This is a genomic window from Pseudomonas sp. MWU13-2105, from assembly GCF_023242315.1.
In the GTDB taxonomy this organism is placed as follows: Bacteria; Pseudomonadota; Gammaproteobacteria; order Pseudomonadales; family Pseudomonadaceae; genus Aquipseudomonas.
In genome coordinates, this window is record NZ_JALLIY010000003.1 from 169421 (window position 1) to 225692 (window position 56272).

Sequence of the window (56272 nt, forward strand, 5' to 3'; positions counted from 1 at the left end):
GAGGACGACAAGAGCGATGTCCGGCGGGTTGATCCGCAGACGGGCGCACTGCTGGAACGCATCGCCATGCCCGCAGGCGTGGGGGTGTCGGGGCTTGAGTCGGATGGCCAGGAGCGGTTTTTTTGTGGCGGCGGGAACAGCGGCAAGATCCGAGCGGTCCGTCGACCAGGATAAGCCCCGGGCGATCAAGCCAGGATAACCTCCTTGAATCCGGCTTTCAGGGTCTCGAACGCGGCCTCGTCGCTGGCCCGCTGATTGGTCACCAGCACGTCGATGCGTTCCGTCGGGCAGAAGCTGATACGGCTCTGCACGCCCAGCTTGCTGTAGTCGGCGAGGATCACCACCCGTTCGGCGTGCTCGACCATGGCCCGGGCCACTTCGCTCTCGCGGTGGTCGTAGTTGCTGGCGCCGTGGTGGGCGTCCACCCCGACCGGCGAGAGCAGTGCGAGATCGGCGCGATAGCGGCCGATTTCCGCCACCGTGGTTGCGCCCACCGTGGCCGGTGCGCGGTCGCCAAGGGAGCCGCCGAGGATGATCACTTCGTTGTGCTGGCTACCCGGCGTGCTGCCGCCGCGCAGTTGCAGCGCGACGTTGAACGAGTTGGTGATCACGGTCAGCCCGCCCAGCTTGGCCAGCTCCTGGGCAAGAATCTCCGTGGTGGTGCCGGCGTCGATAAAGATCGTCTGCCCATGGCTGAGCAAACTCACCGCGGCACGGGCCAGGTCACGCTTGAACTTGACGTTGATATGGGCCCGCTCGGCAATCGGCGCCTCGTCCTCGACCGTGATCGCGCCACCGTGGATGCGTTTCAACTCGCCCAGGGCTTCCAGCGCCACCAGGTCACGCCGCACGGTTTCGCGGGAAACATTCAGTTCCGTGACGATGCGGTCGGTGGTCACGCGCTGCAAGGTTGCCAGCAGCGCACGAATCCGCTGGTAACGCTCTTCTTGCCACATGCCTCATGTCCTTGCGTTGGGATCAGTATCCGAGCACGCATTGTGGGAGGCGGGGGAGCGCTGTCAAGTTCGGCGGCCGATTACCGTCGGTCAGAAAGTGTCGATGTGCCATAAATGTGTAATATTGTGGCATTGTTGTATTTATATGCATTTGGCGCTAGCCTCGTCGCCGGGCGGCCCGTCCCCTGCGCCCTTGTCTTGAAACACGCTCTCGCCGTCGCCCCGTTTGCGACCATTCTTCTAATTCCAGGAGTTATGCCATGCAGCGTCGCCAGTTTCTGAACACCCTTGCCGCCGTTTCCGTTGTCAGTCCCTTGTTGTTGAGCAGTCGTTTTGCCGAAGCCTCCACCTCCAAGGCGGTGCCGAGCGCATTGGACCCGGCGCGCTGGTCGCCGCTGAACCAGAAACGCCTGCAGGCGGTGATCGACCAGCACGGCGTGAAGAGTGCGTCCTATCACCCGGACAAGCGCCCGTACGCGGTGTTCGACTGGGACAACACCTGCATCATGAATGACTGTGAAGAGGCGCTGCTGGTCTACCAGATGAACCATTTGCAGTACAAACTCAGCCCCGACGAGTTTGCCGCTGTGTTGCGCCAGGACGTGCCGAACGGCCCGTTCATGAAGGACTACGTCACGGTCGATGGCAAGCCTGTGAACATGGAGGACATCGCCGCCGACGTCGAGGCCGACTACCGCTGGCTGCACGCCAACTACCAGGGCCTGGCCGGCAGCAAGAGCCTCGAGGAAATCCAGGCCAGCGATCAGTTCAAGGACTTCTTCACCAAGCTGTACTTCATGTATGACGCGATCTGCGACAGCTATCCGGTGGAGATCGGCTACAAGTGGATCATCTACTTCTACAAGAACATGACCACCGCCGAGTTGCAGGCGATGGCCGAGGCCTCCAACAACCACGACCTCGGTGACGGCCTGCGCAAGGTCAAGTACGAGAGCCCGCGCAGCTTGCCGGGCAAGGCCGGGGTGGTCGCCGACACGCACTTCCATGGCATCCGTATCCATGAGGAAATCCGTGGCCTGATGCACACGCTGCGGGCCAACGGCATTGACGTGTATGTCAGCACCGCGTCCATCGATGACGTGGTCCGGGTATTCGCCGGCAATCCCAACTACGGTTATGGCGTGCCGCCGGAAAACGTGATCGGCCTGCGCCTGGCGATGAAAGACGGCAAGTACGACAGCAGCTACCTGCCAGGCTGGCACTTCAACTACGGCCCGGGCAAGACCGTCGGCATCAAGAATGTGCTGGTGGCGAAGAAGGGTTATGGCCCGGTGCTGGTGGCCGGCGACAGCGACGGCGATGCCTGGATGCTGCGTGACTTCAACGACACTGCCGTGGGCGTGATCGTCAACCGCATGAAAAAGGGCGAGATCGGTGCCGACAGCCAGAAGGCCGCCGAGCAGTTGGGCAAGGCGGACGCCCGTTTCGTCCTGCAGGGCCGCGATGAGCAGACCGGGTTGATGATCCCGGATGAAAAGTCGATCAAATATGGCAAGACCGAGCGCAAGCTGCTGGCGTAAGTCGGTCGGCTCGCGGGTGGCGCAAGGCTGCCCGCGGGTCGCGGTAATGAGCGTGTTGACCCTTTCCTGAAAAGACAGTGCGATGTGCACTGTTCCGCTACGACTTCCTCCTGGTCGCCATTGTCACCCTGGAAACTCGAACGTAACGAGGGGGCGACAGCACCGATCCGATGCGGCTCAGGCGTCGGGATCAGTCTTTTGCGGGGGACGTACTACACTGGTGGAGTAATCGGTGTCCCCTACAACTGAACGTTCTGGCAGCCTGGCCTCGGAGTGGTTTCATGAAGACAAGGAACATCAGGTTGACCCTCAGATCGGCCCTTGGTTTCGGCCTGATCTGCCTTCTGCTGATCAGCCTCGGGCTGACCTCCTTGTATCGGATGAAGGAGATCCACGATGCCTCGCTGAAGCTGCAAACCGACTGGTTGCCGAGTGTGCGCCAGGCCAGTCGTATCCAGAATGCCGGGCAACTCTACCGCCTTGATGCGCGTCGCTTTGTCATGGATGAAGAGCGCCTGGGCAAAAGCTCCATGGACAAATTGCAGGCGCTGAAAGTCGCCCTGAGCCAGGAAACCGAAAAATACACATCGCGGGTTTCCAGCCCCGAGGAAAAACGCCTTTATGACCAGGTCGTCGTTAATGTGCGCAATTATCAGGACCTGATCGATCAACTGGTAGGCATGAGCCAGACCGCGTCCTTCGAGAGCATGACCCACTTCATTCGCGACACCACCAGCGAAGCGGCGAAAAAGCTGCAGACTTCGATCGAAGCGCTGATGGCCATCAACGAGGAGGGCGCCGAGCGTTCGGGGCAGGTGGCCAACGCCAGCTATGACAGCGCATTCCTGCTGACGCTGGTATTCATGGTGCTGGCCCTGGTGATCACCTGCGCGGTGGCGCTGCTGTTCACCCGCAGTATCGCGCAGCCGATCAATGCCTTGCGCCTGTCGATGCAGAAAATCGCCGACGGTGACCTGAAGAGTAAGGTGGAGGTCAGCGGACGGGATGAAATCACCGACTTGCAGACAGTCGCGGCCGCCATGCGCTCGAGTCTCAAGAACACCATCGAACATATCTCCGACTCTTCCCGGCAACTGGCCTCGGCGGCTGAGCAGATGAGCGCGATTACCCAGGAATCGACGGCGGGTATTCAAAAGCAGAGCATTGAAACCGACCAGGCCGCCACCGCTGTCAACCAGATGACCGCCGCCGTCGAGGAGGTGGCCAGGAATGCCGTTTCGGCATCCCAGTCCACCCAGGCTTCGGAAAGCTCGGCACGGATCGTCCAGGATCGGGTCGATGAAACCATAGGTTCCATCGAGCGCTTGAGCAGTCGTGTCGAACAGACCAAAACCGATATAGAAGGCTTGGCCGGGCAAGCCCTGCATATTGCCAAGGTCCTCGACGTGATCGGCGCCATCGCCGAGCAGACCAACCTGCTGGCGTTGAACGCCGCCATCGAAGCCGCGCGGGCTGGCGAGCAGGGCCGTGGCTTTGCGGTGGTGGCGGATGAGGTACGTGCCCTGGCCCATCGGACCCAGCAGTCGACCCAGGAAATCGAGCAGATGGTCAAGGGTATCCAACTCGATTCGAAGAAGGCCGTGGAGTCGATGAACCACAGCAGCGAAGAAACCCGGGTGACCCGCTCGCTGGCCCACGAGACGGGCCAGGCAATCAAGGAAGTGACCCTGTCGATTGCGCATATCAATGAAAAGAACCTGCTGATTGCCACGGCGTCCGAGCAGCAGGCGCAGGTGTCCAGGTCGGTCGACCGCAACCTGGTGAGCATTCGCGATCTATCCATTCAAAGCTCGTCGGCCGCCAGCCAGACATCTATCGCCAGTAGCGAACTGTCCAAACTGGCGGGCAGCCTGAATCACCTGATCTCGCGGTTTTCACTGTAGCCGGACCTCCAGCGAGGCGCTTCAGGGTGATGGGAAACCAGGACGTTGGTCATGCTAAAACAGATACAGGTGAGCGAGCTTCGTGTCGGCATGTATGTGCAATCCTTTTGCGGCTCGTGGATGGATCACCCGTTCTGGCGCAGTCACTTTCTGCTCGATAACGAAGAGGACCTGCGGAAAATCCGTGCCTCCGGTCTCGCCGCGCTCTGGATAGATACCAGCCAGGGGCTGGACATCCAGGCCGAGGAGTTGCCTTCGCCAGCCGTGCCGACGCTCGAACCGCTGCTGATCCCGGCACAGGAGCGCCCACGCCAGCGTCCGCGGATTGCCATGAGCGATGAGGTGATCCAGGCCTTGAGCCTGTGTGCCCGGACCAAGGCCGCGGTACTGAGCCTGTTCAGTGACCTGCGCATGGGCCGGGCGGTTCATCCCGAGCAGATTACCCGCCTGATCGCCGATATCTCGGATTCGCTGATCCGTCACCCCGATGCATTGATCAGCCTGGCCCGGCTCAAGACCAGCGATGAATACACCTATATGCATTCGGTGGCGGTGTGTGCCCTGATGATGAGCCTGGCCTACCGGCTGAACCTGCCCGCGGGCCTGGTGAAAGAGGCCGGCATGGCCGGCATCCTCCACGAAGTGGGCAAGATGATGGTGCCGGCGGAGTTACTCAATAAAGCCGCGCCGCTCACTGAAGCCGAATTCGACAGCCTGCGCCGACATCCCGAGATCGGCGCGAAGCTGCTGCTCGATACCCACCATTTCAGCCCGCGGGTGGTGGATGTCTGCCTGCATCATCACGAGAGAGTCGATGGCAGCGGTTATCCGCACAAGCTCTGCGGCACGCAGATCAGCCTGTTTTCGCGGATGGCCGCGGTGTGTGACAGCTATGACTCGGTGACCTCCGAGCGCCATGGCAAGCAGGCCTGGACGGCGGCCGAGGCCATTCGAAAAATGGCCGATCAAAAAGGCCAATTCGATGAGCAGGTCTTCCATGCCTTTGTCCGCTGCATCGGGATCTATCCGGTGGGGGCGCTGGTGCTGTTGCACAGCGGTCGCCTGGCGATCGTCATGGAACAACACGAGCAATCATTGCTGACCCCGCGGGTGAAGGTGTTTTACTCGGCGAAACTGCGAATGCCGATCGCGCAGAGCGTCATCGATCTCGCCGTGGTCGGCGAACAGGACTCGATCGCCAGCCTGGAGTCGCTCAAGAAGTGGGGGTTCAAGCACCTGGACGAGCTGTGGTCGGGCATTTCCATCGGCAAGCAGTCGATTTTCAATACCGCCTAGGGGTCAGGTCGTGGCCGGAACCGCCAGCGCGCTTACCAGGAAATCGATGAAGGCCCGGGTCTTCTGCGGCACCCGGCGCGACGAGGGGTAGACCGCGTTGATGCTGATCGCCGGGGCCTGCCATTCGCACAGCACCGGGACCAGGGTACCGGCGGCCAGGGCATCTTCGACGATAAAGTCCGGCAGCAGGGCGATGCCCATGCCGGCTTGCGCCGCCTGGGCCAGCAGGTCGCCGTTGTTGGCGTGTAGCGGTCCGGTGACATTGACCCGCTGGGTTTCCTTGCCATTGCTCAGCTGCAGGCTGACGCCGCTTTGCAGGTAACCGTAGTTCAGGCATTGGTGGGCCGTCAGCTCCTTCGGCGTTCGCGGTGTGCCGGCTCGTGCCAGGTAGGCAGGCGAGGCCACCATGACCCGGGGCGCTGGGGCCAGCAGACGGGCGACCAGGGACGAGTCCGGCAGGCTGGCGATGCGGATGGTGACATCGAAGCCACCGCGCACCGGGTCGACTTGCTGGTCGCTGAGCACCAGTTGCAGTTCCACGTTCGGATGCTGCTGGTGAAACAGCGGGATCAGCGGCCCCAGCCGCCGCAGGCCGAAGGACATGGGCGCGTTGACCCGCAGCACGCCGCGTAATTCACCGACGCCATCACGGGCCCGTTGTTCGGTTTCATCCAGGGCTGCGAGCAGCTCGCGGGCCGCCTCATAGTATTCCGCGCCGGCCTCGGTCAGGTGCAGGCTGCGGGTGGTGCGTTGCAGCAGTTGCACACCAATGGCCTCTTCCAGCGCCTGGATCTGCTTGCTGACTTTCGAACGCGGTACATCCATGGCCCGGGCCGCGGCGGCAAAGCCATTGGCGCCGACGGTGGCGACGAAAGCGCGCATGCAGTCGATACGATCCATATTGTCTCTTTTCCAGAATCAATGCCCGAGCGATTCTAGGACGTTGTCTTGAGCTTATCCAGCACCTGGAAGGGCGCGCGCCGAGGGTATTGCCGGGTTGGGCATTCTGTAAAAAATTTCATTTTGCGGGGAACAGACCGAAGTACACCGCTCGATAGGATGAGTCCAGGTCAGCAAGAACACCAGCTGGCCCATTCAAACTATTGGAGAGTGACTGATGAAATCCCTGAAAGCGTTGTTGATCGTAACCCTGATGACTGCCTCTGTTGCGGCCATGGCCGAAGGCGGCAGCGATAAGGTCGTGGCGCGCATGGAGGCGGCTCGTGATGTTTCCATGGCCCATTACCAGCAGTCTGAAAAAGCCCAGGCCGTGGCCGCCGGCAAACAGGCCGGGGCCGATAGCGTCGATCGCACCAACTGACGGTGGGGGTCGGCGGTCGGGCCGAGAGGCCGGCCGGTTCGCCCCGCAGGCGTTTGACGCCTGTCGAGGGGCGCCGGATCAGGAAACAAGCAGCATCAAGCGGGTCGCTGACTGGCCGTGTGGCAGCAGGACCCGAAGCGAGTATTGTCCCGGGTAGCGGAGTAGCCGACTGCCCGGGTCGCCTTGGGCGAGAGTAAAGCGGCGGTTACCGAGCCAGCAAGGCTTCGAGCTTTTCCTGGTCACGGGCAAACTGGCGAATGCCCTCGGCGAGTTTCTCGGTGGCCATGGCGTCTTCGTTGGAGGCCCAGCGGAACTGCGCTTCAGTCAGGTTCAGGCGCGGCTCACCGGCCGCCCCCGGCAGCAGCCGACGTTCCAGCTGGCCTTCGTCCTGGCCGAGCTTTTCCAGCAGGTCCGGGCTGATGGTCAAACGGTCGCAACCGGCCAGTTGTTCGATCTGGTTGAGGTTGCGGAAGCTCGCGCCCATGACTACGGTCTTGTAGTCGTTGGATTTGTAGTAATTGTAGATGCGCGTTACCGACTGCACGCCCGGATCGTCGGCACCGCTGTATTCATTACCGGTGGACTTCTTGTACCAGTCGTAGATACGGCCCACGAACGGCGAGATCAGGAACACCCCGGCATCGGCGCAGGCCGCGGCCTGGGCGAAGGAGAACAGCAGGGTCAGGTTGGTCTGGATGCCATCCTTTTCCAGCTTCTCGGCGGCACGGATGCCTTCCCAGGTCGAAGCCAGCTTGATCAGCACGCGGTCACGGCTGACACCGGCCTTGTCGTACAGCTCGATCAACTGGTGGGCCTTGCTCAGCAGCGCGCTTTCATCGAAGGACAGGCGAGCGTCGACTTCGGTGGAAATGCGCCCGGGAATCGCTTTGAGAATGCCACTGCCGACGGACACCGCGAAATGATCGCAAGCCAGGCCGACATCGCCCTTGGCGTGGGCCACGGCGGCCTTGAGCAGGTCGGCGTAGCCTGGCAGCGCCGCGGCCTTGAGCAGCAACGAAGGGTTGGTGGTGGCGTCGACGGGCTTGAGGCGGGTGATGGCGTCGAGGTCGCCGGTGTCCGCGACCACGGTGGTGAATTGCTTGAGTTGTGCAAGCTTCGAAGTCATGAGCGTCTCTGTCGGGAAGGGCGTGGATCCATGCACTGATTGAGTGCGGCTGCGGTGAAAAGTTCTGTCAGTCGAATGCCTTCAAGAATGCCGCCGAACCAGGGGTTTGCGCAACCCAAAGTGTAGGACGGTTCAGGTTTGTGTAGCGGGCATCAGCGTGGCGATCAGGGCGCGGATGGTCCCGGGCAGGGCTTCCAGTTCGCGCACCAGAATACTGCGCTCGCGAATTGCCCAGGGTTCGTCCAGGGCCACGGTCACCAGTTCCATGGTCCGGCTGTGCCGCACGGCGGCGGACTCGGGAATGATGCCGATACCGACGCCGGCTTCGACCATGCGGCAGATCGCCTCGAAACTCGAGACCTGGATACGCAGCGACAAGGTCTTGCCGAGCCGTTCGACATGCTCGCGCAAAAAGCTTAGCAAGGTGCTGCCTTCGTGCAGGCCGATATGCTGGAACGCCAGGGTCTGGCCGAGGGTCACCGACTGTTGTGTCGCCAACGGGTGGTCCACCGGCACGATCAGCGCCAGGCGGTCGGTGCTGAAGTGCATCACCTGCAGGCCGCTGGCTTCCACCGGGCCGGCGATGATGCCCATGTCGGTGGTGCCATCGAGTACGCCGCGGACGATATCCCGTGACAGCCGCTCCTGCAGGTCCACCGTCACCCCGGGGCGTTGCGAGAGAAAACCGGCCAGCACTTCCGGGAGGAACTCGGTCACCGCCGTGGTGTTGGCGAAGATGCGGATATGCCCGGCGGAATCGCCGCCATAGCTGGTGAACTCGCTTTTCAGGTAATCGACCTGGCGCATGATCAATCGCGCATGTTGCAACAGGCGCTGGCCGGCCGGGGTGACTTCCACGCCACGGCTGTCGCGGTACAGCAGGCGGGTGTCGAGTTGGCCTTCCAGGGCCTTGATCCGCGCGCTGGCGGCGGCCGGCGAGAGAAAGGCGCGCCGGGCGCCCTGGGTCAGGCTCGGCGATTCGGCGATATGGATGAAGAGGCGTAGATCCGCCAGGTCGAAATGCATGGGGCGACTCCGGTCAGGGCCAGCGGCTGGGAGGTTGGCGTTCAGCATAACTGAACGCCGGCTTATAGAAATGCAAATTCTCGGAACGGGCGGCACCTTGCATCATCGGTTCATGACAACAACCGGCAAGGAGAAAACCTTCCATGAGTGTGACGGATCTGAGTGCCTGGCTAGGACGGACCGAAGAAGCCCATGACCAATTGAGCCGTAATCTGCTCAAGCGTATCGCCGCGACCTTTGGCGAATCGGCCCCGGCCCATGGCGAGGCGTTGCCGCCGCTGTGGCAATGGTGTTTCTTCCAGGAGCCGGTGGCCGAGAGCCTGTTGGGCGGTGACGGTCACCCGGCCCGTGGTGGCTTCCTGCCGCCAGCGGACAATCGCAATCGCATGTGGGCCGGCGGGCGTCTCGAGTTTTTCGAGCATCTGCGTGCTGGTCACGATGCCACCCGGCTGTCGACCATCAGCCATATCGAGGAAAAGCACGGCCGCAGCGGTGCGTTGCTGTTCGTCACCGTACGGCATGAATACTCCCAGGACGGCCGGCTGGCGATTCGCGAAGAGCAGGACATCGTCTACCGCGAACCCACGCCGCCCAAGCAGAGCAGTGGCGAAGCACTGATCGAGGGTGAGTGGCGCGAAGCCGTGGAGCCGACGCCGACGCTGCTGTTTCGCTACAGCGCCGTGACCTTCAACGGTCACCGCATCCATTACGACTTCCCTTATGTCACCGGCACCGAAGGCTATTCGGGCCTGGTGGTGCATGGTCCGATGATCGCGACCCTGAACCTGCGGGCGTTCTGCCGGGCCAACCCGCAAGCGACCCTGCGGCGCTTTTCCTATCGCGGCGTGCGCCCGTTGATTGCCCCGCAACCCTTCGAAGTCGGCGGCCGGATCCTCAGTCCCGGGGTTGCCCAAGTATGGGCCGGCAACGCCGCCGGCCTGGCCCAGCAGGCTGAAGTGCACTTCGACTGACAATAAAAAAAAGGCTATCACCCCGATGAATCCGAATAACAACGAAGAACTCAATGCCATTCGCGAGGGCGTACGTGCTCTATGCGCCGAATTCGATGCGGCTTACTGGCGCAAGGTCGATGAGGAAAAGGGTTTTCCCGAAGCTTTCGTCAAGGCACTGACCGACGCCGGCTGGCTGGCGGCGCTGATTCCGGCCGAATACGGCGGCTCCGGCCTGGGCCTGGCCGAAGCCTCGGTGATCCTTGAAGAAGTGAACCGCTGCGGCGGCAACTCCGGCACGGTGCACGGCCAGATGTACAACATGTTTACCCTGCTGCGCCACGGCAGCGCGGCGCAGAAAAGCTTCTACCTGCCGAAGCTGGCCAGTGGCGAGTTGCGCCTGCAATCGATGGGCGTCACCGAACCCACCACGGGTACCGACACCACCAAGATCAAGACCACCGCGGTCAAGCGTGGCGACAAGTATGTGATCAATGGGCAGAAGGTCTGGATCTCGCGGGTCCAGCATTCCGACCTGATGATCCTGCTGGCCCGGACCACGCCCCTGGCCGAGGTGCAGAAGAAGTCCGAGGGCATGTCGATTTTCCTGGTCGACCTGCGCGAGGCCATCGGCAACGGCCTGACGGTGCAGCCGATCGCCAATATGGTCAACCACGAGACCAACGAGCTGTTCTTCGACAACCTGGAAATCCCGGCCGACAGCCTGATTGGCGAAGAAGGCAAGGGCTTCCGCTACATCCTCGACGGCCTGAATGCCGAACGCACGCTGATCGCCGCCGAGTGCATCGGCGACGGTCGCTGGTTTATCGAAAAAGCCAGCGCCTATGCCCGCGACCGGGTGGTGTTCGGCCGGCCCATCGGGCAGAACCAGGGCGTGCAGTTCCCGATTGCCGAAGCGCATATCGAGATCGAGGCCGCCGATCTGATGCGCTGGCGCGCCTGCGAGGAATACGACAGCGGGCAGAACGCCGGGGCCAGCGCCAACATGGCCAAGTACCTGGCGGCCAAGGCGTCCTGGGAAGCGGCCAACGCCTGCCTGCAGACCCACGGCGGTTTCGGCTTTGCCTGCGAATACGACGTCGAGCGCAAGTTCCGCGAGACCCGCCTGTACCAGGTAGCGCCGATCTCCACCAACCTGATCCTGTCCTACGTGGCCGAGCACCTGCTCGAACTGCCGCGCAGCTTCTGAGGAACCGAGCATGAGCCATACCCAAGCCCTTTGCGAATTCCTTGCCGGCCTGCGTTATGAGCAGGTGCCGCCAGCGGTGTTCGAACGCACTGAAGACCTGTTCCTCGATTGGTTGGCCTCGGCCCTGGCCAGCCAGGGCGCCCACCCGATTCCGCTGTTCGAGGCCTATGCGCGCAAGATGGGGCCGACGGACGGTCCGGCGCGGATCCTGGTCAATGGCCAGGGCAGCTCGGCGTATTTCGCCGCCCTGGTGAACGCCGCGTCGTCCCATCTGGTGGAGCAGGACGACCTGCACAACAGTTCCGTGCTGCACCCGGCCACGGTGGTGTTCCCGGCGGCCCTGGCGGCGGCCCAGGACCTGGGCAAGTCCGGTCGCGAGTTGCTGCTGGCGGCGGTGGCCGGTTATGAGGCGGGGATTCGTATCGGTGAGTTCCTTGGCCGTTCCCACTACCGGATCTTCCACACCACGGCCACTGTCGGCACCCTGGCGGCGGCGGTCGCCGTGGGCAAGCTGATGGACTTCGACCAGGAGCAGTTCAGCAACTTGCTGGGCAGCGCCGGCACCCAGGCCGCCGGGCTCTGGGAGTTCCTCCGTGATGCCGCCGACTCCAAGCAGTTGCATACCGCCAAGGCGGCCGCGGATGGTTTGTTGGCAGCTTACCTGACGGCTGATGGCCTGACTGGCGCGCGCAATATTCTCGAAGGCGACCAGGGCCTGGCCGCCGGCATGTCCAGCGATGCCGATCCGACCAGGCTGTCCGACCGCCTGGGCAGCCGTTGGGCGCTGGTGGAAACCTCGTTCAAGTTCCATGCCTCCTGCCGCCATACCCATCCGGCCGCCGATGCGCTGTTGGAGCTGATGAGGCAGGAAGGCTTGGGCCATGAACAGATCCAGCATGTGGAAACCCGGGTGCATCAGGGCGCCATCGATGTGCTGGGACGGGTCAAGGTGCCGCAGAGCGTGCACCAGGCCAAGTTCTCCATGGGCACCGTACTGGGCCTGATCGCCGTGCACGGCAAGGCCGGCCTGCCGGAGTTTCACCAGCTGTCATTGACCGATCCGGCGGTCTCGGCGTTTCGCCAGAAGGTCAGCATGAGCCTGGATCCGGAAGTTGACGCTGCCTATCCCCAACGCTGGTTGGGCCGGGTGGTGCTCAGCACGGTTGACGGACGGACCCTGTACGGCGCGATCAATGAGCCCAAGGGCGATCCCGGCAACAGCCTGTCGCGGGCCGAGTTGGAAGACAAGTTCCGTCGTCTGCTGCAGTTCTCCGGCGCGCGTTCGCCCGAGCAGGCCGAAGGCTTGATCCGCCAGGTCTGGGACCTGCGCAACACTACTGACTTGAAGGAGCTGCGCTGATGACTACGGCAGCAAATACCGCGGCACCGCGCCCGTTGGACGGCATCACCGTGATCAGTCTCGAACACGCGATTGCCGCGCCGTTCTGCACGCGCCAACTGGCGGATCTGGGCGCACGGGTGGTGAAGATCGAGCGCCCCGGCAGCGGCGACTTTGCCCGCGGCTATGACGAGCGTGTTCGCGGCCTGGCTTCGCACTTCGTCTGGACCAACCGTTCCAAGGAAAGCCTGACCCTGGACCTCAAGCAGGATCAGGCCGGCGGTATTCTCGACAATCTGCTGGGGCAGGCCGACGTCCTGGTGCAGAACCTCGCGCCGGGGGCGGCCGCGCGCATGGGCTTGTCCTTCGACGCCCTGCACGAGCGCTTTCCGCGGTTGATCGTTTGCGATATTTCCGGTTATGGCGAGGGTGGCCCTTATGAGAAGAAAAAGGCCTACGACCTGCTTATCCAGAGCGAGGGCGGTTTTCTTTCGGTGACCGGCGGGCCGGGCGAGGAGGAACTGGCCAAGGCCGGCTGTTCCATCGCTGATATCTCCGCCGGCATGTACGCCTACAGCGGCATCCTCTCGGCCTTGTTGCTGCGGGAGAAAACCGGCGAGGGTAGCCGCATCGACGTCAGCATGCTGGAAAGCCTGGTGGAGTGGATGGGCTACCCGATGTATTACGCCTTCGACGGTGCCGCGCCACCGCCACGGGCCGGCGCGGCACATTCGACTATCTATCCCTATGGCCCGTTTCCGGCGGGCGACGGCGGCACGGTGATGCTCGGCTTGCAGAACGAGCGTGAATGGGCGGCGTTCTGCGACAAGGTGCTGCTGACCCCGGAGTTGGCGGTGGACGAGCGTTTTTCGGCCAACTTCAAGCGTTCGGCCAATCGCGAGGTGTTGCGCCAGATCATCGTCGACAGCTTTGCCCGGCTCAGCACCGGGCAGGTGATTGCCCGGTTGGAAGAGGCGCAGATCGCCAATGCCCGGGTCAATGACATGCAGGGCGTGTGGGAGCACCCGCAGCTCAAGGCCCGGGATGGTTGGCGCGAAGTCGGGAGTCCGTCGGGGAAACTGCCGGCACTGCTGCCGCCGGCGCGCAACGCGGCGTTTGCGCCGCGAATGGATGCGGTGCCGGGGTTGGGCGAGCACACCGCGGCGATTCTTGGCGAGCTGGGGTTTTCCGCCGAGGCGATGGAGCAGCTGCGGGCTGATGGTGTGGTCTGAGGCCATACACCTTGTGGCGAGCGGGCTTGTCGGAACGCCGCATCGCCGCCCTGGATTGCGAAGCAGCCCTGAAACCTGCGACTAGGTTCTGCCTGACACAATGAAGTCGCTGATCTTAGGGCCGCTTCGCAGCCCAACGGGGGCAAGCCCCCTCGCCACAGGTTTATTGCCAACCGGTTGATATGAATTAAAACAAGGAACACAGCATGTCCTCATCCATTGCCCGCTCCGCGCTCTTCGTGCCCGGCAGCCGTCCCGAGCGTTTCGCCAAGGCCCTGGCCAGCGGCGCCGATGCCGTGATTGTCGACTTCGAAGATGCCGTCGAAGAACCGCTCAAGCGAGCCGCCCGCGACCACCTCGGACAGTTTCTCAGCGCCAATCCCCAGGCCCGGGTCCTGGTCCGCGTCAATGCCCCGGACCACGTCGAGCACAGCGCCGACCTGGGGTTCTGCAAACAACACCCCGGTGTCAGCGGCGTGCTGCTGCCCAAGGTCGAGAACGCGACTCAGGTCGGCGCCGTGGCGGCGACCGGCAAACCGGTCTGGCCGATCATCGAAAGTGCCCGGGGCCTGTTGAACCTGGCTGAAATCGCCGGCGCCCCTGGCGTCGAGCGCCTGTCCTTCGGTGGCCTGGACCTGGCCCTGGACCTCAATCTGAGCAGCGGTTCGGACGCCGCGCAGTTCGCCCTCGACCAGGCCCGCCTGGCGCTGATCGTGCATTCGCGCGTCGCTGGCCTGGTCGCGCCACTGGACGGCGTACATCCGGCCATCGACGACCCCGAGGGGCTGCGCCGCTCGATCCGCCATGCCTATGAAATGGGCTTTGCCGGCGCGCTGTGCATCCATCCCCGGCAGGTGCCGGTGATCCACGCCGCCCTGGCGCCGAGCGCCGCAGACCTGGCCTGGGCCCGGCGCGTGGTGGACGCCGGCAGCGCTGGCGCCGGGGCCTATCAGGTCGACGGGCAGATGGTCGACGCGCCGGTGTTGTTGCGGGCCCGGCGCTTGCTGGCACTGGGGTAGGGCACAAGCGCGGGGGTGACAGGCCGCTCCCGGCCCGGTAATCGGATGCTTCGTCGCCCTCAACCTTCGGTAATCAACCCAGGGTTAATGGCGCGTTCATCTGGGCCGAACGCAGGTACTCAGAATTCGAAATTCTCTATACGCGTGGCTTTAGGCAACCTGCCTACAACACAACAATAAGAAGGTGACTTACATGTTCAAGTTGACCCGGGCGCTGTTCTGCGCCGCCACCTTGCTCACCGCCGGCCTGGCGCAGGCGGCCGAGCCCATCGTGATCAAGTTCGCCCACGTTGTCGCGGAAAATACGCCCAAGGGCCAGGGCGCGCTGTTGTTCAAGAAGCTTGCCGAAGAACGCCTGCCGGGCCGGGTCAAGGTCGAGGTCTATCCCAACTCGTCGCTGTTCGGCGATGGCAAGGAAATGGAAGCCCTGCTGCTCGGTGATGTGCAGATGCTGGCGCCGTCCCTGGCCAAGTTCGAGCAGTACACCAAGCAGATCCAGATCTACGACCTGCCGTTCCTGTTCAACGACATGGCTGCCGTCGACCGCTTCCAGGCGGCCCAGGGCAAGGCATTGCTGACGGCGATGCAGGGCAAGGGCATTCTCGGCCTGGCCTATTGGCACAACGGCCTGAAACAGATTTCCGCGAACAAGGCCCTGCATGTCCCGGGCGATGCCCGTGGCCTGAAATTCCGCGTCCAGGCTTCCAGCGTGCTGGAGGAGCAGTTCAAGGCGATTCGCGCCAATCCACGGAAGATGAGCTTCGCCGAGGTTTACCAGGGCTTGCAGACCGGCACCGTCAATGGCACCGAGAACACCTGGTCGAACTATGAAAGCCAGAAGGTCAATGAGGTGCAGAAGTACTTCACCGAGTCCAACCACGGCCTGATCGACTACATGGTGATCACCAACAGCAAGTTCTGGGATGGCCTGCCGCCGGATATCCGTGGCGAGCTGGAAAAAATCATGGCCGAAGTCACCGTCGAAGTGAACAAGCAGGCCGAAGCCCTGAACCAGAGCGCCAAGCAGAAGATCGTCGACGCCAGGACCAGCGAAGTCATCGCGCTTAACCCGCAAGAGCGCGGGCAATGGCGTGAGGCGATGAAGCCGGTGTGGAAGAAGTTCGAGGGTGATATCGGCGCCGACCTGATTGACGCGGCGGACAAGTCCAACCAGCCCTGATGGTGGTTGCGAACAGCGAACACCTGTAGGAGCGCAGGTCGACGCTCGATTGCCGGCGATGGCGCCCGGATAAGCGATGCAAGGCGCGCGGGCCTCTTCGCGGGCAAGCCGGCTCCTGCAGATGTGATCGTGTCCAGACCTGATTGATCGGTATCGTGGCTCACACCCCGGTGCCTCCTTTTTCCTCTCGCGGAGTCCTGTCCATGCAAACGCAACCGTTGCGGCGCATCTGGGAACATTTCGAGGAAGGCTTTATCGCCTTCCTGCTGGCGGCCATGACGCTGGTGACCTTTGTCTATGTGATGGCCAACAACATCTACACGCTGTTCTTCAACCTGGCCGACCGCTGGGCCTGGAGCAGTCGTTTCTTCAACAGCCTCGGCGACGCCACCATGACCGTGGCCCAGGACATGACCTGGAGCGTGGCCCTGACCAAGGCCATGTTCGGCTGGCTGATCTTCTTCGGGATCTCCTACGGCGTGCGCACCGCCGGCCACCTCGGGGTCGATGCCCTGGTCAAGCTGACGCCACGTCCGGTGCAACGCTACCTGGCGATGCTCGCCTGTACCTGCTGCCTGGCCTATGCCGGGCTGTTCATGGTGGCCAGCTACAAGTGGCTGGGTGCGGTGCTCAGTGCCGGGATCGGTGCCGGGATCGGTGCCGAGGACCTCGACCAGTACGGGATCAAGGTCGGCTACATCGTGCTGATCGTGCCGGTGGGCTTTGCCCTGGTGCTGATCCGCTACCTGGAAATCTTCTACCGCATTTTCACCCGTCGCCAGGCCGGGCTGGGCCTGGCCGATGAAGCCGGCGAAGCGAGCAAGCTGGCGAGCGAACACAAGGAGCAGCACTGATGGCCGTTCTCTGTCTGTTTCTATTGTTGTTCACCTTTATGTTTCTCGGCGTGCCCATCGCCATCTCCCTGGGCCTGTCCGGCGCGGTGTCGATCCTGATCTTCAGCCAGGACTCGGTCAGTTCCCTGGCGATCAAGCTGTTCGAAACCTCGGATGCCTACACCTTCCTGGCAATTCCGTTCTTCCTGTTGTCGGGGGCTTTCATGACCACCGGCGGCGTGGCCAAGCGCCTGATCGATTTCGCCAATGCCTGTGTTGGGCATATTCGTGGCGGCCTGGCGATTGCCGCCGTACTGGCCTGCATGTTGTTCGCCGCCTTGTCCGGCTCTTCGCCGGCAACTGTGGCGGCGGTAGGCTCCATCGCGGTGGCGGGTATGGTCCGCTCGGGTTATCCGAAGGAATTCGGTGCCGGGATCATCTGCAACGCCGGGACCCTGGGCATCCTGATTCCACCTTCGATTGTCATGGTGGTGTACTCGGCGGCCACGGAAACCTCAGTGGGCAAGCTGTTCATGGCCGGGGTGATCCCCGGGCTGTTGCTGGGCCTGATGCTGATGGTGGCGATCTATATCGTCGCGCGGATCAAGAAGCTCCCGGCGCAGCCTCGGGCGACCTTTCGCGAGTGGTTGACGGCGGCGCGCCGGGCGTTCTGGGGCCTGCTGTTGCTGGTGATCATCCTGGGCGGGATCTACAGCGGCCTGTTCACCCCGACCGAAGCGGCGGCGGTGGCGGCGGTCTATTCGGCATTCGTCGCCTTGTTCATCTACAAGGACATGAAGCTGCGCGATTGCCCGAAGGTGCTGATGGATTCGGGGCGGCTGGCGATCATGCTGATGTTCATCATCGCCAACGCGATCCTGTTCGCCCATGTGCTGACCACCGAGCAGATCCCGCAGCAGATCACCAATTGGGTGGTGTCCGAGGGGCTGACGCCGATCGGCTTCCTGATGATGGTCAACGTGGTACTGCTGGTGGCCGGTAGTTTCATGGAACCCTCGGCGATTGTGCTGATCCTGGCACCGATCTTCTTCCCAATTGCGGTGAAGCTGGGCATCGATCCGATTCACCTGGGCATTGTCATGGTGGTGAACATGGAAATCGGCCTGGTGCACCCACCGGTGGGGCTGAACCTGTTCGTGACTTCGGCGGTGACCGGGCTGACTCTGGGGCAGACCATCCGCGCGGCGTTGCCGTGGTTGATGATCCTGCTGGCGTTCCTGATCCTGGTGACCTATGTGCCGATGATCTCGTTGACGCTGCCGCACTGGTTGGGGATGCCTTGATGCAGATTTGAAGTCGAGCGCGATTTTGTGGTGAGCGGGCTTGCCCGCGTTGGGGCGCTAAGCGCCCCTGAAATCAGCTGATTCATTGTGTCAGGTAGAATGCAATCCCAGGTTTTACCACTGCTTCGCAGCCGAACGCGGGCAAGCCCGCTCGCCACAGGACTGCACCCGGCTGCGAATCGCAGCGGCGGACGCGGATGTCACTGGCCTGCTACGGGCCTTTGCGCCGTCACCGAGGTGCCGAAGGTATTGCCCATGCGCACGTGGGTGGCTGCCGGGGTCGCCAGGCCCAGCTTGTTGGGGGCTTTCCTGGTGATGTCGGGGTTCAGCGCCTGCTGGTTTTGCCGTCGCGCCTGGGTCTGCTCCGGGTCGCTCATCTGCTGGCTCAGGCAGTTGTAGTCCGGGGCCTTGTAGCCGCCGACACTGACGTCGATGCAACCGACCGGTTGTGCTGTTGGCTCAGCGGCCAGCGCAGAGCCCGATAGCGCGAACAACAACGCGGCGAGGATTGAAGGGCATTTCATTGAAGCCTCCTGGCGACCCTGGAAGAGGGGTTACTCTGGTCCTTTAGTCTAGATCAACGCCATTGGCCACCGGGTGATGGTTTTTTTGCAGTGAACGTAACATCAGGTTCATAAACAGCCCTCAGGATGACGATTTCAAGGAACACGTCAGCTGTGCAGGGACTTCGATCCGTGGCGGTGCATCTGTCGTTCTTTCGCTTTCCCTTGGCGGGCCTGCTGCTGGCCGGCTGGCTGCTGGGCGGGAGTTTGTCGTGCCTGGCGGCGGAGCCGGTGCAGCTCGATCCCGAGGCGCGCCTGGACCTGGACATTGCCGCCCAGGACCTGGCCGGCGCGCTGGACACCTTCAGCCGCCTGACCGGCATGGCGGTGCTGGTGGACCGTGAGCTGACCCGCGCGCGGCGTTCTTTTGCCGTGCAGGGCCGCTATCGGGCCGGCGAAGCCCTGGGGCTGTTGCTTACCGGCAGTGGCCTGATGGCGCGTTACGCCCGGGCCGATGCCTTCACCCTGCAAGTGGCGCAAGTCAGTGAGCGTCCGGCGGGCAAGGAGGCCGAGGGGCCGGCCGCGAGAGCCATGGCGAGCAGTTACGCCCGGGCGATTCAGGTGGCGATCGAGCAGGCCTTGTGCGCGCTGCCACTGACCCGGCCGGGGACTTACCGGGCGGTATTGCAGGTGTGGATCGGGCGTTCCGGCGAAGTCCAGTACAGCCGCCTGGTCAGTTCCACTGGAGATATTCAGCGCGATGGGGCGCTGGTGGCACGCTTGAGCAGCGTACGGGTTCGGCGTCCAGCCCCGACCTCGCTGCATCAGCCGATAACCCTTCTAATAACGCCGAATTCAGCAGGAAGCAGCATGGAATGCACAGAGCGGGAAGGAGCCTGAGAGGTATGAAAAATCTCGGGCACAGTCCGATGGTCCGGTTGTTCCTGACCTCCTATGACGACTTCAAGGCGCGTTTGCGCCGGCGCCTGGGTTCCGAGGACCTGGCCAACGACGTCCTGCACGAAACCTACCTGCGGGTCGATCGCATGGAGGCGCCGCTCAATCTCACCCAGCCCAATGCCTACCTGTATCGCATGGCGTTGAATATCGCCGCCGATCGCCGCCAGGCTGACGCCCGCCTGCTCACCGGCGAGGAAATCGAGGAATTGCTGCAAGTCAGCGACGAAGCCCAGGACCCGGAGCGCGTCGTGGGCGGGCAGAAGGAGATCCAGTTGCTGCTCAGTGCCCTGTATGAATTACCGCCGCGGCGCCGACGGATTTTTATCGCCGCGCGCCTGGAGGAGGCGCCACACCTGGAAATATCCCAGCGTTTCGGGATTTCCACGCGGATGGTCGAGAAGGAGTTGAAGGCCGCCCTCGGGCATTGTGCGGCGCGCCTTGAAAGAAAAGTGATTCAGCGGTTCGGTCCCGGTGCGGGAAAACCGTCTAGGTAATAGACCAGCAAAATTTTCTTGAGTATTTGCGCGCTTGAACACGACTTCCATCACTGATTCCCGGGCCGGCGAGACCGCTCGACTGCACAGCGAAGCCCAGGATTGGCTGATACTCCTGACCTCGGGACGGGCCACTGTCGGCGACGCCCGGGCCTTGCGCCAGTGGTGCGCGCAGAGTCCGGAGCACGCCCGGGCGTTCGAACGCAGCAAGTCGATGTGGCAGTCGCTGAAGCCGGCGGCCTTGCAATTGCAGCATCCGCCTCGTTCACGCCAGTTCGGTCGCCGGGCCTTTCTGGGCGGCGCCATTGCCGCATCGGCGGCCTTTTTCCTGATCCGTGAAACGATACCGGGCGGTTTTTCCGGGCTGGGTGCCGATTACGTCACCGAAGTCGGCGAGCAACGGCGCATCGATCTGAGCGATGACGTCCGCCTGGAACTCAACACCCAGACCCGGATCAATCGCCTGTCCTCGGCGGGTGGCGGCGCGCAGATCGAGCTGGTCAGCGGTGAAGTGGAGGTGGTGACGCGTTCGCGCGAGTCGATCAGCGTCCAGGCCGGAGCTGGTTGGCTGCATGCCGAGCAGGCGCGTTTCAACTTGCGGCATATCGATCGCAGCGTTTGCGTGACCTGTATCGAGGGCTTGTTGACGGTGCAGGTGCAGGGGCGCAGTTTTCGTCTGGAAAGCGGTCGGCAACTGAGCTATGACGCCCAGCATACCGGCGAACCGCAAACGGTCGATGCCGCGAACGTGATCGCCTGGCGCAACAAGATGCTGGTGTTCAACGACGCGACCCTGGCTTCGGTGATCGACGAGATCAACCGCTATCGCCCGGGCATGCTGGTACTGCTCAATGCCGAATTGGGCAAGCGCAAGGTCCAGGCGCGCTTCAGCCTCGATCAGTTGGCCGGCGTGGCGTTGTTGATCCGCGATGCCTACGGGGCCAAGTGCACCGAGTTGCCGGGGGGCGTGGTGTTGCTCAGCTGATTCCGGGTTGTCGATTGTAGATAGCGTGTTGCCTCGGTCCTTGTCGGAGCAGCCCCTGTGGGAGCCCAGGTATCGCTATTCCAGGGGACCTAGCACTTGTCGGTAACGCTCCGGCCCCTGGGGCGTATCGCGTACCAGGGTAATTTCCAGGCCCTGGGGATTGTCCTGATGATTACCGCCCAGGTTGCGCCAGCCTTTGCCCGGCTGCCAGACCCGCAAGTCCATTTCCCGCACCTGACCCAGCACTGCCACGCCATCCTTGGCCGCCGGCAACGGGAATTGCGTGCGCGCCGGCCCCACGGCCCGATACAGGGTGCTGCCCTGCAACCACCAACGCACCCGTTGCAGGGCGCCGTCCTGCTGCGGCGCGGCGCGGATCAGCTCCAGGCGGAAACCCTTGCGCTCGGCGCTGCGCACGCTCAGGGCCGCCGGCGCGGGCGGCGGCTGGTGTTCGACATCCACTACCACCGGCTCGACCAGTTCGATGCCGGCGCGCAAGGCCACATCGCGCTCCAGTTGCCCCAGCGCGGCGAGCAGTTCGCGGGTCTGTCCGGCGCTGGCCTTGAGGTGTTCGTCGGCGCGGTTGACGCCGTCCAGTCCGCGCCAGGCGATCACGCTGACAATCGCCATCAGCATGATCGCTACCATCACTTCGATCAGGGTAAAGCCAGCCTGGCGTTTCATTGCACCTTGACCTCACCGGTGGCGCTGCGCAGCACGCTGATGCTGTGCTGGCCGTCGGAGAGCGACAGGCGCAATGGCGCGCCGATCCATTCGGCGGTCAGCAGCAGGCTTTTGCCCGGGTCGATGCGCACTTGCATCGGCGTGCTCTGCCAGGCCCGGGGACGCAGTTGCGGGTCCTGGGCGAATTGCTCGGCGCCGCCCTGGTCATCGCCGCGGCTGAAGCGATAACCCTTGCTGTCGCTCAGCCAGCGAATCGGCCGGCCATCGGCCTGGACTTCGGCCTGGGCCACCTGCAGGGCCTGGGCCAGGGTCTCGGCGTCCTTGCGCAGCAGGTGCAGCGGGTCCGGCTTGATACTCAGGCCGATGGCCGCACTGGCGATACCGATGATCACCAGCACCACCATCAGTTCGATCAGGGTGAAACCGGCTTGGGGGCGCACGACATCCATTCGACAAGGGCTCCTTGGGATTTGATGCATGCTGCGCCGCGAAGATGATGGGCGTGTGAAATAAAAACGTGAGAATTGACGAGTAGTCTGATGCAAACGCGTTTCTGTGGGCACCGGTTTGCTGGCGATGCGAATTCATGCGCGACAGTGTTGTCGCCTGATACATCGGCATCGCTGGCAAGCCAGCTCCTGCAGGGATCCGCGGCGCAGCCTCTATTTCGGATCACTGTCGAGAAGGACCTCAAGCATGCAATGGACTCACCGTTTCTCTCCGCCACAGCTGGTCCAGGCGCTGGCCTTGTTCGCCGCCCTGGCCGGCGCGCTGAGCTGGTCCAGCCTGCTGCTCAAACCGACGCCGTCGCTGTTACCCGAAGGTTCGCCGCAAGCCGTCGGCAGCCGCAGCGACAACCCCGCGCTGCACTGGTTTTCCAACCAGCCGGCGATGCTCGATATCAAGGTCTCCGGGGTCATGGCCGGCGCGCATGGGGCGGTGGCGATCCTCAGTCTCAACGACGGCCCGCCGCGCAGCTTCCTCGCCGGCGAGAGCCTGAGCCAGGGTGTGCGCCTGTTGGCCATCGAGCCCGAGGGCATTGTGGTCGAACGGGGTACGGAAAAGCTCCAACTGAACGTGACTCGCCTCAGCGCTGCGCCGTTCCTGCCGCGGCTGACACGCCCTTGAGCGTGGTCTCGGGCGGGCCCAGCAGCGTTTCCAGCTGGGCCAGGGGCGGCGCCTCGTGGCTGCGGTCCAGGACCAGGATATCGACCTTGAACAAGCCGCCGCCGAACGCGCCGATCATCTGCTCGCAGCGCAACATCAGCCGGCCCTGATCGCACTCGAAGGACTTGCGCCCGACGGGCAGGCGTCCTTCCAGGCGCAACTCCGCCAGACGGCTCTGGGCCGCCAGCAAGGCGATGGATTTGTCCCGCAACAGCCCGTTGCTCTGGGTCATCACCCCGGCCATGCGCACCGCGGCGGACAGCGCGACGGCGATGATCGTCAGCGCCACCAGCACTTCGATCAGGGTGAAGCCGCCTTGCCGTGGACGGGGCATCAAGTGAACTCGAGAGGGGAATCCAGGCTTCAGACTAGAGGGCTTGTTTGACCGCCTGCTGACCAAAGCTCCCGAGCTTTTGCGCACTGTTTACCGCGATCTTGCCGTTGACTCATATACAGCCTGCGGCAGGCCTGCTCTTAACTGTCCCTGTGCGCCCCCGTCACCGGCAGGCGGCTGCCGAGGCGATAACGCGATGAAGGGTGGGTCAGGCGCACATAGGTGACGATCTTGTTCTGGCTCCAGGTCCGCCGTACCAGGATCAGGCACGGCTCCAGGGCATCGATCTGCATATGCTTGCTTTCGTCGCTGCTGGGGTGACCGGCTTCGACGATATGCTCCATTTCATCGGGACGAATGACCTGCAACAGGTAGCGCGCCGGTTGCAGTTGTTCACCGAAGTCCTGTTGCAGGAACTCCGGCACCAGTTCGGGATTGACGTAGCGATCCTCGAATTGCACCGGCACGCCTTCTTCGCTGTGCACGCAGATCAGGTGAAACACCGACGAGCCGGTGGGCAGCGCCAGGGCGGCGGCCACCGGCATCGAGGCCGCCTCGCGCCCCAGATGCAGCACGCGGCAAGAGTAACTATGCCCGCGGGCGATGATTTCGTCGGCGATATTGGTGATGCGCAGCAGGTTCGATTGCGGCTTGCTTTCAGCGACGAAGGTGCCGACGCCGGAGATCCGCAACAGATGACCTTCTTCCGTCAGCTCGCGCAAGGCCCGGTTGACGGTCATGCGCGAAATGCCCAGTTCTTGCACCAGGCGATTTTCCGAGGGGATCAAGTCACCAGGCTTCCATTCGCCGCTGCGCAGCTTGTCTTGCACAAAGTCCTTCGCGCGCCGATAGAGGGCTTGCGGTGCATTTTTGATCATGATTCAGTCCGCATTTTTTTGAGCGGCAAGCACACTTGCCAAGGCCTTGAGAAAAAGGTCGTTATCCTCACAGCTACCAATGGAGACACGCAAGTACTCCGTGTAGCCGTCTTCACGCCAGGGTTTGACGATAACGCCTTTGCCCAATAAGGCCTGGTTGATGGTTTCAGCCGGATAGGGCGTGCTGAAGAAAAGAAAGTTGGCCAGCGACGGCGCGGTGTCCAGGCCCAGGTTGTGCAAGGCAATCACCATATGCCGACGCTCATGGGCCACGTGGGCGAGGGTGGCTTGCAGGTGCTCTTCGTCCGCCAGGGCGGCAATCGCCGCGGCCTGGGCCACGCGGTTGATATTGAACGGCGTGCGCAGACGGTCGATCAGGTCGGCCAGCATGGGGTCGCTGACGATGCCGTAGCCGATCCGCAAGCCGGCCAGGGAATAGGCCTTGGAGAAGGTCCGCAGGAGGATGAACGGCTTGCCGCTGGCCTGGATCAGGCCGAGGCAATCGGGATAGCCCTCCTCGAATTGCGCGTACTCGTAATAGGCCTCGTCGAAGACCAGCAGGCACTGGGCCGGAAGCGCCGCCAACAGGCGTTGCAACTCGTCGGCATCGAGGGTGCAGCCGACCGGATTGGAGGGGCAGGAAAACATCAGCAGACGGGTTTTCGCGGTCAGCGCCTGAATCATCGCCGCTACGTCGAAGCGGCCTTCATCGGTCATCGGTACGCCCGTTACCCGGGCCCCGGCGGCGATAGGGTAGATAAAGTGCAGGCCGAACGAGGGCACTACGGTGACCACTTCATCGCCATGGTCGAGGAACACCCGGCTGATGATGCTCAGCAAATCTTCGGAACCATTGCCGAACACCAGCTGGTTGCCCGGCACGCCGAGCTTGGCGCTGAGGGCCGCGCGCAGTTCCAGGCAACTGGCGTCCGGGTACAGCGCGATACTGGCGCAGGCCTGGTTCATGGCGGCGGCGACCGCCGGCGCCGGCCCCAAGGGATTTTCGTTGCTGCCCAGCTTGGCCACCCGGGTCAGCCCGAAACGTTTGCGCACCGCTTCGGTGCCGAGGCCGGCGTTGTAGCTGGCGAGGTCGCGCACCTGGGGACGGGCGAGGAGTTGCAGTTCAGCAGCGTTCATACCGGGGAAGCCTCTTTGTTGTCTTGCCAGAACGCATTGCGATCCAGATAGTTCTGCAGGAATTGCTGCAGACGCGGGTGTTCGGTGTTGTGGAAGATTTGCTGCGGGGTGCCCTGGGCCACCACCTGGCCCTGGTCGAGGAACACCACCGAATCGGCGACCTGCGCGGCGAAACCCATTTCGTGGGTGACCACCACCATGGTCATGCCTTCCTTGGCCAGGGTCTTCATGACCTGCAGGACTTCGCCCACCAGTTCCGGGTCGAGCGCCGAGGTCGGTTCGTCGAACAGCATGATGTGTGGCTCCATGGCCAGCGCCCGGGCAATCGCCACGCGCTGCTGCTGACCACCGGAGAGCTGGATCGGGTAGACATCGGCCTTGTGCGCCAGGCCGACTTTGTCGAGCATCGCCAGGGCGCGCTTGCGGGCTTCGGCGGCAGGCAGCTTGCGCACCCGCAATAGGGCTTCGCTGACATTGCCCAGGGCGGTCATGTGCGGCCACAGGTTGAACTGCTGGAAGACCATGCCGATATTGCGCCGGACCTGATTGATCTGCGCTTGCGCGGCACGTTTACGACCCTTGCCGTTGTCCGCCACATAGCCGAGCAACTGGCCTTCGATATGGATCTCGCCTTCGTCGTATTCTTCGAGAAAGGCCATGCTGCGCAGCAGGGTGCTTTTGCCCGAGCCGGAAGGACCGATCAGGCACACCACTTCGGAATGCCGGACCTCCAGGTCGATCCCCTTGAGCACACGCAGGGCGCCGAAGCTCTTGCCGACATTGTGCAGGCGCACCATGGGCTGCGAGTCGCCGGGGAGTTGTTCGGGAGTCTTCATGGGGTCACCTTGTTTCGGGACAATGGGTGGCAGGGGGCGTTGTAGGATGTTCATTGCGGCTGCCTGCTCATGAAGCGGCCGACCCGGGTCTCCAGGACCATGCCCACGCGTGAACAGAACTCCACCAGCAGCAGGTAGCCGATACACAGCACCAGCAGGGTTTCGACGAAGGCGAAGGTTTGCGAGCCGATACCGGTCATGACCATGGTCAGTTCCGGAATGGTGATGATCGACAGCACGGCGGTTTCCTTGCACAGGATGGTCACCAGGTTGACCAGTGCCGGCAGGATGATCACCAGCATCTGCGGCAGCTGGATGCGCAGGATGCATTGCCAGCGACTGATGCCCAGGCAGTCGGCCGCCTCCAGTTGGCCACGGGCCACCGACTCGAAGCCGGTGCGGAAGATCTCCGCGAAGTACACGCTGCCATAGATGCCCAGCCCGAGAATCCCGGCGGGAACCGGGTCGAGGCTGAGGCCGAAGGACGGCCCGCCGTAATAGACCAGGAACAGCTGGACCAGGAACGGCGTGCTGCGGATCACTTCGATAAATGCCCGGAGCGGCGCGCGAATCAGGTTGTTGCCGAACAGTTGCGCCACGGCGATCAGCAAACCGAGGAGCAAGCCCAGGACCACCCCGGCGGACCAGGTGCCGAGGGTCACCGTGAAGCCCTGGGCGATATCGTCGAGGTGCTCGGTAATGACCCGGTAGTCGAAGATCATGTCAGTTGCTCCTTCATGCGCCGTTCCAACAGGCCGCCGCAGAACGCCAGTGGAATATTGATCAGGCAATAGAAACCGGCCAGCATCAGGTAGTCCTGCACGAACAGGTAATCGCTGGCCGCGAGGTTCTGCGCGGTACGGGTCAGGTCGGCGAGACCGACCACCGAGACCAGCGAAGACGCCTTGATCAGCAGGATCATTTCATTGACCAGGGCCGGCAGAGTCAGGCGCACGGCCTGCGGCACGCGGATGCGGATCAGCATCTGCCGGGTGCTCAGGCCGAGCAGCCCGGCCGCTTCCAACTGCCCGCCGGGAATGGCCAGGAAGCCACCACGGAGGATCTCGGCGATATAAGCCCCGGCACACAGCGACAGGCTGATGATCGCCGCCGTCAGTGGCGACACATTGGGCAGGCCGACCCGTGGCAGGAAGTAATAGACAAAGAGCAATTGCACCAGCAACGGAATGCCGCGGAATACGAAGATGTAGCCGCCACCCAGGCGCCTGAACAACGGCAGCGGTGACAGGCGCAGGCTGGCGACCAGGATGCCGATGAAAAAACCGATCACCAGGGCCGCGGTGGAGACCTCCAGGGTCACCAGCAGGCTGGTCAGCAACAGCGGCAGGTTCTGCAAAAACAAAGGCCAATCGAACATTGCGGTGACTCCAACTCAGTTGATCGCCGGCCAGGCTCGGCCGACGATCAGGGCCTCCAATGGGCAGGCGGATTTACCAGGTTGGGGTGAAGTCGGCTTGCGGCACATTCATCTCGGCACCCAGCCATTTCTTCTGCAAGGCCGCCAGGCGCCCGTCCGCATGCATTTTCAGCAGGGCGGCATCGAGTGCGGCGATCAGGCTGTTGGCGTCGTCATCCTTGCGTCCCAGGTAGGCGAAGTAGGAGGTCTTGCCGAACGGTGGCTGGACCACTTTGAAGGCACTGCTGCGCTGGGCGGCGACATAGGAGATGTTCGGCAACGAGTTGGCGACGGCGACGATACGCTTGGCCGCCAGGTCGGCGTAGGCCTGGTTGTTGTCGACATATTCGCGGATGGTGACTTTCTCCGGCAGCGTGGCGGCGAAGGTCTTCAGTTCTTCGAGCTGTGCCGAGCCTTTGCCGGCGCCGACCGCCTTGCCGGCAATGTCTTGTGGCTTGCTGATGCTGTTGTCGTTGGCGCCGATCATCAAGGCCACGGTGGCTTCGGCGATTGGCAGCATGAAGTGGTAACGCTCTTTGCGGGCCTGGGTCACGATGATCGGGCCGGCGACCACGTCGAACTTCTTCGCTTCAAGCCCCGGCAATACACTGGGCCACGGCAGGTCGAGGAATTTCACCTTGACCCCCAGTTCCTTGCCCAACTGCTCGAACAGTTCGGAATTGAGGCCTTTCTGCTTGCCGTTGTCGGTGAAATCGAAAGGCGCGAATTGCAGCTCGGTACCTACCACCAGTTCACCGGCTTTTTTGACATCGGCCAGTTGATCAGCATGTGCCGCCAGGGACGCGACGCTCAGGGTGAGCGCCAGGCACAGGCCGTTGAAGCGTTTACTGAATAGAGAATCGAGTTGCATGGTGTCACTCCTTCAGGGGGATGCAGCGAGGTTGAGTGTGTGTTCCCGCGGTGATTCAGGTGGGCGACAGCAGTTAACGTGCCATTCCGGTATATACAGCCATCAAGCGAGAATTTTTCCCGGGTTGAGAATGCCGTTGGGGTCGAAGCAGTCCTTGAGTTGGCGCATCAGCGCGAGGGCTTCGGGGCCCACCGAGTGATGGAGAAACTCGCGCTTGAGCAGGCCGATGCCATGCTCGGCGGACACCGAGCCGCCGAGTTCGCCGACGGCGCTGTAGACCAGTTCCTCGATGGCCAGGATCGGCGCGGGCTGGGGCAGGGACGCGCAGTCCACGGTCAGGTGCAGGTTGCTGTCGCCGATGTGGCCGAAATACACACTGTGATTGCCCGGCCAGCGCTGTTCCAGGCGGGCGCGACAGCGCTCGACGAAGTCGCCGATCAGGCCGATCGGCAGGCTGACGTCGAAGTTCAATGGGCTCATGCGCAGGGGAAACTCACCGGTCGCCTCGCGGATCTTCCACAGTCCTCGGGCCTGGGCCTGGGAGCTGGCGAGGACCGCATCGAGCACTTCGCCGGCATTGAGGGCCTCTTCCAGCGCTATCTCAAGCTGTTCCCGGGAACCGGCGGACTCCAGCAGCACATATAACGGATGTTCCAATGAGATCGGCGCCGTGGCGTTTTCCAGCCAGCTGACGCCGAGGCGAAAGAAGTCCTGCCACATCAATTCGTAGGCCTGTGGCGTGCCGACACCGCGCTGGATCCGCCGCAGCAGGCTGACCGCGCTGGCGTAGTCGGGCAGGGCGCAGAGCAGGGTGCTGGCCTGCCCCGGTTGCGGCGCGAGCTTCAAGACCGCGCGGGTAATCACGCCCAAGGTGCCTTCGCTGCCGATAAAGCACTGTTTCAGGTCATAACCGCAGTTGTTCTTGATCATCTTGTTGCGCAGGTCGAGCACCCGGCCATCGGCCAGGACCACTTCCAGTCCGAGCACCAGGTCGCGGGTCATGCCGTAGCGAATCACTGCATTACCGCCGGCATTGGTGGCGATATTGCCGCCGATCTGGCAGGAACCGCGCGCGCCCAGGTCCAGGGGGAAGATAAAACCCGCGTTGAGCGCCGCCTGCTGGATTTCCTCCAGCGTGGTGCCGGCCAGCACGCTGATAGTGGCGGCGGCCGGGTCGATCTCTTCGATGCCGCGCAGGCGTTCCAGGGACAGTGCGATATCCGCGGCCCGCGGTACGGCGCCGCCGGCGAGCCCGGTCATGCCGCCCTGGGGAACCACCGATTGCCCGGCGCCATTGCAGATGCGCAAGGCATTCGCCACATCCGCCGTGGTCCTTGGTAACAGCAGCGCGGCGGGACAGGCCGGGGCATGGCCGGTCCAGTCGCTGTAGTGGCGCTGACCGATATCGGCGCCGGTGACGACGGCGTCATGCCCCAGCGCCTGACGCAGCAGTTCGAGGGTTTGTGGTAAATCGCTCATCGGTTCAACTCACGGTCAGAAAGGGTTGGGGGTGTCGTGACCAGGGCACGACGATCAAGCCGGTCCAGGTTCGCAGTGCCGAGCAAGGACAGGGCCAGGCGCAGCTCTTGCGCCAGCAGGTCGAGGGCATGGCCGGCACCTGCCTGTGCGCCGACGGCGACTCCATACAGGGTAGATCGCCCCAGCAACACCGCGTCGGCGCCCAATGCACAGGCTTTGAGAATGTCGCTGCCGCGACGGATGCCGCTGTCGAGCAGCAACGCGAGCTTGCCCTTGGCCACGGCGGCAATTGCCGGCAGGCAGTCGATGCTGGCGGGAACCCCGTCCAGTTGCCGGCCGCCATGGTTGCTCACCACCAGCCCGTCGAGCCCCAAGGCCACGGCTTTCTCGGCATCCGCCGGGTGCAACAGGCCTTTGAGCAGCAACCGATGAGGCCAGCGTTCGCGCAACCGGGCCAGCGCGTCCCAGTCGAGGCCGGTGTCCATCTGGCTGCCGATAAAGTGCGCGGCACCTTCGATAGTGCGTTGTCCGGGCGGCAGATAACGCTCGATATTGCCCAGGTTCGGCAGGCCCCGTGGCCACAACGCCTGGCCCATCCAGCGCGGATGGCAGAGCAGGTCGAGCTTGTTGCGCAGGCTCAGTTGCCGGGGCCGGACGAAGTTGCGCCGGTCCCATTCGCGATTGCCCAGCAGCACGGCATCGCTGGTCAGCAGCAAGGTCCGGCAACCGACCGCGTCGGCTCGTTGCAGCAGGTCTTCGCCGACAGCGGGATCTCGCAGGCAATAGAGCTGGAACCAGAGATTGACCTCGGGCACCGCCGTGACCAGTTGCTCCAGGGAACTGGTGGACACGGTACTCAAGGTAAAGGGCAGGCCGCGCTCCGTGGCGGCCCGGGCCAGATGTATATCGGCATCGCGGTATAGCATCGCGTTGTAGCCGGTGGGGCCGATGGCCATGGGCAACGGCAGCTCCTGTCCGAGCAGAGAACGCCGGGTTTGCGTCACCGAGCAGGGCACCAGGGTGCGCGGCAGCAGGGCTATATCAGCGAAAGCCTGGCGATTACGGCGCAACGTCTGCTCTTCCTCGGCTCCGCCCTCGAGGTATTCCCAGGCGAAATGCGGCAGGCGTTGCCGCGCCATGGCCGCCAGTTCGGCAATGCTTTGTGCCCGGTGAAAATCCAGCCCTGAATAATAGCGACGCATGGCAATCCCTAGGGTGTGATGAAAGCGGCGCAGCCGGGCTGCGCCAGCCTGGTGTCAATCAAGCGTACAAGCGTGTGGCGGGCAACCAGCGCTCGAAGGCCGCGGAGTCGACCCAGCGCCTGGCCGCCGCGATATCGGGGGCAAAGTAACGGTCTTCGTCGTAGTGCGCGACCTCGCGGCGAATCATCGCCAGGACTTCAGAGAGTTTTTCCGAGGTCTTGAGTGGCGCATGCAGGTCGACGCCCTGGGCGGCACCGAGCAGTTCGATGGCCACCACGGCGCTGCTGTTGCCGGCCATATCGAGCAAACGGCGGGCGGCAAAGGTCGCCATCGATACGTGGTCTTCCTGGTTGGCCGAGGTTGGCAGGCTGTCGACCGAGGCCGGGTGGGCCAGGGTCTTGTTCTCCGAGGCCAGGGCGGCGGCGGTTACCTGGGCGATCATGAAGCCCGAGTTCAGGCCGCCTTCGCGTACCAGAAAGGCCGGCAGACCGGAGAGCGCCGGGTCGACCAGTTGCGCGATGCGCCGTTCGGACAGCGCACCGATTTCGGCAATCGCCAGGGCCAGGACGTCAGCGGCCATCGCCACCGGTTCGGCGTGGAAGTTGCCACCCGAGAGCACGTCGCCATCGGCACTGAACACCAATGGGTTGTCCGAAACCGCGTTGGATTCACGCAGGAACACCCCGGCGGCAAAGCGCAGGTGATCCAGGCAAGCGCCCATGACCTGCGGCTGGCAGCGCAGCGAGTAAGGGTCCTGGACCCGTGCGCAGTCGATATGCGAACGGCGAATTTCGCTGTCAGCCAGCAGTTCACGATAGAATTCGGCTACGTCGATCTGGCCGGGTTGACCGCGCACGGCCTGGATACGTGGATCGAAGGGCACGTCCGAGCCTTTCAGGGCTTCCACGCACAGGCTGCCGGCCACCACGGCGGCGCTGAACAGCTTCTCGGCGGCAAACAGCCCGCGCAGCGCCAGCGCGGTGGACACCTGGGTGCCATTGATCAGCGCCAGGCCTTCCTTCGGGCCCAGCACCATGGGTTCCAGGCCGGCGATCGCCAGGCCTTCGACGGCGTCCATTTCCCGTCCTTCATGGCGTACGCGACCGACGCCGATCAGCACTGCGGACATATGCGCCAAAGGTGCCAGGTCGCCTGAAGCGCCCACCGATCCCTGGGAGGGGATGCATGGGTAGACCTTGGCGTGATAGAGCTTGACCAGCGCTTCAATCACCTGCCAGCGGATCCCGGAAAACCCCCGGGCCAGGGAGCCGACCTTGAGCGCCATGATCAGGCCGACGCTGGCATCATCGAGCAGCGGACCGGTACCGGTGCAGTGGGAAAGCAGCAGGTTGCGTTGCAGCTTGGCCAGCGACTCGGTGGCAATCGAGGTCCGGGCCAGCAGGCCGAAGCCGGTGTTGATCCCGTACACCGTACGTTGGTTGGCGATGATCTCGTTCACCGTGCGGGTGCTGGCGTCGACGCTCTCACGCGCGGCGGGGTCGAGTTCGATCGTGCATTGCTGCTGATAGATGACGCGCAGTTGATCCAGTGTGAGTTGACCGGGCTTGAGCAGCAGAGGTGCGGGCATGGCAGTGTCCTAAGGCGGAGGTTGGCTGGAATAGGTGGCTATATGTTCCTGTATATACAGGATGAGCAATATGCGGGCCAAAAGCGCTATTCAAGTCAGGGAGTGGCGTTGCAGAGCCGATTTCCGCCGATTGCCAGAAAAGACCGGCGTCCGCCGGAGCTAGAATGTGTCACCAAAGGTCGCACCAAAAACGCGCCCACTGCCCACTGTTGGGGCGAATGGAAACCAATGCTGGTGGGGCTACGCGGGGTCAAGGATTTCCTGGCAATCAAGAGGCGCGTTGGCGTGCAAGGTGTTGCGGGTAGGCAAAAGTGGGTGATGGCCTGGGGATTTTATGCTGTATATACAGCTCAGCTGGGTTTCACCCCCGGATCGGTGGCCCTGACTTCGGAAGGCTGAACGCCGCCGTTGGAAAGGTGCGACGGGATGGGAGGCATTTCCTCCCGAGGATTTTCAATACCGGTGACATATCTTCTTGCAACAATCCGCGGCAAATCGAATCAAGCCAAGGAATGTCGAGATGGATATCGCACACATCAATTCCCGCTCGCGGATCGGCGCCCAGCAAGGCTTTACGCTGATCGAGATCATGGTGGTGGTGGTCATTCTCGGGATCCTCGCGGCCATCGTGGTGCCCAAGGTCCTCGACCGTCCCGACCAGGCCCGGGTCACCGCTGCCCGGCAGGACATCGGCAGCCTGATGCAGGCCCTCAAGCTCTATCGCCTCGACCACGGCACCTACCCGAACCAGAACCAGGGCCTGAAGGTCCTGGCCGAACGCCCGGCGAACGCCAAGGACAGCACCTGGCGTTCCTACCTCGAACGCCTGCCCAACGATCCCTGGGGGCGTCCTTACCAGTACCTCAACCCCGGGGCCAATGGCGAAGTCGATGTGTTCTCCCTGGGCGCCGACGGCAAGCCGGGCGGTGAAGGCTCCGACGCTGATATCGGCTCCTGGCAGTTGTAGTCCGGGCCATGACCAATCCTTCGCGGATCGCCGCCGGGCAACGCGGCATGGCGATTATCAGCGCCTTGCTGATCGCCGCCGTGGTCGCGGTGATCGCCGGCGGCATGCTCGCTCGCCAGAGCGTCTTCACCCGCAGCCTCGAGGCCGAGCAGGCGCGGGTCCAGGGTGCCTGGCTGTTGCGCGGCGGCCTGGAACTGAGCCGGCAACTGCTCTGGGATGCGCGCCAGCACGACCCGCTGACCCGTCTCGACCAGGCCTGGGCCCAGCCACTGTCCGCCGCCGGCCTGAGCGAGCGTGGCGGGCAGTTCAGCGGGCGCCTGGAGGACGAGCAGGGCAAGTTCAACCTGCGCAACCTGGTCCGCGACAACCGGGTCGATCCCGAGCAGGTGCGGGCTTTCCAGCAGTTGTGCGAATCGATCGGGGTCAAGCCTGCCGTGGGCCAGCGGATCGTCCAGCGGGTCACCGCCGCCTACCCGCTGCTGCCGGATAACGCGCCCACCGCGCCAGCGCTCAAGGGCAGCTTCGACAGCGGTCGGCTGACTTCGCCGGGGACCGCGCTCAAGCCGTTGCCCGCAACCCGGCCGATGTTGCACAGCCTGGATGACCTGGGGGCCCTGGTGGGTGTAGACGCCGCCGCGCTGGCGCTGCTGGCTCCCCACGTGACCATCCTGCCGGCCAATACCTGGGTCAACGGCAATACCGCCAGCGCCGAAGTGCTGGCCTCCCAGGTGCCGAGGTTGTCGCTGGCGCGGGCGCGCAACCTGGTGGCCGAGCGTGATGCCGGACGCTGGTTTATCAATCGCGGCGATTTCGTCAACCGTCTGCAGATGCCCGAGCTGGTGGTCAGCGATATCAAGGTCGGCATCACCAGCGATTGGTTCCGCCTCAATGCCCGTTCACGCAGTGACCGCCGGCGGGTCAGCCTGGCGGTGTTGTTGTACCGCCAGGAGCTGCGGATGCCCCAGGTGATCTGGTCGCGGGTGGGTGTATGAGCACGCTGCGCCTGGCCTTGCCGCCGCTGGAGACACTGAGCCTGGACAGCCCGCTGGAGTTTGCCTGGCTGGATCGCCAGGGCCGGCTGACCGACCAGGGGCGCAGCAGCCTGGCGCGGTTGGGGCAGGCGCACAAGGGGGCTGCCGTGGAATGTTACCTGCACCCGCGCGACAGCCTGTTGGCCAGTATCGAATTACCCAACCTGCCGCCGGCGAGGATTCAGGCCGCGGTGGGCTGCGCGGCCCAGGCTCTGATCCTTGGCGGTTGCGAGTCGATGCATATCGTTCATGGGGCACGGGATGCCGAAGGGCAGGTTCAGGTCGCCTGGTTGCAACGGGCGCTGGTGGAGCGTTTCGGTAGCGTGCTGCGCCAGTCCGGGCTGAAATTGCGCGGCCTGTATCCGGCGGCCTACCGTCTGCCGGTGGACGCCAGCCAGGCGCCGGTGGTGGCGCTGTGTGACGAGCATCTTCTGATGCGCCGCAGCCAGGATCAGGCCCAGGTTCACCCGGTCGTCGACGTCGCACTGACGGAGCTGCTCAATAGCGGTGGCGTGGTCCATTGGGTCGGTGCCGCGGCACCGGACAACGCTCTGGTCCAGAGTCTGCCGGAAGATCAGGGCTGGTCCGGTACAGCACCGAATTGGGGATTGCACGGTGCGGTCCAGCCGATGTCCGGCAACGCCGGCGGTTGGGGGCGGGCAGTCGCTTGCATGATGCTCGCGGTGGCGATCTGGGCCGTGGGCCTCAACCTTTACGCCGCCCGCCAGGTGGAACAGGGCCAGCAACTCAAGGCCTGGATGACCCAGCGGGTAAAGCAGGCCTTCCCGGCCTTGCCGCTGATCCTCAATCCGTTGCAACAGGCCCGCCAGCAATTGGCCCTGCGCACGAACGGCGCGCCCGGCGACAGCGGCTTCACCCGCTTGGTCCAGCAGGCCGGTCTGGCCATGCCGTTTATGGTAGGCAACCTGCAAGCGTTGGCCTTCGAACACGGCGAACTGCACCTGAGCCCGTTGCCGGGCACGCCGGGCGGCGGTCGTGACAAGGCCTGGCAACTCAGCCTGAGCCAGGCCGGAGTGGCGGTGACGGCGGTTGCCGACGGCTGGGTCCTGAAAACCACCGGCCCGCAACCGCTGGCGGAGAACGACAGTGAATAAGGCCCTGATCAACCGCTATCGAAACCGCTGGCGTCAGTTTTCGAGCCAGGCCCGGTTGTATTGGCAGAGCCTGGCCCAGCGTGAGCGGCAGCTGCTGCTGGGCATGGCGCTGGGCGTCTCGGGCCTGTTGGTGTGGTTCGTATTGATCCAGCCGCCGTTGCGCAAGATCGACTTCTGGCGTCTGGAAACCCCGAAGTTGCGCACCCAGGCACAGACCCTCGACGGCCTGTTGCAAGGGTTGGCCGGCCCGAGCGCCGGGAGCGTCGAGAGCGAGTTGCGTAGCAGCCTGGACGCCGGCGGCCTGGCCGGGCACTACCAGTTACAAAGCGTAGGTGCAGGCTGGCTGCTGACCTTCGACGACGCCCCGGCGGATGGCCTGGTGGGCTGGCTGCTGGGCAACCCACCTTTATTTACCCTGGAAGTGGTCGAGGCCCGTTTGCAGCGCAAGGGCACGACCGAACCCGATGGCACGGCAGGCAAACTGTCCGGAACCGTTCGCATGGATCAGGCGCTTGGCGCTAAGGAAGCTTCATGAAGTGGTCAGGTTCTTTATCGGCCTTGCGTTGTCGGCAGGCCGCGGCGCCCTGGTTGTTGATGGCCTTGAGCGCCTGCAGCACGCCACCGCCGTCGGTGCAGCCGCCGTTGCTGGTGGAAAGCGAGTTGGGCCGGCCCCTGGCCTCGACGCTCAAGAGCGGCGATGCCGTGGCTGATCGGCAGCGGCTCCAGGCCCAGGTGGAGCAGCAACATCGCCAGCCACGCGCGCCGCTCAATCCCGCGGCGGGCAGGGCGGCGGCCAAGGGCAGCCCGGCGCCCGGCCCGTTGGGCAACCAGCCGGTGCAGTTGAATTTCGTCGACGCCGATATCCAGGCGGTGGTCCGGGCCTTGTCGCGTTCCACCGGACAGCAGTTCCTGGTGGACCCACGGGTCAAGGGCACCCTGACCCTGGTTTCCGAAGGCGAGGTCCCGGCCCAGCGCGCCTATGACATGCTGCTGGCGGCGCTGCGCATGCAGGGCTTCAGCGTGGTGGATGTCGGCGGGGTCAGCCAGGTGGTGCCGGAAGCTGATGCCAAGCTGCTGGGCGGGCCGATCTACAGTGCCGACCGGCCGGCCCAGGGCGGCATGCTGACCCGGACCTTCCGCCTGCAATATGAAAACGCGGTGAACCTGATTCCGGTACTGCGGCCGATCGTCTCGCCGAACAACCCGATCAATGCCTACCCGGGCAACAACACCGTGGTCATCACCGATTACGCGCAGAACCTGGACCGGGTCGCCACGCTGATCGCCAGTATCGACACCCCCAGCGCCATCGACACCGATGTGGTGACGATCCAGAACGGCATTGCCAGCGATATCGCCAGCATGGTCTCCGAACTGCTGGACAGCCCAGGCAATGACCCGACCCAGAAGATCGTCGTGCTCGGCGACCCGCGCTCCAACTCGATCATCATTCGCTCCGGCAGCCCGGAGCGCACGCAGCTGGCCCGGGAGCTGATCTACAAGCTGGACAATGCCCAGAGCAACCCGAGCAACCTGCACGTGGTCTACCTGCGCAATGCCCAGGCCGGCAAGCTGGCCCAGGCCCTGCGCGGGCTGCTCACCGGGGAAAGCGACAGCGCTGACGGCAAGGGCGACCCGACCCGGGCCATGCTCAGTAATGGCGGGATGAACAGCAACAGCGGCAGCCAGAGCGGCCAGGCCAGCCCGCAGAGCGGCGGCAGCACTTCGAGCAGCGGCACGAGCACCTCCAGCAGCGGCTCCTCCAGCGCCCAGGGCGCGCGGGCGGGCGCCGCCACCCAGGGTTCGGATCAAAGCGTGGCGTTTTCCGCGGGCGGAGTGACCATCCAGGCCGACGCTACCACCAATACCCTGCTGATCAGCGCGCCGGACCCGCTGTATCGCAACCTGCGGGAAGTCATCGACCAACTGGACCAGCGCCGCGCCCAGGTGGTGATCGAAAGCCTGATCGTCGAAGTCAGCGAAGACGATGCCAATGAATTCGGCGTGCAATGGCAAGCCGGCAATCTGGCCGGCAATGGTGTGATCGGCGGCGTCAACCTGGGCGGCACCAATCTGCTCAGCACGGCGAAGAACAGTATTGATGTACTGCCCCAGGGGTTGAGCCTCGGCTTGGTCAAGGGCTCGGTGAATATCCCCGGTGTCGGTCAGGTCATGGATCTCAAGGTGCTGGCCCGGGCCTTGAAAACCAAGGGCGGCTCCAACGTGCTGTCGACGCCGAACCTGCTGACCCTGGACAACGAGGTGGCGAGCATCTTCGTCGGCCAGACCATTCCCTTTGTCAGCGGCCAGTACGTCACCAACGGCAGCAGTTCGAGCAACAACCCGTTCCAGACCATCCAGCGCGAGGAGGTCGGCCTCAAGCTCAATGTACGGCCACAGATCTCCGAAGGCGGCACGGTCAAGCTGGATATCTACCAGGAGGTCAGCACGGTGGACGACCGCGCTTCGGCGGCGGCCGCCGGCACGGTGACCAACAAACGCGCGATCGACACCAGCATCCTGCTGGATGACGGCCAGATCATGGTCCTCGGCGGCCTGTTGCAGGACGGTTATACCCAGACCAATGACGGCGTGCCCTTTCTGTCGAGTATTCCCGGGATCGGCGCGCTGTTTCGTCATGAGCGCCGCGCGACCAACAAGACCAACCTGATGGTGTTCCTGCGGCCTTATATCATTCGCGATGGTGCGGCGGGGCGGAGCATCACCCTGAACCGCTATGACTTTATCCGCCGGGCCCAGGGCAGCCTGCAACCGGAGCGCAGTTGGGCCATGCCGGACATGCAGGCGCCGCAGTTGCCGAACGCGGCCCAGGCGATCCCGGGTTCCGCGCCGTCGGCCCCGCAGACGCCCCGGGCGGCGATTCGCGCGGTGCCGGTGTCACTTAATGAGAGGCCGCAGCCATGACGCTGGTGATGCGGCGCTTGTCGCGAGCGGGCTTGAAACAATGCCGGTTGCTTAAGCAAAGGCGCAATCGAACCTGTGGGAGCGGAGCTTGCCCGCAAAGATTCTGGCGGTCTCAAGGGACTCTTCGCGGACAAGGGCTGCTCCCACAAGGGCTGGGGTCACGATGAGTGCGCTACCTTATGCGTGGGCCAAGGCGCAACGTGTGTTGCTGCGTGACGGCGAGGACGGCGCGGTGTTGACTGCCTGTCCCTCGACCCCCGGCTGGGCCATCAGCGAGGTCCGCCGGCAGTTCGGCCCGGCCCGCCTGGAGCAGGTCCGCGATGAGGAACTCGACGGCCTGCTCGCCAGCGCCTATGCCGACACCGGCAGCGCGGCGGCGGTGGTCGGCGCGGCGGAAAACGAGGTGGACCTCGACCGGCTGATGCAGGACATCCCGGAAATCACCGACCTGCTCGACACCCAGGACGGCGCCCCGGTGATCCGCATGATCAACGCCTTGTTGACCCAGGCCGCGCGGGACGAGGCCAGCGATATCCATATCGAACCCTTCGAGACGCATTCGGTGGTGCGCTACCGGGTCGACGGCACCCTGCGCGACGTGGTCTCGCCGCGCAAGGCGCTACATGGCGCGCTGGTGTCGCGGATCAAGATCATGGCGCAACTGGATATCGCCGAGAAACGCCTGCCCCAGGACGGTCGCATCGCCTTGCGCGTGGCCGGCCGGCCCATCGATATCCGCGTCTCCAGCGTGCCCACCGGCCATGGCGAACGGGTGGTGATGCGCTTGCTGGACAAGCAGGCCGGGCGCCTGCAACTGGAAACCCTGGGCATGGACCCCGACGTGCTGGCGCGGCTCGACCAACTGATCCGCCAGCCCCACGGCATCGTTCTGGTCACCGGGCCCACCGGCAGCGGCAAGACCACCAGCCTCTACGCTGCCCTGGCCCGGCTCGACGCCAGTACCAGCAATATCCTCACCGTAGAGGACCCGGTGGAATACGACCTGCCGGGCATCAGCCAGATCCAGGTGAATGCCAAGATCGACATGACTTTCGCCCTGGCCTTGCGGGCCATCCTGCGCCAGGACCCGGACATCATCATGATCGGTGAGATCCGCGATCTGGAAACCGCACAGATTGCCGTGCAGGCCTCGCTGACCGGGCACCTGGTGCTGGCGACCCTGCACACCAACGACGCGGTGTCGGCGGTCAACCGCCTGATCGACATGGGTGTGGAGCCGTTCCTGCTGGCCTCGTCGATGCTTGGCGTGCTCGCCCAGCGCCTGGTTCGGCGTTTGTGCCAGCACTGTCGCCAGGAAGACCCGGCGGCGCCCGGCACCTGGCGTCCGCTGGGTTGCAGTTTGTGCAATCACACCGGCTACAGCGGTCGCACCGGTATCCACGAGCTGTTCTGCATCGACGACGATATCCGCGGCCTGATCCACCAGGGCGCTGCTGAGCAGGCCCTGCGCCTGGCCGCGCGTGCCGCCGGTATGTTGAGCATGCGCGAGGACGGCGAGCGCTGGGTACGCAGCGGCGCCACCGCGCCGGAAGAAATCCTTCGCGTAACACGGGACGCCTGATGAATCGCTATCGCTTCGAAGCCGCCGACGCCCTGGGCAAGATCGAAACCGGTCATCTGGAAGCCGACAGCCAGGGCGCGGCCATGGGTCTGCTGCGCAGTCGCGGGCTGACCGCGTTGCTGGTCCAGGCCGACGGCGTCCAGGGCGGTAGCAGCGCCAGTGGGATGTTCAGCGCCAAACTCTCGGACAACGACCTGGCCTGGGCCACCCGGCAGTTGGCGAGCCTGCTAGGCGCCAGCCTGCCGCTGGAAGCCGCGTTGAGCGCGACGGTGGAGCAGGCCGAGCGCAAGCACATCGCCCAGACCCTGAGCGCGGTGCGCGCCGATGTGCGCGGCGGCATGCGCCTGGCCGAAGCCCTGGCCAAGCGGCCGCGGGACTTTCCCGATATCTACCGGGCGCTGATCGCGGCGGGCGAAGAGTCCGGCGACCTGGCCCAGGTAATGGAGCGGCTGGCCGACTACATCGAGGAACGCAACAACCTGCGCGGCAAGATTCTCACCGCGTTCATTTATCCTGGGGTGGTCGGGCTGGTGTCGGTGGCCATTGTGATTTTCCTCCTCAGCTACGTGGTGCCCCAGGTGGTCAGCGCGTTTTCCCAGGCGCGCCAGGATCTGCCGGGACTGACGCTGGCGATGCTCAATGCCAGCGACTTCATCCGCGCCTGGGGTTGGTTGTGCTTTGGCGTCCTGCTGGGTGGTTTCTGGGGCTGGCGTTTGTATTTGCGCAATCCGGCGGCGCGCTTGGGCTGGCACAGTCGGATCCTGCGCCTGCCGCTGATCGGCCGCTTCGTGCTGGGGCTCAATACCGCACGGTTTGCCTCGACCCTGGCGATTCTCGGCGGAGCCGGCGTGCCATTGTTGCGGGCCCTCGAGGCGGCACGGCAGACGGTGTCCAACGACCGCCTGAGCCTGAGCGTGAGCGAAGCCACGGCGCGGGTCCGCGAAGGGGTCAACCTGGCGGCGGCGTTGAAGGTGGAGAAGGTCTTTCCCCCGGTGCTGATCCACCTGATCGCCAGCGGCGAGAAGACCGGCTCGTTGCCGCCGATGCTGGAACGGGCGGCGCAGACCTTGTCGCGGGATATCGAGCGACGGGCCATGGGCATGACCGCACTGCTCGAACCGCTGATGATCGTGGTGATGGGGGCGGTGGTGCTGCTGATCGTGATGGCGGTGTTGCTGCCGATCATCGAGATCAACCAGTTGGTGCAATAGCCACCGGGTGTTTGCTCGCAACCCCGGGCCAACTGACACGACGATCTGTTTGCGGGGCAACACCTGATCAATAGATTGTCAGTCTATAGATATGATGTTGTTTCTGTGTTTGTCTTTTAACTATTTGATTATATAGAAATATATTGTTTGGCATGAATCGTGTGAGTCAGTTGGGGCGACAGATGACTTGACCCGGCCGCGGGAGAGGCCACACCCACCTTTCAGACGAAACCACTGACATGCACAAGACCTTGCAACGCACTTTTATCAGCGGCCTGTTGGCACTCGGCAGCTTCGCCGGACTGCTACCGGTTACTGTCCAGGCCGCCGATAACCAACAGTTCATCCCGTTGGCGACCTACCGGGTCGGCGCCTATGCCTCCAGCGGCATCCCCTGGTGGGCCGGGGAGATCGACTATTTTCGCTATATCAACGAGGTCGAAGGTGGCGTGAACGGCGTCAAACTGGTCTGGCAAGAGTGCGAGACCGAGTGGAAGACCGACCGCATCATCGAATGCTATGAACGCTACAAGGCCGGCCTGGACGGGGCCCCGACCGGGTTTTTCTTCACCCACAGCACCCCAGGCTCCTATGCCTTGATGGACCGGGCCGCCGTCGACCATATCCCGCTGATCGATGGCGCCGGCGGGCGCACCGAGTCCACCGATGGCAGCGTATTCCCCTACGCCTTCCCGCTGTTGCTCAATTACTACGGCCAGGCGTCGGTAGGTATCAACTACATTGCCCAGCGCGAAGGCGGGCTGGACAAACTCAAGGGCAAGAAGATCGTCACCGTCTACCACGACTCTGCCTATGGCCGTGAAACCCAAGCGGCAATGCAGGTGCTGGCGCAAAAGTACGGTTTCGAGAATATCCAGATCCCCGTGGCCGATCCGGGTAGCGAGCAATCCACGCAGTGGCGCCAGGTCCGGCAGATCAATCCGGACTGGGTATTCTTGCGGACCTGGGGCGTGTCCACTCCGGTGGGGATCAAGACCGCCGTGCGCTTCGGCATCCCGGTCGACCGGCTTATCGGTGACGTCTGGGCCGGCTCCGAGGCCGACGTGATTCCCGCAGGCCTGGCGGCCAAAGGCTACCAGGCCCTGGCGCCTTTTCCGGGTGGCGACAGCTTTGAAATACATCGGCGGCTCAAGCAATACATCCTGGATCCGGGCAAGAGCAACCTGAAGGACACCAGCTACTTCGGCAAGGTCTACTACAACATCGGCCTGATCAATGCCGCCATCGCCGTTGAAGCGCTGCGCAGCGGACAGGCCAGGTTCGGTCATCGTGCGCTCAACGGAGAGGAAACCCGCTGGGGCTTCGAGCACCTGGACATCGATGCCGCACGGCTGAAAGCCATGGGCTTCGAGGGGCTGCTGGCGCCATTGCGGCTTTCCTGTGCCGACCACGAAGGCGGTGGTTCCGCCCGCGTGCAGCAGTGGGACGGGCAGAAGTGGGTGCTGGTGACCGACTGGCTACAGGCCGACCGGGCAACCTTGCGTCCGTTGATCGAAGCCAAGTCCGCCGCCTACGCCAAGGAAAAGGCCATCACCGCGCGTAACTGCGCCACCGAGTAAAGCGCGGGGGCTGGCGTCCAGGCCAAAACCCATCCGGATAGCCCCCCGCGGATAGGTATTTTCCGAACCTGCTGGGGGGCTCTGCAAAGGGATACTATCGAGCACACCAGCAGAGTGAATTCCTTGGAAAATCCGGAGACTGTCACATGGATACGGATGAAAAGCTGCGCCAGCAGGTGCTTGACGAACTGAAATGGGATTTGGCATTGAAGGCCGAGCAAATCCTGGTGCAGGTGTCCGATGGGATCGTGACGATTTCCGGCAATGTCGCCAGCCACGCCGAAAGATGGCACGCCGAACAGGCGGTCACCCATGTCTCAGGGGTGGTGGATCTGATCAACAATATCGAGGTTGTACTGCCGTCGCAGCATGTGCGCACGGACAGTGATCTCGTCGCGGCGGCCGTCTCGGCCTTGCAATGGAACACCTCACTGGCCGGCCAGCAGGTCAAGGTCAGTGTGGCGGATGGCTGGCTGGTGCTCGGCGGCGAGGTGGATTCGGAGCATCAGCGCCAGACGGCAGGCTATGCGGTGCGCTATCTGCAGGGGATCAAGGGGATCAGCAACGATATAGTGGTCAAGCCTCATGCCTCTTCAGACACGATCAAGACCGATATTGAGGCCGCCTTCAGGCGCAAGGCAATTATCGATGCCCATGGCATCGAGGTCCGTGTGCAGGACGGCGCGGTCACGCTTTCCGGTGCGGTGGGATCGCTCCTCGAACGCGATATGGCCCGCTCGACTGCGGCGGGTACTGCGGGAGTGCTGAAGGTCGTCGATAACCTGGTGGTCTCGGCGACCAGCTAGAGTCCAGGCATGGAGAACGGCGGAGGTGCTGTTTTTACAGTGGCGGCGGGCACTTGATGCCCGCCGGGCCAGCGGCGCTCAAAGTATTTGCTCACCCGCGGCCAAGGCGATGCGGGCCAGTTCGGGAATGGACTTTGCCTCGGTCCTGTCCATGATCGAGGCCCGGTGCTTTTCAACGGTCCGTTGACTGATCCCCAGGTCGACAGCAATATTTTTGCTGGGCTGGCCGGCCAGTACCAGTGCCATGATCTGACGCTGGCGTGTCGTAAGGGTGGCAATATGTTCCAGGGCGGACTTGCGGCGGGCCTTGGCGCCCGCGGTTTTCCTGTGAATGACCAAGGCCGTGTCCAGGCTGGTCAGGATATCCTGGCAACGCAGCGGCTTTTCCAGGAAGTCGCAGACGCCAGTTTTCATGGCCTCGACGACCGTGGCAACACGGCTGTTGGTGCTGGTCATGATAATCGGTAGTTCGTCACCCTCGGCCCTTAGCCGGCTCAGTACCTCAAGTCCGCTTATTCCCGACAGGTGTGCATCCACAATCAGGCAGGCCTCCTGCTCCCCGGCGTAAGCCTCGAGAAACCGTTCACAGTTGCAATAGTCCTGGACGGCATAGCCATGGGCCTCTAGCTCCGTGCGCAAGCTGTGGCGCAAAACAAGGTCAGTGTCCACCAGGTACACGACTGGACGACAGCGCCAACGTTCTGCGCTGGAAGGGTATGGGAGCAATGATTGTTCCTGGGTCGATCGGCTTACTCGCATGATTGACATTCCCGACAGGAGGTGTTTTTGAGGGACCGATTTTTCGATGCTACGCCGCCCGGGATGCGATTTATTTGACCTATGTAAAGAACTACCGATCTAGATCGTCGTTGAACACCCCCCGGCGTCCAGCGGTTTTACTCCAGGAACCACGCTGCTGCTGAGTGAATGGGATATGGGTAGATTCCGAGGCTGGTCACCTACCGCCAAGACGGTCCATCGTGTCGGCGTGCTCGATCTGCGTGGCAGATGGTTCCGATCCGTTATGCGTTGGATGACTCAACCTCATTGAAGGCAACCGCTATGGCCTATACGACGATCAACCCTTACAACGGCAAGTTGCTCGCGCAATTCGAGACGCTTACCGATCAGCAGTTGGAGCAAAAGCTGGCCACTGCGGCGCAGTGTTACCTGAGTTGGAAAAATACCCCCTATGCCGAGCGCGCGGCGATCATTGCCAAGGCCGGCGAACTGATGCATGCGCGCTTCGACGAGCTGGCCCGCAAGGTCACCCTGGAGATGGGCAAACGCATCAATGAGGCCCGCGGCGAAGTGAAATTCAGCGCCGATATCCTGGCCTACTACGCAAAAAACGCCGAGCGCTTCCTGGCCCCGGAAGCCCTTCATCCGGTCGAGGGTGAAGCGCATATGGAGAGCAGTCCCATCGGCGTGGTTTTCGGCGTCGAACCGTGGAATTTTCCCTTCTATCAGCTGGCTCGCGTTGCCGGTCCGCATTTGATGGCGGGCAATGTGCTGGTGATCAAGCACGCCGGTTGCGTACCGCAATGCGCGATTGCCTTTGAACAACTGCTCCTCGATGCGGGGGCTCCCGCGGGGTTGTATACCAACCTGCTGATCTCCCATGAGCAGTCCAAACAGGTGGTCGACGACGAACGTATCCGTGGCGTCGCCCTGACCGGCAGTGTCGCTGCCGGACGCAGCCTGGCGGCCTGGGCCGGGCAGAACCTGAAGCCGTCGTCCATGGAACTGGGCGGCAGCGACGCGTTCATTGTGCTCGAAGATGCCGATCTGGACCTGGCGATCAAATGGGCGATATGGGGGCGGATGTATAACTGCGGGCAGACCTGTTGTGCGGCCAAACGCTTCATCGTCGTGGATAAACTGGCCGATGCGTTCCTCGAGGGATTCCAGGCGGTGCTCGCAGCGATGCTCCCCGGCGATCCCATGGATGAAAAGACTGCCCTGGGCCCGTTGTCCTCGGAAGCCGCGTTGTTGCAACTGCTTGAGCAAGTGCAGACGGCGATTGCCCACGGCGCCAAGGTTTTGCTCGGCGGCGGCCGGATCGATCGGCCCGGCGCTTTTATGGCGCCGACCATCCTCACCGATATCGCCCCCGACAACCCGGCGTTCCGCGACGAGTTCTTCGGCCCCGTGGCGCTATTTTTCCGGGTGCCTGACGAAGAGGCGGCTATTGCCCTGGCCAACGACTCCGACTTCGGCCTGGGGGGCTCGGTGTTCACGCGTGACCTGGCCCGGGGGCAGCGTGTTGCCAGCCGCATCGAGACCGGCATGATGTTTATCAATAGCATCAGTTGGAGCGATGCCGAACTGCCGTTTGGTGGCATCAAGAACTCGGGCTACGGTCGTGAGCTCGGCAATATGGGCATCCAGCAATTCGTCAATAAGAAGCTCGTGCGCTACGTCTCGGCCCAGGCCCCCGTCTGAAGTCCTGGCCCGGAGACATTACCGGCGCCCGGCACAGGTCGGGCGCCTTCAATGGAGCGCGTGATGTACGTCAATCTGGCTGTGCTGAAAGAAACCCATCCGCACGAGCGACGTGTGGCTCTGGTGCCGGGCCTTTGTGAAAAATTGCGCGCACTCGGCGCCAGGCTGCATATGCAGGCAGGGGCTGGCGAGGCGAGTTTTCTCCCGGACTCGGCCTATCCGGACGTTGTGTTCCTGGGCAGCGCCGGGCAACTGGTACATGAGGCCGATGTGGTCCTGGCGGTGCAGGCGCCCTCCCTGGAAGTCATCGGCAAGCTGAAACCCGGTGCGGTGCTCCTGTGTTTCGTCTATGCACAAAAGAATCCGGCCCTGGTGCAACGTTTGCTGGAGCGACAAGTCACCTGCTTTGCCATGGAGCGCTTGCCGCGCATCACCCGGGCCCAGTCGATGGACGCGCTTTCAAGTCAGTCGGCGTTGTCCGGGTATTACGCGGTGCAACTTGGCTCGGTGCACATGTCGCGGATATTGCCCAAGGTCACCACGGCGGCCGGTATCGTCGGGCCGGCACATGTGCTGGTACTTGGCTTGGGCGTCGCCGGACTGGAGGCCATTGCTACCGCGCATCGGCTGGGCGCTGTGGTGGAAGGCTACGACGTCCGCCCGGAAACCGCGGAGCAGGCGCGATCCCTTGGGGCCAGTTTCGTCGATGTCGGCATCGATGCGCGCGGCAAGGGCGGGTATGCGCGGGAGTTGAGTGACGCGGAAAAAGCCCAGGTCGCGCAAGTCTTGACCGAACATATCCAGCAGGCTGACCTCGTTATTACCACGGCGGCGGTGCCGGGACGACCCTCTCCACGCCTGGTCAGCGCCGCGCAGTTGGCCGGGATGAAACCCGGTGCGGTGATTGTCGATCTTGGCGCCGAAGGCGGAGGCAATTGCGAAGGCTGCGTGCCCGGGCAGACCGTCATGGTCGGCGGGGTGACCTTGATGGCGCCGCTGAACTTGCCCTCGTCCTTGAGTCAGGACGCCAGCCTGCTGTACGCGAAAAATCAGTTCAACCTGCTGGCGCTGATGCTGAAGAACAATGTCATCAGCATCGATTGGGACGATGAGATCCTGGCGCAGACAGTGCTGACCCATGCCGGCCAGCTCATGCATCCAACGAGCCCCGCCGATGTCGAGCCGGACCACGTCGCCAGGGAGCAGCGTTCATGAACAGTGTCGGCTTCGTCGGTCTTTATATCTTCATGCTGGCCGCTTTCGCCGGCTGGGTCATTATCGGCCGGGTCCCGGCTATTTTGCATACCCCGTTGATGTCGGGCTCGAACTTTGTCCATGGCATTGTTGTGGTCGGTGGCCTGATCGGATTACTCGATGCGGTGACGGTCGCCGAACAAGCGGCGGGCTTTGTCGCGGTCTTGCTGGGGGCGGGGAACGCGGCAGGCGGCTACGCCGTAACCGGCCGGATGCTCGCGATGTTCCAGACCAGCGCGCCTGAGCCCAAGCGGCGCAAGGCCCATCACTCCGCGACCAGAAAACCTGAAAAGGTCTGAGGCTTGAGCATGCTGATTATGACTTCGCAATGGCTGATCGGGCTGGTGTATCTCGGCGCGGCCTTTTTATTGATCTTCGGGTTGTGGCGGATGTCCTCGCCGGTCACGGCCGCAGGCGGTATTCATGTGGCCGGCTGGGGCATGCTGGCCGCGGTGATCGTGAGTTTTCTCTACGTATTTTCCGTGAGTGAAGCGGCTCGACCGCAACTGCCGGTCAACGTCAGCCTGGCGCTCCTTGCCCTGTTGCTGGGCGGCGGGGCGGCTTGGTGGAGTGGGCGGAAGGCGGCCATGACCGCCATGCCGCAGATGGTGGCGATCTACAACGGCATGGGCGGCGGGGCGGCGGCCGCCATTGCCGCCATGGAGTTGTTCGGGCATCGGGTTTTCGATCTCTCGTCGTTGGCGGGCACCTTGTTCGGCGCCCTGATCGGCGCGATTTCCCTGTCCGGCTCGTTGATTGCCTGGGCCAAGCTGGACGGGCGCCTGAACAAGCCGTTACGCATGAAAGGGCTACAACTGATCAACGCCCTGTTGATGCTGTTGACCCTGGGGGTGGGCGCCTGGTTGATGCTGCTCATGCCAGACGTGGGCGGCGCGCCGGGCAATGCCCTCTGGTTGATCGGCGTGTTCTTCGGCTGTGCCTTGCTGTTCGGCGTGTTGATGACGCTGCCCATCGGCGGTGCCGATATGCCGGTGGTCATTTCCATCTACAACGCCTTCACCGGCCTGGCGGTCGGCCTCGAGGGCTTTGTGTTGCAGGTCCCGGCGATGATGATCGCCGGCATGCTGGTCGGTGCCGCCGGCGTGCTGCTCACACTGCTGATGGCCAAGGCGATGAATCGCTCGGTGGCCCATGTGCTCTTTGCCCGTTTTGGCGATCAGCCCACTCGCAAGGGGGCCGCCATCGCCGGCGAGCTCAAGCCGACGGCGGCGAGCGATGCCGGCGTTGCGATGCGTTACGCGAACAAGGTCATCATCGTTCCGGGCTATGGCCTGGCAGTCGCCCAGGGTCAACAAAAGCTTTATGAATTCGTGAAGTTGCTGCAGGCGCACGGCGTGCTGGTGAAGTTCGCCGTGCACCCGGTGGCGGGGCGCATGCCTGGACAAATGGACGTGTTACTGGCCGAGGCCGGGGTGCCCTACGATCTGATTTTCCAATTGGAAGACATCAACAGCGACTTTCCCGACACCGATATGGTGTTGGTGATCGGTGCCAACGATGTGGTCAACCCCGCCGCGCGCAGCGACAAGTCGTCGCCGATCTATGGCATGCCGATTCTCGATGTCGATAAGGCCCATCAGGTTTATGTGGTCAAGCGCGGGGAGGGCAAGGGCTATGCCGGTATCCAGAATCAGCTGTTTTACGGAGAAAACTGCAACATGGTTTATGGCGATGCGCAGGCTGTGCTGGTCAAGATGATCGAGGCGGTCAGGGGCTTGGCCTGAGTGATCGGTCGATATTCGTTTTCCTGTTTGCCTGGCAGCTGTCAGACGAGCAACCACCACTCTGAAGAAGGGACGTCCGATGGAAAGTAAAATGTTGGCGGCTGTTGTCGAAGCGTTTGGAAAACCATTGGTTATCCGACATCTGGACGTCCCGACAGCCGGACCGGGGATGATCCTGGTCAAGGTCGAAGCCTGCGGTGTGTGTCACACCGATTTGCATGCGGCGCGAGGAGATTGGCCACTCAAGCCGGGACTGCCTTTTACTCCCGGACATGAAGGCATCGGTACGGTGGTGGCGTTGGGCAGTGGCGTCACCGCGGTACAAATGGGCGAACGCGTGGGGGTACCGTGGCTTTATTCGGCCTGCGGTCATTGCGAGTACTGCCTCCAGGCTTGGGAAACCGTGTGCGCGCAAGCCGAGTTTGGTGGCTACACGCGCAACGGCGGATTCGCCGAGTACATCCTGGCCGATCCGGAATATGTCGCGCATATACCGGCGTCGCTGGATCCCTGTGAGGCGGCACCGATCATTTGTGCCGGGGTGACGAGCTACAAGGGCATCAAGGAAGCCGATGTCCGTCCGGGACAGTGGATGGTTATTTCCGGCATTGGCGGATTGGGCCATCTGGCGGTCCAGTACGCCAAGGCCATGGGGCTACGGGTGTGTGCCGTGGACATCGACGAGCGCAAATTGGCCCATGCCACCGAACTGGGCGCTGACGCCGTGGTGAATGCCAAGGGCGACGATGCGGTGGCCGCGGTGATTGCCGCCACCGACGGCGGCGCCCACGGGGTGCTGATCACCGCGCCGTCGCTCGGGGCGTTCAAACAGGGGGTGGCGATGACCCGCAAGTTGGGCACCTGCGTCCTGGTCGGCCTGCCGCCTGGCGACTTTCCCATGGATCTGTTCGGGGTGGTCGCCAATTGCATCACGGTACGCGGTTCGTTCGTGGGTAACCGCCAGGACATGGCCGAGGCCCTGGCATTTGCCGCCCAAGGCAAAGTCAAGGCGGATATCGAACGCTTGCCGTTGTCGGCCATCAACCAGGTATTCGAGCGACTGGAAAAGGGCGATGTGGCCGCCAGAGTGGTGATCGATTTCACTCTGGATTGATCGGGCTGGCGTTGTTGCCGTCGAGCATCGCGATCAACCAACTGGGGCAATGGCGGTGGCAGCAGTGTTGACCGGGGCGAAGAGGCCCTTGAAGTCACCGAGTCATCACGCCCCCTTGCGTTTGACCAACCGCATCACCACTACAAAGAACACCGGCACGAACAGCACCGCCAGCGTCGCTGTGATCATCCCGCCGATCACCCCGGTACCGATGGCCTGCTGGCTCGCTGAACTGGCACCCGTAGCTATCGCCAGCGGCACTACCCCGAGGATAAACGCCAGGGACGTCATGATGATCGGGCGCAGGCGCAGGCGCGCGGCCTGCACCGTCGCGTCCAGCAGATCATGGCCCTCGTCGTACAGGCTCTTGGCGAACTCGATGATCAAAATCGCGTTCTTCGCCGACAGGCCGATGATGGTGATCAGGCCGACCTTGAAGAACACATCGTTGGGCATCCCGCGCAAGGTCACCGCCAGCACCGCGCCAAGCACCCCGAGCGGCACCACCAGCAGCACCGAGGTCGGGATCGACCAGCTTTCATACAGCGCCGCGAGACAGAGGAACACCACCAGCAGCGACAGCCCCAGCAGCGTCGTTGCCTGGGAACCGGACAAACGCTCCTGCAAGGACAAACCGGTCCATTCCAGGCCAAGTCCCGTCGGCAATTGCGTCACCAGCCGCTCCATCTCCGCCATCGCCTGCCCGGTGCTGTGCCCGACCTTGGGCTCGCCGGAAATGGCAATCGCCGGGTAGCCGTTGTAGCGGGTCAGTTGCGCCGGGCCCTGGGTCCAACGGGCCTGGACAAAGGCCGACAAGGGCACCATTTTCCCGCTGCTGTTGCGCACATTGATCTTCAACAGGTCGGCCACCTGGCTGCGCTGGTCGCCTTCGGCCTGGATCACCACCCGTTGCATGCGCCCCTGGTTCGGGAAGTCGTTGACGTAGGTCGAGCCCAGCGCGGTGGAGAGCAGGGCACCGATATCGGCAAAGGACACTCCCAGTGCATTGGCCTGCTGACGGTCGACTTCCAACTGCACCTGCGGTGCTTCGGCCAGGGCGCTTTCGCGGACGTTGGCCAGCACCGGGCTCTTCTCCGCCGCTTCCAGCAATTGGCCGCGGGCTTTCATCAGCGCCTCATGACCGATGCCGCCACGGTCCTGCAAGCGGAACTCGAAGCCGCTGGAGGTACCGAGGCCGTCCACTGGCGGCGGCAGGATGGCGTAGGCCACGGCGTCCTTGATCTCGCCCAGGGCCAGGTTGGCGCGGTCGGCAATGGCCTGCGCCGAGTCCTTGGCGCCGCGTGCCGACCAGTCCTTGAGAGTGGTGAAGGCCAGCGCGGCGTTCTGCCCGCTGCCGGAGAAGCTGAAGCCGAGAATCATGGTGGTGTCGCCGACTCCCGGTTCCGTGGCGTTGTGGGTTTCGATCTGTTCCACCACCTTGATCGTACGGTTCTGGCTCGCCCCCGGCGGCAACTGGATATCGGTAATGGTGTAGCCCTGGTCTTCCACTGGCAGGAACGAGGCGGGCAGGCGCATGAAGCACAGCGCCAGCAGCCCCAGCAACAGGCCATAGACCAGCAGGTAGCGGCCGCTGCGTTTCAGCGCATAGACCACCCAGCCTTCATATTTATTGCTCAGTTGCTCGAAACGCCGGTTGAACGCGCCGAAGAAACCGCCCTTGGCGTGATGTTCGCCCGGGGCAATCGGCTTGAGCAGGGTGGCGCACAACGCCGGGGTCAGGGTCAGGGCGAGGAACGCCGAGAACAGGATCGAGGTGGCCATGGATAACGAGAACTGCTGGTAGATCACCCCTACCGAGCCCTGCATGAAGGCCATGGGAATGAACACCGCCACCAGGACCAGTGTGATACCGATGATGGCGCCACTGATCTGGCCCATGGCCTTGCGGGTGGCGTCCCGTGGCGACAACCCCTCGTGGGCCATGATCCGTTCGACGTTCTCCACCACCACGATGGCGTCATCCACCAGGATGCCGATGGCCAGGACCATGCCGAACATGGTCAGCACATTGATCGAGAACCCCAGGGCGAGCATGGTGGCGAAGGTGCCCATCAGTGCCACGGGGACCACCAGGGTCGGGATCAGGGTATAGCGGATGTTCTGCAGGAACAGGAACATCACCGCGAACACCAGCAACATGGCTTCGCCCAGGGTGTAGATCACCTTGGTGATCGAGACCTTGACGAAGGGCGAGGTGTCGTAGGGGATCTTGTATTCGACCCCGGCCGGGAAGTAGCGCGACAACTCGTCGAGTTTGGCGCGCACCAGGGTGGCGGTGTGCAGGGCGTTGGCGCCGGGGCTCAACTGGACGCTGAAGGCGGTGGACGGCTTGCCGTTCAGGCGGGTGCCGTACTGGTAGTCCTGGCTGCCGATTTCCACCCGGGCGACGTCGCCGATGCGCACGCTGGAGCCGTCCGGATTGGCCCGCAGGACGATATCGGCGAATTCCTTCGGCGTGCTCAACTGGCCCTTGACCAGTACCGCGGCGTTGATTTCCTGGGTCGGACGCGCCGGCAGATCGCCGATGCTGCCCGCCGAGACCTGGGCGTTCTGCCCGGCCACGGCGGCGCTGACGTCCGCCGGGGTCAGGTTGAAGCCCACCAGCTTGCGCGGGTCGATCCAGATCCGCATGGCCCGTTCGGCGCCATACAACTGGGCCTTGCCGACCCCGTCGAGGCGCTTGATCTCGTTCATCACGTTGCGCGCCAGATAGTCGCTGAGGGCGCTTTCGTCGTATTTGCCGTCACTGGAGGTGAGGGTGGCGAGCAGCAGGAAGCCGGCGGAAACCTTTTCCACCTGCAAGCCTTGCTGGGTCACTGCGGCGGGCAGGCGCGGCTCCACCGCTTTCAGGCGGTTCTGCACATCGACCTGGGCCATTTCCGGGTTGGTGCCGGGTTGGAAGGTCGCGGTGATGGTGGCGCTGCCCAGACTGCTCTGGGATTCGAAATACAGTAGGTGATCGGCACCGTTGAGCTCCTGCTCGATCAGGCTGACCACGCCTTGATCCACGGTCTGCGCCGAGGCGCCGGGGTAAATGGCGTAGATTTCCACCTTCGGCGGCGCGACGTTGGGGTACTGCGCCACCGGTAACTGCGGGATGGCCAGGGCGCCGGCCAGCAGGATGAACAAGGCGACCACCCAGGCGAACACCGGCCGGTCGATAAAGAAATGCGGCATGCTCACTGTCCTTTGGACTGGGCGAGGGGGAGAGGGCTGTCGTCAACCTGCACCTTTTCGCCGGGACGGGCGTGTTGCAGGCCCTCGACGACGATGCGCTCACCAGGCTTGAGGCCGTCGGTGACGATCCAGCGATCGTTCTGCACCGCGCCCAACTGTACCGGCTGCTGGCTTATCCGCTGTTCGGCGTCCACCAGCAGCACCTGGGCGATCCCGGCGCTGTCGCGTTGGATGGCCCGTTGCGGCACGGTGATCGCTTCGCGGTTGACCGCCTGCTCGACGCGCACCCGGACGAAGCTGCCGGGCAGCAGGTCGAGGTCCGGGTTGGGGAATTCGCTGCGCAGGATCACCTGGCCGGTGCCGGGGTCGACGCTGATATCGGTGAACAGCAACTTGCCCGGCAGCGGGTAGGCACTGCCGTCGTCCTGGATCAGCGTGGCCTTGGCCTGGTTCTGTCCGACCTGCTGCAACTGCCCGGCGCGCAGGGCGCGGCGCAGGTCATTCAGCTCGCGGGTCGACTGGGCCAGGTCGGCGTGGATCGGGTTCAACTGCTGGATCAGCGCCAGGGCGGTGGTTTCGTTCTGCCCGACCAGGGCGCCTTCGGTCACCAGCGCGCGGCCGATACGTCCGGAAATCGGCGCGGTGACGGTGGCGTAGCCGAGGTTGAGGCGGGCCCGCTGCACAGCGGCTTTATTCGCGGCGACATCGGCGGCACTCTGGCGCGCGGCGGCTTCGGCGTTGTCGTAGTCCTGGCGGCTGACCGCATGGCTGTCCACCAGGTCGCGGTAGCGCTGGTGCTGCAGGCGGGTCTGGAAGGCATTGGCCTCGGCCTTCTGCAGGCTGGCGACCGCGCTGTCGAGGTCGGCCTTGAACGGTGCCGGGTCGATGCGGAACAACACATCGCCCTGTTTCACGTCGCTGCCTTCACGAAACACCTGCTGCAGCACCACGCCAGCTACCCGCGCGCGGACTTCGGCGCTGCGCGGTGCGGCGATGCGTCCGCTCAGCTCGCTGTTGATCGACAGGCTCTGGCTCTTGAGGATCTCGACCCGAACCTTGGGCGGGGGCGGTGTGTCCGGGGCTTTCGCGGATTTGTCACAGGCGCTCAGGGTCAGCGCCAGGGCCGACAGGCAGAGCGGGGCAAACAGCTTCTTCAACATAACAGAGTCCCAATAATGGCCCCCGCATGCTAAGGGCCGTGGTCAAGCGGTGCTGTGAAGCTGTGTAGGGCGTTGGTGAAAAAGTGTGAAGCTTCTGCTCGCAGGTGCACGCAGGCGTATATCCTTCACGGTTTTCCGCTTCGTAAATTTACCTATGCCTAACATTCTGCTGGTCGAAGACGACAGCGCCCTCAGTGAATTGATCGCCAGTTACCTGGAGCGCAACGGCTACCAGGTCAATGTGCTGGCCCGTGGCGACCAGGTGCGCGAGCGGGCCAAACAGAACCCGCCGGACCTGGTGATCCTCGATCTGATGCTGCCCGGTCTCGATGGCTTGCAGGTGTGCCGCCTGCTGCGCGCCGATTCGGCGACGCTGCCGATCCTGATGCTCACTGCCCGCGATGACAGTCACGATCAGGTGCTGGGCCTGGAGATGGGCGCCGACGACTATGTAACCAAACCCTGCGAACCCCGTGTACTGCTGGCCCGGGTGCGGACCCTGCTGCGGCGCAGCAGCCTGGCCGATCCGCAGGTGGCCAGTGACCGGATCCTGATGGGCAACCTGTGCATCGACCTCTCGGAACGCACAGTGACCTGGCGCGAGCAGGCGGTGGAACTCTCCAGCGGCGAGTACAACCTGCTGGTGGTGCTGGCCCGGCATGCCGGCGAAGTGCTCAGTCGCGACCAGATCCTGCAGCGCCTGCGTGGCATCGAGTTCAACGGCACCGACCGCTCGGTGGATGTGGCGATTTCCAAGCTGCGCCGCAAGTTCGACGACCATGCCGGCGAGGCGCGCAAGATCAAGACCGTCTGGGGCAAGGGTTACCTGTTCAGCCGCTCCGAATGGGAGTACTGAAACCATGCTGAAGATCCTGGTGCGGCTGTACCTGATCACCATCGTGACCTTCAGCGCGGCGATCTATCTGGTGCCTGAGCTGGTGATCGGGGTCTTCCACGAGCGCTTCATGCGTTACAACATGGACCAGTCACGGGGCTTGCAGAGCTTGCTGGTCGAGCAGTTTCGCCAGGTTCCGGAAGAGCGCTGGCAGGCCATGGCCACGCAACTGGACCAGCGTTTCGCGCCCTTGCAGGTCGCTCTGGTCCGCGTCGACGACATGACCTTCAGCGCGCCCGAGCAACGGCGCCTGCGCGCTGGCGAGGATGTGATCCGCCTGGGCGACTGGGGCACCCGGACCCTGGCGGTCTCGCCGCTGAATGGACAATGGGCGGTCTCGCTGGAGGTGCCACCCGATCCGCTGGACGTGAACCTGTTGTACTGGAGCATGAACGTACTGATCGGTGCCGCACTGCTGGCCTGTCTACTATTCTGGCTGCGCCCGCACTGGCGCGACCTGGAACGCCTCAAG

Annotated in this window: 54 protein-coding genes (2 of these 54 cut by a window edge); 34 read left to right on the top strand and 20 right to left on the bottom strand. The window is 63.5% G+C overall.

Annotated elements, in window-relative coordinates; all coding sequences use genetic code 11:
- Positions 1-174 carry the 3' end of a PQQ-binding-like beta-propeller repeat protein gene (locus M5B96_RS05590; protein ID WP_248795660.1) on the top strand. Its footprint begins 459 nt before the window's first position, so the window shows 174 of its 633 coding nt (coding positions 460-633); its start codon lies beyond the left edge, outside the window; the stop codon is at positions 172-174.
- Between the two features lie 11 nt (positions 175-185).
- On the opposite strand, the gene M5B96_RS05595 is transcribed toward M5B96_RS05590, so the two are convergent.
- Entirely contained in the window at positions 186-956 is a 771-nt protein-coding gene (locus M5B96_RS05595; protein ID WP_248795663.1) for a DeoR/GlpR family DNA-binding transcription regulator, read from the bottom strand.
- Positions 957-1216: 260 nt separating this feature from the next.
- Between M5B96_RS05595 and M5B96_RS05600 the strand changes: the two genes are divergently transcribed.
- The 3 genes from M5B96_RS05600 (at position 1217) to M5B96_RS05610 (ending at position 5697) form a co-directional block, all read left to right on the top strand.
- Positions 1217-2497, top strand: a complete 1281-nt coding sequence (locus tag M5B96_RS05600; RefSeq protein ID WP_248795665.1) for an HAD family hydrolase — start codon at positions 1217-1219, stop codon at positions 2495-2497.
- 281 nt (positions 2498-2778) lie between these two features.
- Positions 2779-4401 carry a methyl-accepting chemotaxis protein gene (locus tag M5B96_RS05605; protein ID WP_248795667.1) on the top strand — a complete coding sequence of 541 codons (1623 nt, stop codon included), beginning with the start codon at positions 2779-2781 and terminating at the stop codon, positions 4399-4401.
- A 51-nt stretch (positions 4402-4452) separates the two neighbouring features.
- Positions 4453-5697, top strand: coding sequence for an HD-GYP domain-containing protein (locus tag M5B96_RS05610; RefSeq protein ID WP_248795669.1), 1245 nt, complete (start codon positions 4453-4455; stop codon positions 5695-5697).
- Positions 5698-5700: 3 nt separating this feature from the next.
- Here the strand turns inward: M5B96_RS05610 and M5B96_RS05615 are convergent, their stop codons facing one another.
- Positions 5701-6597, bottom strand: coding sequence for a LysR family transcriptional regulator (locus M5B96_RS05615; RefSeq protein ID WP_248795670.1), 897 nt, complete (start codon positions 6595-6597; stop codon positions 5701-5703).
- A 217-nt stretch (positions 6598-6814) separates the two neighbouring features.
- Between M5B96_RS05615 and M5B96_RS05620 the strand changes: the two genes are divergently transcribed.
- Complete coding sequence (locus M5B96_RS05620) at positions 6815-7018, top strand: co-regulatory protein PtrA N-terminal domain-containing protein (protein WP_248795672.1); 204 nt, start codon at positions 6815-6817, stop codon at positions 7016-7018.
- A gap of 205 nt (positions 7019-7223) precedes the next feature.
- On the opposite strand, the gene tal is transcribed toward M5B96_RS05620, so the two are convergent.
- Positions 7224-8144, bottom strand: a complete 921-nt coding sequence (gene tal / locus M5B96_RS05625; RefSeq protein ID WP_248795673.1) for a transaldolase — start codon at positions 8142-8144, stop codon at positions 7224-7226.
- Between the two features lie 132 nt (positions 8145-8276).
- Complete coding sequence (locus M5B96_RS05630) at positions 8277-9170, bottom strand: LysR family transcriptional regulator (protein ID WP_248795674.1); 894 nt, start codon at positions 9168-9170, stop codon at positions 8277-8279.
- A 143-nt stretch (positions 9171-9313) separates the two neighbouring features.
- Between M5B96_RS05630 and M5B96_RS05635 the strand changes: the two genes are divergently transcribed.
- The 8 genes from M5B96_RS05635 (at position 9314) to dctM (ending at position 18237) form a co-directional block, all read left to right on the top strand.
- A complete protein-coding gene (locus M5B96_RS05635; RefSeq protein ID WP_248795675.1) occupies positions 9314-10141 on the top strand; it encodes a MaoC family dehydratase N-terminal domain-containing protein in 828 nt (275 codons plus the stop codon).
- A gap of 25 nt (positions 10142-10166) precedes the next feature.
- Positions 10167-11330, top strand: a complete 1164-nt coding sequence (locus M5B96_RS05640) for an acyl-CoA dehydrogenase family protein (protein WP_248795676.1) — start codon at positions 10167-10169, stop codon at positions 11328-11330.
- A 10-nt stretch (positions 11331-11340) separates the two neighbouring features.
- Positions 11341-12690, top strand: coding sequence for an MmgE/PrpD family protein (locus M5B96_RS05645; protein WP_248795677.1), 1350 nt, complete (start codon positions 11341-11343; stop codon positions 12688-12690).
- Positions 12690-13901, top strand: a complete 1212-nt coding sequence (locus tag M5B96_RS05650; protein WP_248795679.1) for a CaiB/BaiF CoA transferase family protein — start codon at positions 12690-12692, stop codon at positions 13899-13901. The genes M5B96_RS05645 and M5B96_RS05650 overlap by 1 nt, the downstream gene beginning before the upstream one ends.
- Positions 13902-14107: 206 nt before the next feature.
- Positions 14108-14920, top strand: a complete 813-nt coding sequence (locus tag M5B96_RS05655) for an HpcH/HpaI aldolase/citrate lyase family protein (RefSeq protein ID WP_248795682.1) — start codon at positions 14108-14110, stop codon at positions 14918-14920.
- A gap of 193 nt (positions 14921-15113) precedes the next feature.
- Positions 15114-16100 carry a TRAP transporter substrate-binding protein gene (locus tag M5B96_RS05660; protein WP_248795684.1) on the top strand — a complete coding sequence of 329 codons (987 nt, stop codon included), beginning with the start codon at positions 15114-15116 and terminating at the stop codon, positions 16098-16100.
- Positions 16101-16303: 203 nt separating this feature from the next.
- Positions 16304-16954: a TRAP transporter small permease gene (locus M5B96_RS05665; RefSeq protein ID WP_248795686.1), complete on the top strand. Its 651-nt coding sequence runs from the start codon at positions 16304-16306 to the stop codon at positions 16952-16954.
- Positions 16954-18237, top strand: a complete 1284-nt coding sequence (dctM, locus tag M5B96_RS05670; protein WP_248795688.1) for a C4-dicarboxylate TRAP transporter large permease protein DctM — start codon at positions 16954-16956, stop codon at positions 18235-18237. Before M5B96_RS05665 ends, dctM begins: the two co-directional genes overlap by 1 nt.
- 200 nt (positions 18238-18437) lie before the next feature.
- Here dctM and M5B96_RS05675 read toward each other — a convergent pair whose 3' ends face one another.
- Positions 18438-18761 (bottom strand): hypothetical protein, encoded by a 324-nt coding sequence (locus tag M5B96_RS05675; RefSeq protein ID WP_248795689.1) that lies wholly within the window; start codon positions 18759-18761, stop codon positions 18438-18440.
- Positions 18762-18887: 126 nt separating this feature from the next.
- On the opposite strand from M5B96_RS05675, the gene M5B96_RS05680 reads away from it, so the two are divergent.
- Genes M5B96_RS05680 through M5B96_RS05690 form a run of 3 tightly spaced genes read left to right on the top strand, consistent with a single transcriptional unit; the run spans position 18888 to position 21179 of the window.
- The gene (locus tag M5B96_RS05680; protein ID WP_263859456.1) at positions 18888-19640 is read left to right on the top strand and encodes a TonB-dependent outer membrane receptor; all 753 of its coding nucleotides are present in this window, start codon (positions 18888-18890) and stop codon (positions 19638-19640) included.
- Positions 19641-19645: 5 nt separating this feature from the next.
- Positions 19646-20194, top strand: coding sequence for an RNA polymerase sigma factor (locus tag M5B96_RS05685; protein WP_248795691.1), 549 nt, complete (start codon positions 19646-19648; stop codon positions 20192-20194).
- A 34-nt stretch (positions 20195-20228) separates the two neighbouring features.
- Positions 20229-21179 (top strand): FecR family protein, encoded by a 951-nt coding sequence (locus M5B96_RS05690; RefSeq protein WP_248795692.1) that lies wholly within the window; start codon positions 20229-20231, stop codon positions 21177-21179.
- Between the two features lie 75 nt (positions 21180-21254).
- On the opposite strand, the gene M5B96_RS05695 is transcribed toward M5B96_RS05690, so the two are convergent.
- Complete coding sequence (locus tag M5B96_RS05695; RefSeq protein WP_248795693.1) at positions 21255-21863, bottom strand: prepilin-type N-terminal cleavage/methylation domain-containing protein; 609 nt, start codon at positions 21861-21863, stop codon at positions 21255-21257.
- Positions 21860-22312, bottom strand: coding sequence for a GspH/FimT family pseudopilin (locus tag M5B96_RS05700; protein WP_248795694.1), 453 nt, complete (start codon positions 22310-22312; stop codon positions 21860-21862). Before M5B96_RS05700 ends, M5B96_RS05695 begins: the two co-directional genes overlap by 4 nt.
- 247 nt (positions 22313-22559) lie before the next feature.
- Between M5B96_RS05700 and M5B96_RS05705 the strand changes: the two genes are divergently transcribed.
- Positions 22560-22991, top strand: coding sequence for a general secretion pathway protein GspC (locus tag M5B96_RS05705; protein WP_248795696.1), 432 nt, complete (start codon positions 22560-22562; stop codon positions 22989-22991).
- Here M5B96_RS05705 and gspI read toward each other — a convergent pair.
- The 10 genes from gspI to hutH all read right to left on the bottom strand — a co-directional run bounded on the left by gspI (position 22951) and on the right by hutH (position 32772).
- The gene (gspI, locus tag M5B96_RS05710) at positions 22951-23364 is read right to left on the bottom strand and encodes a type II secretion system minor pseudopilin GspI (RefSeq protein WP_318654826.1); all 414 of its coding nucleotides are present in this window, start codon (positions 23362-23364) and stop codon (positions 22951-22953) included. The genes M5B96_RS05705 and gspI overlap by 41 nt on opposite strands.
- A 140-nt stretch (positions 23365-23504) precedes the next feature.
- Positions 23505-24242, bottom strand: a complete 738-nt coding sequence (hutC, locus tag M5B96_RS05715) for a histidine utilization repressor (protein WP_248795699.1) — start codon at positions 24240-24242, stop codon at positions 23505-23507.
- Between the two features lie 3 nt (positions 24243-24245).
- Positions 24246-25379, bottom strand: a complete 1134-nt coding sequence (hisC, locus tag M5B96_RS05720; RefSeq protein WP_248795701.1) for a histidinol-phosphate transaminase — start codon at positions 25377-25379, stop codon at positions 24246-24248.
- Entirely contained in the window at positions 25376-26176 is an 801-nt protein-coding gene (locus M5B96_RS05725; RefSeq protein ID WP_248795891.1) for an amino acid ABC transporter ATP-binding protein, read from the bottom strand. Before M5B96_RS05725 ends, hisC begins: the two co-directional genes overlap by 4 nt.
- Positions 26177-26265: 89 nt before the next feature.
- The gene (locus M5B96_RS05730) at positions 26266-26937 is read right to left on the bottom strand and encodes an amino acid ABC transporter permease (protein WP_248795702.1); all 672 of its coding nucleotides are present in this window, start codon (positions 26935-26937) and stop codon (positions 26266-26268) included.
- Positions 26934-27593 (bottom strand): amino acid ABC transporter permease, encoded by a 660-nt coding sequence (locus M5B96_RS05735; protein ID WP_248795703.1) that lies wholly within the window; start codon positions 27591-27593, stop codon positions 26934-26936. The genes M5B96_RS05730 and M5B96_RS05735 overlap by 4 nt, the downstream gene beginning before the upstream one ends.
- 73 nt (positions 27594-27666) lie before the next feature.
- Positions 27667-28503 (bottom strand): transporter substrate-binding domain-containing protein, encoded by an 837-nt coding sequence (locus M5B96_RS05740; RefSeq protein WP_248795704.1) that lies wholly within the window; start codon positions 28501-28503, stop codon positions 27667-27669.
- Positions 28504-28605: 102 nt separating this feature from the next.
- Positions 28606-29982 (bottom strand): FAD-binding oxidoreductase, encoded by a 1377-nt coding sequence (locus M5B96_RS05745; protein ID WP_248795706.1) that lies wholly within the window; start codon positions 29980-29982, stop codon positions 28606-28608.
- Positions 29979-31184, bottom strand: a complete 1206-nt coding sequence (locus M5B96_RS05750) for an alpha-hydroxy acid oxidase (protein ID WP_248795708.1) — start codon at positions 31182-31184, stop codon at positions 29979-29981. The genes M5B96_RS05745 and M5B96_RS05750 overlap by 4 nt, the downstream gene beginning before the upstream one ends.
- 58 nt (positions 31185-31242) lie before the next feature.
- Positions 31243-32772 carry a histidine ammonia-lyase gene (gene hutH / locus M5B96_RS05755; RefSeq protein WP_248795710.1) on the bottom strand — a complete coding sequence of 510 codons (1530 nt, stop codon included), beginning with the start codon at positions 32770-32772 and terminating at the stop codon, positions 31243-31245.
- Positions 32773-32814: 42 nt separating this feature from the next.
- Here hutH and M5B96_RS05760 point away from each other — a divergent pair, with 42 nt between their 5' ends.
- From M5B96_RS05760 to M5B96_RS05805, 10 genes are all read left to right on the top strand, one after another.
- Entirely contained in the window at positions 32815-33171 is a 357-nt protein-coding gene (locus tag M5B96_RS05760; protein WP_248795712.1) for a hypothetical protein, read from the top strand.
- Between the two features lie 121 nt (positions 33172-33292).
- Positions 33293-33739 (top strand): type II secretion system major pseudopilin GspG, encoded by a 447-nt coding sequence (gene gspG, locus M5B96_RS05765; RefSeq protein ID WP_248795714.1) that lies wholly within the window; start codon positions 33293-33295, stop codon positions 33737-33739.
- Between the two features lie 8 nt (positions 33740-33747).
- The gene (gspK, locus tag M5B96_RS05770) at positions 33748-34731 is read left to right on the top strand and encodes a type II secretion system minor pseudopilin GspK (RefSeq protein ID WP_248795716.1); all 984 of its coding nucleotides are present in this window, start codon (positions 33748-33750) and stop codon (positions 34729-34731) included.
- Entirely contained in the window at positions 34728-35885 is a 1158-nt protein-coding gene (gspL, locus tag M5B96_RS05775) for a type II secretion system protein GspL (protein WP_248795718.1), read from the top strand. Before gspK ends, gspL begins: the two co-directional genes overlap by 4 nt.
- Entirely contained in the window at positions 35878-36420 is a 543-nt protein-coding gene (gspM, locus tag M5B96_RS05780) for a type II secretion system protein GspM (protein WP_248795720.1), read from the top strand. Before gspL ends, gspM begins: the two co-directional genes overlap by 8 nt.
- On the top strand, positions 36417-38810 hold the full coding sequence (gspD, locus tag M5B96_RS05785; protein WP_248795722.1) for a type II secretion system secretin GspD: 2394 nt from the start codon (positions 36417-36419) through the stop codon (positions 38808-38810). The genes gspM and gspD overlap by 4 nt, the downstream gene beginning before the upstream one ends.
- 163 nt (positions 38811-38973) lie before the next feature.
- The gene (gspE, locus tag M5B96_RS05790; RefSeq protein WP_248795724.1) at positions 38974-40392 is read left to right on the top strand and encodes a type II secretion system ATPase GspE; all 1419 of its coding nucleotides are present in this window, start codon (positions 38974-38976) and stop codon (positions 40390-40392) included.
- Entirely contained in the window at positions 40392-41603 is a 1212-nt protein-coding gene (gene gspF / locus M5B96_RS05795; protein WP_248795725.1) for a type II secretion system inner membrane protein GspF, read from the top strand. Before gspE ends, gspF begins: the two co-directional genes overlap by 1 nt.
- Before the next feature lie 239 nt (positions 41604-41842).
- Positions 41843-43183, top strand: coding sequence for an ABC transporter substrate-binding protein (locus M5B96_RS05800; protein ID WP_248795726.1), 1341 nt, complete (start codon positions 41843-41845; stop codon positions 43181-43183).
- Positions 43184-43329: 146 nt separating this feature from the next.
- On the top strand, positions 43330-43989 hold the full coding sequence (locus M5B96_RS05805; RefSeq protein WP_248795727.1) for a BON domain-containing protein: 660 nt from the start codon (positions 43330-43332) through the stop codon (positions 43987-43989).
- Positions 43990-44067: 78 nt separating this feature from the next.
- On the opposite strand, the gene M5B96_RS05810 is transcribed toward M5B96_RS05805, so the two are convergent.
- The gene (locus M5B96_RS05810; RefSeq protein ID WP_248795728.1) at positions 44068-44658 is read right to left on the bottom strand and encodes a response regulator transcription factor; all 591 of its coding nucleotides are present in this window, start codon (positions 44656-44658) and stop codon (positions 44068-44070) included.
- Between the two features lie 393 nt (positions 44659-45051).
- On the opposite strand from M5B96_RS05810, the gene M5B96_RS05815 reads away from it, so the two are divergent.
- The 5 genes from M5B96_RS05815 (at position 45052) to adhP (ending at position 50547) form a co-directional block, all read left to right on the top strand.
- Positions 45052-46434, top strand: coding sequence for an NAD-dependent succinate-semialdehyde dehydrogenase (locus M5B96_RS05815; RefSeq protein WP_248795730.1), 1383 nt, complete (start codon positions 45052-45054; stop codon positions 46432-46434).
- A gap of 63 nt (positions 46435-46497) precedes the next feature.
- Positions 46498-47649, top strand: coding sequence for an NAD(P) transhydrogenase subunit alpha (locus M5B96_RS05820; RefSeq protein ID WP_248795732.1), 1152 nt, complete (start codon positions 46498-46500; stop codon positions 47647-47649).
- On the top strand, positions 47646-47987 hold the full coding sequence (locus M5B96_RS05825) for an NAD(P) transhydrogenase subunit alpha (protein ID WP_248795734.1): 342 nt from the start codon (positions 47646-47648) through the stop codon (positions 47985-47987). Before M5B96_RS05820 ends, M5B96_RS05825 begins: the two co-directional genes overlap by 4 nt.
- A gap of 9 nt (positions 47988-47996) precedes the next feature.
- Positions 47997-49433 (top strand): NAD(P)(+) transhydrogenase (Re/Si-specific) subunit beta, encoded by a 1437-nt coding sequence (locus M5B96_RS05830; RefSeq protein WP_248795892.1) that lies wholly within the window; start codon positions 47997-47999, stop codon positions 49431-49433.
- 79 nt (positions 49434-49512) lie between these two features.
- On the top strand, positions 49513-50547 hold the full coding sequence (gene adhP / locus M5B96_RS05835; RefSeq protein WP_248795736.1) for an alcohol dehydrogenase AdhP: 1035 nt from the start codon (positions 49513-49515) through the stop codon (positions 50545-50547).
- Between the two features lie 105 nt (positions 50548-50652).
- On the opposite strand, the gene M5B96_RS05840 is transcribed toward adhP, so the two are convergent.
- Positions 50653-53745 (bottom strand): efflux RND transporter permease subunit, encoded by a 3093-nt coding sequence (locus tag M5B96_RS05840; protein WP_248795738.1) that lies wholly within the window; start codon positions 53743-53745, stop codon positions 50653-50655.
- 2 nt (positions 53746-53747) lie between these two features.
- Positions 53748-54905, bottom strand: a complete 1158-nt coding sequence (locus M5B96_RS05845) for an efflux RND transporter periplasmic adaptor subunit (RefSeq protein WP_248795740.1) — start codon at positions 54903-54905, stop codon at positions 53748-53750.
- Between the two features lie 154 nt (positions 54906-55059).
- Here M5B96_RS05845 and M5B96_RS05850 point away from each other — a divergent pair, with 154 nt between their 5' ends.
- A complete protein-coding gene (locus M5B96_RS05850) occupies positions 55060-55761 on the top strand; it encodes a response regulator transcription factor (RefSeq protein WP_248795743.1) in 702 nt (233 codons plus the stop codon).
- 4 nt (positions 55762-55765) lie between these two features.
- On the top strand, positions 55766-56272 hold the start of the coding sequence (locus tag M5B96_RS05855; RefSeq protein ID WP_248795745.1) for an ATP-binding protein. 798 nt of this gene lie beyond the right edge of the window; 507 of the gene's 1305 nt are visible here — the first part of the coding sequence; its start codon is at positions 55766-55768; its stop codon lies beyond the right edge, outside the window.

Bases quoted from the DNA above. Each gene is read 5' to 3' on its own strand.
- M5B96_RS05735 (WP_248795703.1), bottom strand. From the start codon at position 27,593: ATGTTCGATTGGCCTTTGTTTTTGCAGAACCTGCCGCTGTTGCTGACC.
- M5B96_RS05730 (WP_248795702.1), bottom strand. From the start codon at position 26,937: ATGATCTTCGACTACCGGGTCATTACCGAGCACCTCGACGATATCGCC.
- M5B96_RS05635 (WP_248795675.1), top strand. From the start codon at position 9,314: ATGAGTGTGACGGATCTGAGTGCCTGGCTAGGACGGACCGAAGAAGCC.
- M5B96_RS05595 (WP_248795663.1), bottom strand. From the start codon at position 956: ATGTGGCAAGAAGAGCGTTACCAGCGGATTCGTGCGCTGCTGGCAACC.
- gspL (WP_248795718.1), top strand. From the start codon at position 34,728: ATGAGCACGCTGCGCCTGGCCTTGCCGCCGCTGGAGACACTGAGCCTG.
- M5B96_RS05815 (WP_248795730.1), top strand. From the start codon at position 45,052: ATGGCCTATACGACGATCAACCCTTACAACGGCAAGTTGCTCGCGCAA.
- M5B96_RS05725 (WP_248795891.1), bottom strand. From the start codon at position 26,176: ATGGTGCGCCTGCACAATGTCGGCAAGAGCTTCGGCGCCCTGCGTGTG.
- gspF (WP_248795725.1), top strand. From the start codon at position 40,392: ATGAATCGCTATCGCTTCGAAGCCGCCGACGCCCTGGGCAAGATCGAA.
- M5B96_RS05620 (WP_248795672.1), top strand. From the start codon at position 6,815: ATGAAATCCCTGAAAGCGTTGTTGATCGTAACCCTGATGACTGCCTCT.
- M5B96_RS05630 (WP_248795674.1), bottom strand. From the start codon at position 9,170: ATGCATTTCGACCTGGCGGATCTACGCCTCTTCATCCATATCGCCGAA.
- gspG (WP_248795714.1), top strand. From the start codon at position 33,293: ATGGATATCGCACACATCAATTCCCGCTCGCGGATCGGCGCCCAGCAA.
- M5B96_RS05615 (WP_248795670.1), bottom strand. From the start codon at position 6,597: ATGGATCGTATCGACTGCATGCGCGCTTTCGTCGCCACCGTCGGCGCC.
- M5B96_RS05750 (WP_248795708.1), bottom strand. From the start codon at position 31,184: ATGCGTCGCTATTATTCAGGGCTGGATTTTCACCGGGCACAAAGCATT.
- M5B96_RS05680 (WP_263859456.1), top strand. From the start codon at position 18,888: ATGACGATTTCAAGGAACACGTCAGCTGTGCAGGGACTTCGATCCGTG.
- gspD (WP_248795722.1), top strand. From the start codon at position 36,417: ATGAAGTGGTCAGGTTCTTTATCGGCCTTGCGTTGTCGGCAGGCCGCG.
- M5B96_RS05650 (WP_248795679.1), top strand. From the start codon at position 12,690: ATGACTACGGCAGCAAATACCGCGGCACCGCGCCCGTTGGACGGCATC.
- M5B96_RS05700 (WP_248795694.1), bottom strand. From the start codon at position 22,312: ATGGATGTCGTGCGCCCCCAAGCCGGTTTCACCCTGATCGAACTGATG.
- M5B96_RS05600 (WP_248795665.1), top strand. From the start codon at position 1,217: ATGCAGCGTCGCCAGTTTCTGAACACCCTTGCCGCCGTTTCCGTTGTC.
- M5B96_RS05665 (WP_248795686.1), top strand. From the start codon at position 16,304: ATGCAAACGCAACCGTTGCGGCGCATCTGGGAACATTTCGAGGAAGGC.
- M5B96_RS05645 (WP_248795677.1), top strand. From the start codon at position 11,341: ATGAGCCATACCCAAGCCCTTTGCGAATTCCTTGCCGGCCTGCGTTAT.
- M5B96_RS05745 (WP_248795706.1), bottom strand. From the start codon at position 29,982: ATGAGCGATTTACCACAAACCCTCGAACTGCTGCGTCAGGCGCTGGGG.
- M5B96_RS05605 (WP_248795667.1), top strand. From the start codon at position 2,779: ATGAAGACAAGGAACATCAGGTTGACCCTCAGATCGGCCCTTGGTTTC.
- tal (WP_248795673.1), bottom strand. From the start codon at position 8,144: ATGACTTCGAAGCTTGCACAACTCAAGCAATTCACCACCGTGGTCGCG.
- gspE (WP_248795724.1), top strand. From the start codon at position 38,974: ATGAGTGCGCTACCTTATGCGTGGGCCAAGGCGCAACGTGTGTTGCTG.
- M5B96_RS05610 (WP_248795669.1), top strand. From the start codon at position 4,453: ATGCTAAAACAGATACAGGTGAGCGAGCTTCGTGTCGGCATGTATGTG.
- M5B96_RS05760 (WP_248795712.1), top strand. From the start codon at position 32,815: ATGTTCCTGTATATACAGGATGAGCAATATGCGGGCCAAAAGCGCTAT.
- M5B96_RS05825 (WP_248795734.1), top strand. From the start codon at position 47,646: ATGAACAGTGTCGGCTTCGTCGGTCTTTATATCTTCATGCTGGCCGCT.
- M5B96_RS05695 (WP_248795693.1), bottom strand. From the start codon at position 21,863: ATGAAACGCCAGGCTGGCTTTACCCTGATCGAAGTGATGGTAGCGATC.
- gspI (WP_318654826.1), bottom strand. From the start codon at position 23,364: ATGCCCCGTCCACGGCAAGGCGGCTTCACCCTGATCGAAGTGCTGGTG.
- M5B96_RS05845 (WP_248795740.1), bottom strand. From the start codon at position 54,905: ATGTTGAAGAAGCTGTTTGCCCCGCTCTGCCTGTCGGCCCTGGCGCTG.
- M5B96_RS05820 (WP_248795732.1), top strand. From the start codon at position 46,498: ATGTACGTCAATCTGGCTGTGCTGAAAGAAACCCATCCGCACGAGCGA.
- M5B96_RS05740 (WP_248795704.1), bottom strand. From the start codon at position 28,503: ATGCAACTCGATTCTCTATTCAGTAAACGCTTCAACGGCCTGTGCCTG.
- M5B96_RS05660 (WP_248795684.1), top strand. From the start codon at position 15,114: ATGTTCAAGTTGACCCGGGCGCTGTTCTGCGCCGCCACCTTGCTCACC.
- M5B96_RS05805 (WP_248795727.1), top strand. From the start codon at position 43,330: ATGGATACGGATGAAAAGCTGCGCCAGCAGGTGCTTGACGAACTGAAA.
- hisC (WP_248795701.1), bottom strand. From the start codon at position 25,379: ATGAACGCTGCTGAACTGCAACTCCTCGCCCGTCCCCAGGTGCGCGAC.
- M5B96_RS05800 (WP_248795726.1), top strand. From the start codon at position 41,843: ATGCACAAGACCTTGCAACGCACTTTTATCAGCGGCCTGTTGGCACTC.
- M5B96_RS05675 (WP_248795689.1), bottom strand. From the start codon at position 18,761: ATGAAATGCCCTTCAATCCTCGCCGCGTTGTTGTTCGCGCTATCGGGC.
- M5B96_RS05850 (WP_248795743.1), top strand. From the start codon at position 55,060: ATGCCTAACATTCTGCTGGTCGAAGACGACAGCGCCCTCAGTGAATTG.
- M5B96_RS05655 (WP_248795682.1), top strand. From the start codon at position 14,108: ATGTCCTCATCCATTGCCCGCTCCGCGCTCTTCGTGCCCGGCAGCCGT.
- M5B96_RS05840 (WP_248795738.1), bottom strand. From the start codon at position 53,745: ATGCCGCATTTCTTTATCGACCGGCCGGTGTTCGCCTGGGTGGTCGCC.
- M5B96_RS05640 (WP_248795676.1), top strand. From the start codon at position 10,167: ATGAATCCGAATAACAACGAAGAACTCAATGCCATTCGCGAGGGCGTA.
- gspK (WP_248795716.1), top strand. From the start codon at position 33,748: ATGACCAATCCTTCGCGGATCGCCGCCGGGCAACGCGGCATGGCGATT.
- hutH (WP_248795710.1), bottom strand. From the start codon at position 32,772: ATGCCCGCACCTCTGCTGCTCAAGCCCGGTCAACTCACACTGGATCAA.
- M5B96_RS05830 (WP_248795892.1), top strand. From the start codon at position 47,997: ATGCTGATTATGACTTCGCAATGGCTGATCGGGCTGGTGTATCTCGGC.
- M5B96_RS05685 (WP_248795691.1), top strand. From the start codon at position 19,646: ATGAAAAATCTCGGGCACAGTCCGATGGTCCGGTTGTTCCTGACCTCC.
- adhP (WP_248795736.1), top strand. From the start codon at position 49,513: ATGGAAAGTAAAATGTTGGCGGCTGTTGTCGAAGCGTTTGGAAAACCA.
- dctM (WP_248795688.1), top strand. From the start codon at position 16,954: ATGGCCGTTCTCTGTCTGTTTCTATTGTTGTTCACCTTTATGTTTCTC.
- hutC (WP_248795699.1), bottom strand. From the start codon at position 24,242: ATGATCAAAAATGCACCGCAAGCCCTCTATCGGCGCGCGAAGGACTTT.
- M5B96_RS05705 (WP_248795696.1), top strand. From the start codon at position 22,560: ATGCAATGGACTCACCGTTTCTCTCCGCCACAGCTGGTCCAGGCGCTG.